Raw genomic sequence first — 54,629 nt, 5'->3', positions numbered from 1 at the left:
CAAGGCGCAGGCGCTCGCCGTCATCATCATGGATATCGACCACTTCAAGAGCGTCAACGATCGCTTCGGCCATGCCTACGGCGATCTCGTGCTGAAGGATTTCGCAGGACGACTGTCCGCCGCTGCCGGGCGTGACGACCTTCTCGGCAGGATTGGCGGGGAAGAGTTTTTGCTGGTGCTCAGTGGCTCGCGCATGCACGGCGCCGAAAGCCTGATGCGGCAGCTCCTGTCGTCACTGGCCGATGCAGCCCCTCTGCGCGACATGCCCGAGTTTCGCTACAGCTGCTCCGCCGGGATCGCCTTTGCCAATCCCGGCGAGAGTACAAGCGACGTTTTGCGCCACGCCGATACCGCGCTTTATGAAGCCAAGAATACCGGGCGGAACCGCTACGTGATTTACGGAACGGCGTCGTGACAGCACCCAGTCGTCAGTTCGACTTTGCCGCGCCGCCATCTACCCTGAGCATCGTGCCGGTGATGTAGCTTGCGGGCACCGAGCAGAGGAAAGCGCCGGCGGCAGCGAACTCCTCCACCGTGCCGAGGCGGCCAGCGGGAATGCTCTTGACCGAGGCCTCGCGGATTTCCTCGATGCTCTTGCCGAGACGCTTTGCATTGGCGCCATCGAGCTCATCGATGCGGTCGGTGTGGATGCGGCCGGGCAGAAGCAGGTTTGAGGTGATGCCGAAACCGGCCACTTCGGAGGACAGCGTCTTGCTCCAGCCCACAAGCGCGCCGCGCAAGGTGTTGGAAAGGGCGAGATTGGCAATCGGCTCGAATACGCCTGACGAGGCGACGGTGAGGATGCGGCCGAAACCCTGCTCCTTCATGCCGGGCAGAAGCGCATTGGTCAGAGTGATGACCCGCAGCACCATCGACTGGAAGAACGTATCCAGCTTCTCCGCCGTCATCTCCTGAGCGAGGCCCGGCGTCGGGCCGCCGGTATTGTTGACGAGAATGTCGATGCCGCCGAGCTTTTCCCTGACGGCCTGAACCATGGCCTCGACAAAATTGTCGTCGGCAAGATCACCCCAAACCCAGTCGGCCTTGCCTTTGCCAAGGGCGTTGATGGCCTTGCAGTTCGCTTCCAGCTTTTCACCGCTCCTGCCGACGAGAAGGACATTTGCACCCTCCTTTGCCAGCGCCGTCGCAATGCCAAGCCCAAGGCCGCGTGAAGAGGCGAGAACGAGGGCGCGTTTGCCGGAAATGCCGAAATCCATGGGTTTTGTCCTGTCTTGTGAGTGCTGTATGTGGTGTTTATAGAGCATTTCCAGGAAAAGTGGACCCCGGTTTTCCGTCTGGAAATGCGCCGAAACAAAGAGTTAGGCGTTTTCTCGATTCGAGGAAAAGCAAAATCCCCCTGTGAAGGCGGGCCCGGTTTTGAAGGTCGAACAAGTGTCATGACAGAACAATCTTTGCTGAAATTCTCGATTGCCGTCACGGTTCTGCTGGCGTTGTTCGGCATCGGGGCGGGCCTGTTTTCCGGCTCCTTCGCGGTCGTCTTCGACGGTGTCTACGCCCTGACGGATGCTTTCATGACGGTGCTCGCATTGCTCGTGGCGCGGCTGATCGCCGCCGCCGCGGCACCCAGGCCGGGCGGCCGGCTGGTGGAGCGCTTCACCATGGGCTTCTGGCATCTGGAGCCAATGGTGCTCGGCCTCAACGGCACGCTTCTGATGGGGGCGGCGATTTACGCGCTCATCAATGCCATCGACAGCCTGATAGACGGCGGCCGGTCGATCGAGTTCGATTACGCCATCATCGTCACCTTCGTCAGCTTCGCCGTCTCGCTCGCCATGGCATGGTTTGTCAAACGGCAGAACCAACGGCTGAAATCCGCCTTCGTGGCGCTGGACGCTAAAAGCTGGCTGATGAGCGCGCTGCTGAGCGTGGCGCTGTTCATCGCTTTCGCCATCGGTTACGGGCTGACGGGAACGTCGCAGGCATGGCTGTCGCCCTATGTCGACCCGGCCGTGCTGGCGCTGGTCTGCCTCGTCATCATTCCCATGCCACTCGGCAATGTGAAACAGGCGCTAGCCGACATACTTCTTGTCACCCCGCTGGAGTTCAAGCAGCATGTCGACAGGGTGGCAGGGGAGGTCGTGGCGAAGTTCGGCTTTTCCTCGCATTACTCCTATGTGGCCCGGGTTGGCCGCGGTCGCCAGATCGAACTCTTCTTCATTGTTCCCAGAAACTGGCCGCCGCGGCGCCTTGAGGAATGGGATGCGATCCGCGACGAGATCGGCGAAGCGATAGGCGGCGAGGGGAGTGACCGTTGGCTGACGATCGTGTTCACGACGGATGAAGAATGGGCTGTTTGAGCGGGGTGTGGAAAGCAAGATCTGCTTTGTCCCCGGGGGTGGGCCAAGCGGCCCGCGCCTTTAAAACTGGCGGCGCTTACGGTCCCTTGGTTTCGTTTTCCTTCTTCGCCTGATCATGATGCCATTTGATGGCGAAGAACATGCCCGTTCCCAATACGAGAATTTTGAACGGCAAGAAGACGATAGGGAAGAAGTCCCACATTTCAGATATTTCCAGCTATGACGCGACGATATATTTCTTGGGAATATTAGCTCAAAACCGCTGCATCCGACACCGGCCATATTGACGCAGATGCGGTCCCGATCTCCCCTTGTCATGCGATCGGCCCGCCCATCAATCGCTTTTGGCCGCCTGATTATAGGCGGGCTATGCCTGCCCAATGCCCGCAACCCTTGACGCATTCCCCCGTCGATCATATCCTCATTATTACGTGAACGTAAAAGTAATAAACAATCATCAGGTTGTCTGACAATTGACTGGCGTGCGACATGTTTTGCCGCTATAGAAGCTCGACAAAGGCGTGCCGCTTTGCAAAGACGGATGCTGATGGATACGGTGTCGCGGATGGACTTTTTGTCCGGCGCAGGCGGTGCGTCGCAGGTGTGGAAAAGACGATAACAACAGCCGGATGGGACCGGCGATCTGAGAGGATGGAAATGACGGAAGCGATGGAACTGCCCGAACGCGAAGCGATGGAATTCGACGTTGTGATCGTCGGTGCGGGTCCGGCCGGTCTTGCCGCCGCAATCCGACTGAAGCAGGTGGAGCCGGAGCTCTCGGTCGTCGTGCTGGAAAAGGGCGCGGAAGTCGGTGCCCATATCCTCTCCGGCGCCGTGGTCGACCCCATCGGCATCGACAGGCTGTTGCCGGGATGGCGCGAAGAGGAGGGGCATCCCTTCAAGACCGAGGTCAAGGACGACCAGTTCCTGTTCCTGGGGCCGGCGGGCTCCATCCGCCTGCCGAACGCCATGATGCCGCCATTGATGAACAATCATGGCAATTACATCGTCTCGCTTGGCCTCGTCTGTCGCTGGCTGGCGGAAAAGGCGGAAGGGCTCGGCGTCGAGATCTATCCGGGCTTTGCCGCCACGGAAGTGCTTTATAACGACGAAGGCGCTGTCATCGGCGTTGCCACCGGCGATATGGGCATCGAGAAGAATGGCGAGCCGGGCCCGAACTTCACTCGCGGCATGGAACTGCACGGCAAATACGTGTTGATCGGCGAGGGCGTGCGCGGATCGCTCGCCAAGCAGCTGATTTCCAGATTCGACCTGTCCAAAGATCGCGAGCCGCAGAAATTCGGCATCGGCATCAAGGAGCTCTGGCAGGTCAAGCCGGAGAAGCACAAGCAGGGCCTCGTGCAGCACTCCTTCGGCTGGCCGCTGGGTTTCAAGACCGGCGGTGGCTCTTTCCTGTATCATCTGGAAGATAACCTCGTTGCCGTCGGTTTCGTGGTGCATCTCAATTACAAGAACCCCTATCTCTATCCCTTCGAGGAATTCCAGCGGTTCAAGACGCATCCGGCGATCCGCGATACGTTCGAGGGCGGCAAGCGCATTTCCTATGGCGCGCGCGCCATCACCGAAGGCGGTTACCAGTCAGTGCCGAAGCTCACCTTCCCGGGCGGCGCGCTGATCGGCTGTTCCGCCGGCTTCGTCAACGTGCCACGCATCAAGGGAAGCCATAATGCGGTTCTCTCGGGCATGCTCGCGGCGGAAAAGATCGCCGCGGCGATTTCCGGCGGCCGCGCCCATGACGAGGTTACCGAGATCGAGGCCGAATGGCGCGAAGGCGATATCGGCAAGGACCTGAAGCGGGTCCGCAACGTCAAGCCGCTCTGGTCGAGGTTCGGCACGCTCATTGGCGTCGGCCTCGGCGGTCTCGACATGTGGACGAACCAGCTGTTCGGTTTCTCTTTCTTCGGCACGCTGAAGCACGGCAAGACGGATGCGCAGAGCCTGGAGCCCGCCTCCAAACACAAGCCGATCGCCTATCCGAAGCCGGATGGCGTTCTGACCTTCGACCGCCTGTCCTCCGTCTTCCTGTCGTCCACCAACCATGAAGAGGACCAGCCGGTCCATCTTCAGGTGAAGGACATGGAGCTGCAGAAGCGCTCCGAACACGACGTCTTTGCCGGTCCCTCCACGCGTTATTGTCCAGCCGGCGTTTATGAGTGGGTGGAGAAGGACGGCCAGGAAGCCTACGTCATCAACGCCCAGAACTGCGTGCACTGCAAGACCTGCGACATCAAGGATCCGAACCAGAACATTAACTGGGTGCCGCCGCAGGGCGGCGAGGGGCCGGTTTACGCCAACATGTGACGGTGAAGCTATCTTGCCTCATGATGCTCGGGCTTGTCCCGAGCATCTGCAACGGGTGATTTTACGATAGGTGGACGGATACTCTGCGGAGCGCCGTTTCCGTCGGCGAAAGCTCGTCGCGGTCATGCAGCTCGTCGGTCCGCCTGGTTCATTGTGTCTGCCACGGCACCAGAGCAGCGCCATTGCCCTCTTTCCCGTCAGTATTTGTGGATTGCTCTTCGATTTCTTACATATAGGATGTTGGGGTGTTGTAGCATCATGTGGCCTGTGGATCGCGGGCAGTGAATGCGATAACGCCTTGAACGTGCATATGGTCCTAGGTGCCGTCGCCAGACGGCAGGGAGTGAAGGAATGTCCGGCTTTCAAAGGCTGAATATCGTGCGGAAGACAGGCTTGGCTGGCAGCGTCGCGGCGCTTGCGATGGCTGCCTTTTCTTTCACTGGCAATCCGGTGGCTGCCGCGAGCTGTCGTTCCGATGCCATGGCCGGCATAGACTGGCGCGAATGCAACAAGCGCCTCCTGATGCTGGGCGGCAGCAATCTCGACTCGGCGATGCTCTACGGTACGGATTTCACTTATACGGATCTGCGCGGTTCGTCGCTGAAGGGCGCTAACCTTGAGAAGGCCAAGCTCATCCGCGCTGCCCTTGGCGAGGCGAACCTTCAGGGCGCCAATCTGACGAAGGTGGAAGCCTATCGAAGCGATTTTTCCGCCGCCGACGCCACCAACGCGAAATTCGTGAATGCCGAAATGCAGCGAACCAAATTCGAAAACACCAAGCTGGACGGCACGGATTTCACCAAGGCTGAACTCGGCCGCGCCGATTTCGAGGGCGCAACGCTGAACGGCTCGAAATTCTCGCTCACCAACCTGTCGCGGGCCCGGTTCGGTGGCGCGAAGCTGGGTGGCCCTGTCGATTTCACCAGCGCCTTCCTGCTGCTGACTCGGATTGAGGGGGTCGATCTTTCCACGGCCACCGGCCTTGACCAGAAACAGATCGACATCGCCTGCGGCGACGCCAAGACCAAACTGCCGAATGGCCTGACGGCGCCCGCCTCCTGGCCGTGCCCGGAAGATCCCGACGACGAGTGATAAAAGGCCGCGCGGTTTTGCGCGGCCCGAACCTCTCCGTAAGCGGAAGGGAAGCGTTCGCCATGCGAACGCTTCATCGGCGATCAGAAGCCCGAAAGCACGATCTTGCCCTTGGCCTTGTTGCTCTCGATCAGTGCATGCGCCTTGATAAGATTTGCGGCATTGATGGTGCCGAAAACCTCGGTCAGCGTCGTCTTGATCTTGCCGGCATCGACAAGCTCGGCCACGTGGTTGAGCAGCTTGTGCTGCTCGATCATGTCAGGCGTCTGGAAAACGGCGCGGGCGAACATCATTTCCCAATGGATGGATATGCATTTGCGCTTGAACGCCATGATGTCGAAACCGCCAGCCGGATCGTCGATCAGGGCGAAACGGCCCTGCGGTGCGATGGTCGCCACGCTGTCGGCCGCGTGGATGTCGCTATGGGTGGTGGAGAAGACGAAGCCCGGCGCACCGAGGCCAAGCGCCTCCACCTGCGGCGCGATGGGCTTGCTGTGATCCACGACGTGATGCGCGCCGAGTTCCTTTACCCATTCGATCGTTTCCGGCCGCGAGGCAGTCGCGATCACGGTCAGGTCGGTCAGCGCCCGCAGAAGCTGAACGGCGATGGAACCGACGCCGCCCGCGCCGCCGATGACGAGAACGGCGCTGGCTGCACCCGGAACCGGCTCATTCACCCGCAACCGGTCGAATAGGGTCTCATACGCGGTGATGGCGGTCAGCGGCAGGGCGGCGGCTTCCTCGAAATTCAAGGACTTCGGCTTGGCACCGGCGATGCGCTCGTCGACCAGATGGAATTCGCTGTTGGAGCCGGGACGGTTGATGACGCCGGCGTAAAACACCTCATCACCCGGTTTGAACAGCGAAACCTTGTCGCCAACGGCCTTCACCACACCCGCTGCATCGAAGCCGAGGACACGGGCCTCGCCGTTTTCCGGCGACTGGTTCCGACGCACCTTGGTATCGACGGGATTTACCGAAACGGCTTTCACCTCCACCAGAATGTCGTGTCCCTTCGCTTCCGGCTGGGGCAGATCGATGTCGATGAGGGCATCCTTGGCAGTGATGGGCTGGCTCGTCCTGTAACCGATGGCGCGCATGAAAGTCTCCTTTGCTTGTTTGCGTGCCTCTTACTTGATACATATGAACAACGATCGCAAGAATGCACATTTTGTGATGATACATACAAAAAGGATACTGTGATGTCGCGACCACGCGCCAAGCTCACCGGCAACTTTCCCGGCTGCCCGGTGGAATCGGCCCTGAGTTTTCTCGATGGCAAATGGAAAGGCGTGATCCTCTATCACCTCATCAATGAGGGGACACTGCGCTTCAACGAACTGCGTCGCCATATTCCAAGTGTCACCCAGCGCATGCTGACCAAGCAGCTGCGGGAACTGGAGGAGGCGGGTTTGATTTCGCGGACCGTTTTCCCCGTCGTGCCGCCGCGCGTGGATTATGCGTTGACGCCGCTTGGCGAGACGATGCGGCCGGTGATTTCGGCGCTGAAAAGCTGGGGCGATGCGCACGTCGTCTGCAAAAACGGCGCGAAATACACGCAGCTTCCGCAGGTGGCGGAGAAGGCGGCCTGAAAGAAATCACGGGTAAGAGCACGTGCCGTGGACATCATTTTTCATGGTGCGATGCAACACGGATTTGCCCCGATTGATGCATAATGCTGCCATCTCGATTCGCAGCAGGGACATCAAAGCACATGAGCATGGGTTGGATGGAGGCCGGATTTCTCGGTCTTTTGCAAGGACTTACGGAGTTTCTCCCAATTTCGTCGAGCGCGCATCTGAGGATAGCCGGGGAGTTCCTGCCCTCCGGCGCCGACCCCGGCGCTGCCTTCACCGCCATTACCCAGATCGGCACGGAAATGGCCGTGCTGGTCTATTTCTGGTCCGACATCATGCGGATCGCTGCCGCCTGGCTCCGGCAAAACCTTCGTCTCGGCCCCTATGACAAGGCCGATGCACGTCTCGGCTGGCTGATCATCGTCGGCTCCGTGCCCATCGTGCTGCTCGGCCTTCTCTTCAAGGACGCCATCGAGCATTCGCTCCGAAACCTCTACATTACTGCCGTGATGCTGATCGTGTTCGGTATCGTTCTTGGCGTCGCCGACAGGATCGGGAAAAAGCGCTACAAGCTCAACCAGCTGATCTGGCGTGATGGTATCCTCTTCGGTTTCGCGCAGGCCATGGCGCTTATTCCCGGCGTTTCGCGTTCCGGCGGCACCATCAGCGCCGGCCTGCTTCTGGGTTATACCCGCGAGGCGGCGGCCCGTTATTCCTTCCTGCTCGCCGTACCCGCCGTCTTCGGCTCCGGTTTCTACCAGCTGTTCAAAAGCATCGGCGAAGACAATCCGGTGGGCTGGGGCCCGACAGGCCTCGCGACCCTGATCGCCTTCATTGTCGGTTACGCCGTTATCGTCGTTTTCCTGAAGCTGGTTTCGACCAAAAGCTACATGCCCTTCGTCTGGTACCGCGTGGTCATCGGCTTCATTCTTTTGGGGCTGCTGGGAACGGGCGTGATCAACGCGGGTGGGTGAGGGGATTTCCAGGAACCATACTTTTGGCAGAGTTGCATCATCCGCACGCCGTCACCCCGGACTAGATCCGGGGTCCAGCGCGATCAAGTCATTGATCGCAAAAGACTCTTCTCACGGCGCAGACGCGCCGTGGCTGGATGCCGGATCAAGTCCGGCATGACGGGGAGAGATTATGACGTGCCGCGAAATGTAGAAGGCCCGCTCTTTCGAACGGGCCTTTCGTCTTTCAAAGCAACGTACCGCTCAAGATCACCAGCGCCACCGAGAAGTAGATGACGAGACCGCTGACATCCACCAGCGTGGCGACGAAGGGGGCCGAAGCGCTGGCGGGATCAAGCCGCAGACGCTGCAGCACGAAGGGCAGCATGGAGCCGGCGAGCGAACCGAAAGTGACGATACCGACGAGGGCCGCAAAAACCGTGGCACCAACGAGCAGCCAGTGCTCACCGTAGTCGTAGAAGCCAGCCTGCTGCCAGACCGTGAGCCGCAGGAAGCCGATGGCGCCCAGAATGCAGCCGAGCGTCAGGCCCGTCGGGATTTCCCGAAGCAGCACCCGCCACCAGTCGGAAAGCTTCAGTTCGCCCAGCGCCAGCGCCCGGATGATGAGCGAGGTGGCCTGCGAACCGGAGTTGCCGCCCGAAGACATGATGAGCGGAATGAACAGCGTCAGCACCACGGCCTTTTCCAGCTCGCCTTCGAAATGCTGCATGGCGCTGGCCGTCAGCATTTCTCCGAGGAACAGTGCTGCGAGCCAGCCGGCGCGCTTGCGGATCATGTCCGGAAAGCCGATCGTCATGTAGGGCTTACCCAGCGCCTCCATACCACCGAACTTGTGGGCGTCTTCCGTGGTATCGGCGATCATGGTGTCGATCACGTCGTCAACGGTGACGATGCCGAGAATATGCGAGCGGTCATCCACGACGGGCAGCGCCAGAAGGTCGTGCTTGCGGATCAGCCGGGCGACATCCTCCTGTGACATCAGGGGGCTCGCACAGACAATGCCTTCCTTGGATGCGACCGAAAGAATGGAGGCGCCCGCTTCGCCGGTCAAAAGGCGGCGCAGCGTCACGACGGTGGTTAGCGTCCCGTCCTCGGCCAGCACATAGATGGCATAGACCGTTTCACGCGAGCGCTCGACGACGCGGATGTGCGAAAGGGTCTGTTCCACCGTCCAATTGTCCGGCACGCTAACAAATTCCGTGGTCATGATCGAGCCGGCCGTGCGCGGCGGGTAACCCATCAGGTGCTTGATGGAGAGCGCCGTGGTGCGGTCCAGCCGGGCAAACAGCTTGGCGCGCGGCTCTTCGGCCATTTCCGCCATGACGTCGGCCACGCGGTCGTCCGACATCAGGTTGACGAGGCGCGCGGCCTGTTCGACCGGAATATCGGCTATGATCGCGGCGGCACCATGCAGTTCCGGCCGGTCGAGAATGGCGACGGCCTTTGCCTGCGGCATGGCGAGAAGGGCGGCTGCGGCGGCGCCGACATCCAGCGTGTTGAGGTGCTCGACGCGTTCGGCAATGGTGGTGGAGCCGGCATTTCCGCTACGAAGAAGGCGTGCGGCCTTGCTGGCCCTCTGGGAGAGGTTGTGGAAGTTCATGATTGCTCACCTTTCCGTCGATTCGCCGATCACGGCGAACGCGGTGGTGAGCCGACAGCGGTCGGATCAGTTCACGTTCGCCGGTCTCGGCAAAGGCAATCGACTGCTACTGTCGCTAGACATCTAATGATGCTCCGTTGAAATCCGCGCCGTGCCCAAGGCATGCGCGTAAGGCCGTGTTGCGCCTGAAACCGGAAAGAGTCAAGCGCCCGATTGTGAATTTTCCGTAAGCTTCGAAAGGGCCGGGTCAAGCCGCCTTTTGACGCCGCTCTACCGTGATGGAAACAAGAAAAACGCCAAGCCCGAGTAGGGAAAGAACGGCGCCCACATAACCCGTCGAGGCGTAACCGAAGCCCATGGCTATGACGAGGCCGCCGAGCCAGGCGCCAAGCGCATTGGCGATGTTGAATGCGGAATGGTTCGAGGCGGCAGCCAGCGTCTGCGCATCCTGCGCCACATCCATCAGCCGCGTCTGTACGGCCGGGCAGGCGGCAAAACCGCAGCCGATCAGGAAGACGCAAAGGCAGAGCATGAAGGGATCCTGCGCCGTCATGCCGAAAACAGCCATGACCACCACGTTGAAGGCGAGCATGCCGCCAATCGTGCCGTTGAGCGAGATATCGGCCAGCCGTGAGCCGACGACATTGCCGACATTCATGCCGATGCCGAACAGCGCCAGCACCATGGAGACCGTGGAAACCGGCATCATCGCCACGTCAGTCGTGGTCTTCGCGATATAGCTGAAGACCGAGAACATGCCGCCAAAGCCGACGGCGGCAATGGCGAGCGTCAGCCATACCTGTACGCGGCGGAAGGCGCCGAGTTCGCGCCATACGCTGGCGCCTTCTTCCACCCTGTCACGCGGCTGGAACAGCCAAAGCAGGGCCACCGTCAGAAGTGCGATGCCGCCGACAAGCATGAAAGCCGCGCGCCAGGACAGCAGCTGGCCGAAGAAGGTGGCGAGCGGAGTGCCGAGCAGGGTGGCGATGGTGAGGCCGAGCATGACGCGGCCAACAGCGCGGGCGCGCTTGTGGATTGGCGCCATCGAGGCCGCCACGAGCGCCGCAACGCCAAAATAGGCCCCATGTGGCAGGCCGGTGATGAAGCGCAGAATGGTGAAGCTCACAAAATCCGGCGCGACGGCGCTCAGGATGTTTCCAGCCGCAAAAAGTCCCATCAGACTGAGAAGCAATGTGCGGCGCGTGATGCGCGCGGCGAGAACCGCGATGATCGGCGCGCCAATGACGACGCCCAGCGCATAGGCGGTGATGACATAACCCGCTTCCGGCACCGTGACGCCATAGGTCGAGGCGACGTCGGGCAAAAGGCCCATGATGGCGAATTCGCCGGTACCGATGCCAAAACCGCCGGCAGCCAGCGCCAGCTCTATAAGCGCAACGGCAAGTGGGGAGAGGACCACGGCAGGCGCAGCCGTGTAAACGGTTTCATTCTCCCCGCCAGGGCGGGTTTCGGAGATGTTCGAATGGCTCATCGTGACCTGAAAAGCGGGAAGGGCCCACAGAAAAAAGGGCAAGACCGTATGGGAGCGGTCTGCCCTGACTGGAGATGCGCGGTCATGAAAATGACCTTAAGTGACCTCTAACATGAAATGATGCGTTGCGGTAGAGCGATTCTCGGCAAAAGACGATCTTCACGCGATGGTGTTCGGAACTCTATATAAGGCCAGGCATTTACGCGCGGCTGCGAATGTTACGGGACCGGGTTGGAAACATGAAGCTCATTGCAATTTTCAATCGTGACGGCGGCACATTTCGCACCACCGACATGGAAGCCTATTGTGATCATGCCCGCGAGGTCTTCACCCGGGCCGGACACGTGATCGATTGCCGTCTTGTCTCCGGAAAGGACGTCGTCGAGGAAATGGCACGCGCCGCCGAGGAGCCGGGCATTGAAGGCATCATTGCCGGCGGCGGAGATGGCACCATTTCGGCGGCTGCCGGCATTGCCTGGAAACAGGGCATCGCGCTCGGCATCGTGCCGGCCGGCACCATGAACCTCTTCGCCCGCTCGCTGAAGCTGCCGCTCGACATTCGTCAGGCGCTGGAAACGCTGGCGAATGGCGAGATTGCCAGTGTCGACATCGCCAGCGCCAATGGCCGCCTCTTTGTCCACCAGTTTTCCGCGGGCCTGCATTCGCGCATGGTGCGCTATCGAAACAATCTCGCCTTTGCCTCCCGTCTCGGCAAGATCAAGGCGAGCATCCGCGCCGCCATCAGCGTCATCCTCAACCCGCCTGTCTTCGAGGTGGAATACACCGTTGATGGCCGGACGCAGCATCGAAAGGTATCCGCCATTTCCGTCTCCAACAATGAATTCGGCCAGAATTCGCTGCTGGTGGCGGATAACGTCTCCGGCGGCCATCTGGGTTTTTATCTCACCGATCCGTTACGGCCGTCCGGTGTCGCCAGACTCGCCCTGGATATTCTGCGCGGCAAGTTCAAGCAGAATGCCGCCGTGACAGCCATGACCGTGACGGATGTGGAGCTGCATTTTCCCAAGAAACGCCATGATGTCCGCTGCGTCATCGATGGCGAGCTGCTGCCGATGGAACGCGACGTGGCGCTGGAAGTGCACGCCGGCGAGTTGAAGGTGCTGGTGGGGCGGGCGTTCTTCGCTTAGCGCAAACCGACTGTGAATTAGGCCATCGCCGCCTGTTCTTCTGCCGGCGGGGAGAAAAACAGGCGGCGATGCCGTATCCTCCCTAGCCCTGAAAACCTCCAGTCTTGCCAAATCGAAGCCGCCCGGCCATGGTCGGCGGGTGCGATGGCGTGCGCGCTGTCGCTTCTATGGGAGTGCGATCTGTTATGAATGAAATCTCCAACCCCCTCTCCAACCTTGCTGCCATCGATGCCGCCCATCATCTCCATCCCTTTTCAGACATGGGCAAGCTCAACGCCGCCGGCACCCGCATCATCGAGCGCGCGGAAGGGGTGTTCATCTACGACAGCACCGGCAGGAAATATCTCGACGCCTTCGCCGGCCTCTGGTGTGTGAATATCGGTTACGGACGCCGCGAGATCGCCGATGCAGTACGGCGTCAGATGAACGAGCTCCCCTATTACAACGCGTTTTTCGGCACCACCACGCCGCCCGCGACGCTGCTGGCGCAGAAGATCGCTTTGCACGCCGGGCCTGGCATGAACCACGTGTTCTTTACCAATTCCGGCTCGGAAGCCACCGATACCTGGTTCCGCATGGCGCGGGTCTACTGGAAGGCCCTCGGCCATCCCGCGAAGACGAAGGTTATCGCCCGCCGCAACGGCTACCACGGCTCGACGGTGGCCGGGGCCTCGCTGGGTGGCATGAAGTGGATGCACGAGCAGGGCAGCCTGCCCATCGATGGCGTCGCCCATGTTGGCCAGCCCTATTGGTATGCCGAGGGTGGCGATCTTTCTCCGGCCGAATTCGGCCTGAAGGTGGCTCGCGAACTCAATGAGAAAATCGACGAATTGGGCGAGGAAAACGTTGCTGCTTTCGTGGCCGAACCGATTCAGGGAGCCGGTGGCGTCATTGTACCGCCGGAGACCTACTGGCCGGAAATCGCCCGTATCTGCAAGGCGCGCAATATTCTTCTGGTGTCAGACGAGGTGATCTGCGGTTTCGGTCGCCTGGGCTCCTGGTTCGGCTACCAGTATTTCGGCGTGGAGCCGGACTTTGCCCCCATCGCCAAGGGCCTGTCCTCGGGTTATCTGCCGATTGGCGGCGTGGTCGTGTCGGATCGGGTGGCAGAAGTGATGTTGTCCGAGGTCGGTGATTTCAACCACGGCTTCACCTATTCCGGACATCCCGTCTGCGCCGCCGCCGCGCTGGAAAACCTTCGCATCATCGAAGCGGAGGGTCTGGTGGAGCGGGTGCGCGACGATATCGGCCCTTATTTTTCCGAGGGCTGGAAAAGCCTTGAGGACCACGAACTGGTGGGCGAAGCCGTCAATGTCGGCTTGATGGGTGGACTGCAGATCACGGCGGACAAGGCGACCCGCAGACGCTTCGGCAAGCCGGACGATGTTGGTATAACGGTGCGCAATCATTGCCTTGCAAACGGCCTCGTCATGCGCGCAACGGGCGACCGAATGCTGGCTTCGCCGGCGCTGACCATCAGCCGTTCGGAAGTGGATGAGATCATAGAGACGTTGCGCAAGGGGCTCGACCACCTGCGTGATACGCGCGAGCATTTCTAGGGAAAGTGGACACCGGTTTTCCGTTAAAGAATGCGAAAAGAGATGCCAAGGGAGGACTGAAATGGCAGGACAGGAACACCATTACGCCGTGAAGGTGACGTGGACGGGTAATCGTGGCAAGGGCACGTCGGGCTATCGCGACTACGAACGCGACTACACAATTTCCACCGAGGGAAAGGCTGATATAGCCGGCTCGTCCGATCCTGCCTTCCGTGGCGATCCCGCCCGCTGGAATCCTGAAGACCTGCTGGTCGCTTCGCTCTCGGCCTGCCACAAGCTCTGGTACCTGCATTTCTGCTCGGTCAACGGCATCATCGTCGAAGACTATGTCGACGATGCCGAAGGCACGCTCGTCATGGAAAAGGATGGCGCCGGGCAGTTCAGCGAAGTGGTGCTGAAACCGGTCATCACCATCTCGAAGGGCGATCCCGCCCGGGCGGATGCGCTGCACCATGACGCGCACGACAAGTGCTTCATCGCGCGGTCGGTGAATTTTCCGGTGCGGGTGGAGGGGACCGTGAAGGTGGTTTGAGACTCATGCCAGTTGCAGACCGAGATGATCGGCCATCGGCTGAAAGTCTCGGTCGTTTTGCAGCAGCTTATGGCCGTGCTCAATACAGTAGGTGCCGATGATGAGGTCGGGAGTTTTACGCACGGTTTTCCCAACGCTTCGAAGTTTCCGATAGTTAGCGGCGGATTTCACGGCAAGTTCTGGCGTGAGCATCGAGACAAAACCGAAGCGCTTTAACCGGTCATGTATCGCCGCCGCCCGATCGTCGTTGCGTTCGCCCTGCAGGATTTCGAGGAGAATAATGTCGCCGATGATGACGTCGGTCAGATCGCCGATATCATTTAGCATCCTACCTTGGCGGGTGGATTTATTCTGAAACCAGTCAATCCAGACAGAAGTATCGACGACTATCATTCCGCGGCGTCTTGCGCTTCGATGTCGTCCACGCTCCAGCTACGGCGCACATCGTCCAGATTACCACTCCAGCCGATGCCTCTCAGTTCTTCCAGCGCTTTGCGTCGTCCGAGATTCTCTACAAGATCGCGCAACGCCTTCTCCACCGTCGCCTTTTTTGTCGAAAGGCCGGTAATTTCCATCGCTTCGGCGATCAAGGCGTCATCAAGATCAATATTCGTACGCATGGATAATCCTTGGTGTATCGATTTTCAAAATCATACACCAAGGCATGCTTCTGCGATATCTCTTTTTACTGGAACGCCGTCTCGTAGAAGCTTCTGAGCTTGCGCGAGTGCAGCGTTTCCGTCGGCATGGCGGCAAGCTTCTGCACGGCGCGGATGCCGATCTGCAGATGCTGGGCGACCTGGGTGCGGTAAAATTCCGTCGCCATGCCTGGCAGCTTCAATTCGCCATGCAGTGGCTTGTCGGAAACGCACAGCAGAGTGCCGTAGGGCACACGGAAGCGGAAGCCGTTGGCCGCTATGGTGGCGGATTCCATGTCAAGCGCGATGGCGCGGGACTGCGACAGGCGCTTGACGGGACCGGCCTGATCACGGAGCTCCCAGTTGCGGTTGTCGATGGTAGCGACGGTGCCGGTGCGCATGATGCGCTTCAGTTCGAAGCCCTCGTAACCCGTGACTTCGGCGACTGCACCTTCCAGCGCCAGCTGCACTTCGGCAAGCGCCGGGATAGGCACCCACACCGGAAGGTCGTCGTCAAGCACGTGGTCCTCGCGCACATAGGCGTGGGCCAGAACATAGTCGCCCAACCGCTGGCTGTTGCGCAGCCCGGCGCAGTGGCCGACCATCAGCCAGGCATGCGGGCGCAGCACGGCGATGTGATCGGTGATCGTCTTGGCGTTGGAGGGGCCGACGCCGATATTGACGAGCGTAATGCCGGCATGTCCTTTTTTCTTCAGGTGATAGGCCGGCATCTGCGGCAGTCGGGCCAGCACCGCGTCCGTCTCGGGCTTATCTGAACCCGCATGGGTGATGATGTTGCCCGGCTCCACAAAGGCCGTGTAACCCTCGCCGCCATTCTTCATCATCTGCCTCGCCCAGGCAGCGAATTCGTCGATATAGAACTGGTAGTTGGTGAACAGCACGAAGTTCTGGAAATGGCTGGCGCTCGTCGCCGTATAATGGCTGAGGCGCGCCAGCGAATAATCGATGCGCTGCGCCGTAAAGGGCGCAAGCGGCGCCGGCTCGCCCGGCACCTGATCATATTCGCCATTGGCGATGAGATCGTCGGTATTGTTGAGATCGGGCGTATCGAAGAGATCACGCAGCGGCACGTCTGACAGCGACGAAGCCGCCGCCGCCTCTACATACGCGCCTTCGCCGAAAGCGAAATGCAGCGGAATGGGCGTAGCCGATTCCGACACCGTGACCGGAACGCCGTGGTTCTTCATAAGAAGCCCCAGCTGTTCCTTGAGATAGTGCCGGAAAAGCTCAGGCCGTGTGATCGTTGTCGTATAGACGCCGGGCGCGGTTACGTGGCCATAGGAAAGGCGGGAATCGACATGGCCGAAAGTGGCGGTCTCGAGGCTGACCTGCGGGTAGCAGGCGCGGTAACGCCCGGCAATCGGCGCGCCCTTGGCAAGGTCTGTGAAGGAATTGATCAGGAACGCCGTGTTGCGTTCGTAGAGCGCGCTCAAAGCCGCAACAGCTTCTTTCGGGTCCGTGAATGTCTGCGGCGCGAAAGGCTCTGGACTGATGAAGGTAAGGGGCGGAATCGTTGGTTTTGCTATTGTCATGGCCCATTATAAGAGGCCAATTTCGACAGGCAAGCGACAGAAATACGAAGAAACTGAAAAGAAACGCGAAAATGCAGCCGGACAATGCTGGCGCGGCAGAAACTCAGCCGAGCGCGCCGCGCTGCAGGCTCATCAGCAGCACGAAGCCGGCGCCTTTGGAGGCGGGGCGGGGATCGGCCTTGTAAACCGCAAGTCCGGCCACCGGGCCGAGAAAGATCGAGGCCATCAGCATCAGCCGCAGTGCGGAGAACAGGCCGTTGGAAAAACTGGTGGTCATTGGCCGGTCCTCACAATACGACGGGGCAATTGGCGGCGGGCGCCGGGCCGTGCTGGCAGGCGATTGCCGCACCGGCATTCACGCGCTGGAAACTGCGGTTCGGATTAACGACGAGCGAGGCGAAGGACATGGCGAAGATCGCCATGAGAAACGCGAAGATTGCCAGTCGGCTGATCAGCTTTGTCATGTCCATTCCCCTTTATCGGAGTTGATGGACAGAGTTTTGCCATAGTCGGACTGAACGGACCCTGAGGCCCCGGTTCATATGGTGTTCAGGGATGTTAACGGGCGGTGACATGGCGGATTGATGCCGCAGTGGTGCGCATGTCCAGCTTCAGGACATAGGGATGTCCGCGCCTGGCGCAAGATCGGTTAGCAGTTTCTCCAATTCTTCACCTTGGGTCACGTCGACAATTGGCACCCGGTGTTCCTGCGCGGATGCCAGCATCTCGGTGTTCTCACGTAGCGAGCGTTCGATGAAGGCGTCCATGATCCGCTGCCTCTTCGCCTTTGCATCTTGGTAGCGTGCTTCAGAGCGCATTCTTTCGAGAAGAAAATCATTGTCGGCATGAAGAAATACGCCCGCCACCGTGCTGTCGAGGAGAGGCGATATGAACTCCGGTCGCAGGGCGGCGCCCTCGAAGATCGTCGTAGTCCCTGTGCCGGATCTTCTGTCAATCATCGCGCGGATCAGCGGCCAGATGTTCTGGTGATGGACCTTGAGAAACCAGTGGATCGTATCCGCCGACAGCTGTGTGTAATATTCCTCAACCGGCACCGGAATACCCGGCCATGGCCTCCCCGGATGGCGGGCGAGACTGTCGGTCGATATCGCCTCGCAGCGCAGCCTTTCGCTGAGCAGGCCGGCCAGCGTGCTTTTGCCGACATGCGAGGTGCCCGCGATCAGAATTGTCGAAAGGGTGGGGCGCATATCGTTGCTCTCATTGGCATCGGATGCAGCGATAATAAACGGATATATGGTTTCCATGCGACGTCTGTTCGCAGCCTGCGCGCGATTCCTGGCAGCCACCGCGCTCTGCGTCGCGAGACGGCAGGCTGGGGAACAAAAGCCCGCCTGCCGTTCCCTGTATTACAGCCGTGTCCAGGTCTGCGATTTGCACAGGACCTTCAGCACGCAACCCTTCATGCTCAGCGAATTCCCCGAAACGGTGCCGGAGCCGCTATAGGTCTTGTCATTGGCGGGATCGGTGATCTCACCCGAGTAGCTGTTTCCCTTTCCCGAAAGCTTGCCGATCTGTTTTCCGGCATGCTTGCCGGTCTTCAGCGTCACGCAGAAAGCGCCGCCGCAGGGGCCGATCACGGCGGTTTCGCCGCTGGCCGTCTTCCAGTTGCCTTCGATCGCCTCGGCGGCAAAGGCAATATTGCCGCTCATCAACAGGGCAGCAGCAATCGTCATCATAAGCTTCATGAAATTCCTCCCGAAATTCGCGCAGGCTTTTCCCAGGCCGGAGCGGCCAAGGACGCGATGCGCAGATCAAACTCCCTTCAGCATGCCTCCACCATCTCTGGCCGGCGGCCGCCGTGCGGTGCAACGATTGCTCCTCCCACCGCGCCATTCCATGCCCGTTTCATCCTCGTGACAGGCAGGGCGGATAGTATTTGACGTTCACGTAAAAGGAAACAGAAATTTGCGGTGCCGGTGCAGCGTTGGCGCGCGGGAAGGGCGAAGGAGAGCAGTTTCGAAAATCTCGGTTCTTATCGTGGTGAAGGAAGGGTTTAAATCCAATTGTAAAGCTTTCGTAAAATTCATCGGAAAGTCCTTAATTTCCGCAGGCAATGATATTTAACAAAAACCCAATTTTACCAATCGTTTGCAGTTTGTTTGCGGCACATTAATCATGCCTTTTAAGCGAGCGTTGAAAGCCTCGTGGCATAGTGAACTCATCAAAAGCGCAGGGAAAACCTGCCGGACGGAAGGACAAAAAAGCCGCAAAAGACGGCAGTCCGGAAGACGCCTCGGCAAGAAGGCGCACGATGAAAACAGGTAGAACGACAGGGATTAAAACAATGGCACGCTTTGACATCAGTGATATCGAAATGGCTGCCGGTGGCGAAACCCGCGCCGACACCCTTTGCAATCTCGGCCTGGTCTATGCGACCGGCCGGGGCTGCAAGGTGGACCTGATCGCGGCCCACAAATGGCTTAACATCGCCGCGATCCGCGGATCGGAAAGAGCGGCTTCTCTCCGTGCGGATCTCGCCCGCAACATGACGAAAGCGGAACTGGCCGAAGCCCTTCGCGCCGCCCGCGACTGGATGACGATGCACTGATCCATCTCCGCGACGCATGAGATTGCCGGTCCGGTTCCCTCCAGTCCCGACGACCGGCCCAAACGAAAGTAAAACCCGAAGGGGAACGCGGCGAGGGCTCCGAAACGAAGCTTTTGCGCTGACACATCGAACCGCGACCGGCAGGAACAAGGCCGGCGCGGTTTTCTTATGTTCTGCAATGTGTCTTCGCCGGAAAATGATTCTCGCGCAGGGACTTGCGGGAGGATGTTGATTCGATGCGTGTAGTGCGCGGTACTTTCCAACCCTCATTCCTGTGACGAACACAGGAATGAGGGTGGGTTGGGAGCTTACCCGACTGCCTTGAGAACCTTCGGCAATGCCTGCTCGAACAGATCGAGCTTGTCACCCGGCCCAACGCTCACGCGGATGCAACGGTTAAGAGGGGCCACGCCCGGCATGCGGATGAAGACCCCATGGTCCATCAGCCCGTCAACGATGGCGCGCGCATAGGCGCCGTCGCGGTGGCAATCGATGGTAACGAAATTGGTAGCGGAGGGCAGCGGTGAAAGACCGTTATTGCGGGCGACAGCGGAAATACGAGCCCGTGCCTCGGAAATCTTGCCAACCACCTCGTGCAGATAGGCCTGGTCCTTGAGCGCTGCCAAAGCGCCGGCGATAGAAATACGCGCCATGCCGAAATGGTTGCGGATCTTGTCGAAGGCTTCGACATTGCCAAGTGTACCGATGGCGTAACCCACGCGGGCGCCAGCGAGCCCGTAGGCTTTGGAGAAGGTGCGCATGCGCAGTATATTGGGCTGGCCGATCAGCGCGTCGATAGCGGGCACCGCGCTCGCGGGAGCGGTTTCGCAATAGGCCTCGTCCAGAATGAGCAGGCAGGTCTCCGGCAACGCACGGGCAAATGCCACCACCTCGCTCGCATCCCACCAGCTTCCCATGGGATTGTCCGGATTGGCGAAATAGACGAGCGGCGCGTTTTCTCTGTGAACGAGGTCGAGAAGCCCGTCGAGGTTTTCGTGGTCGTCTACATAGGGCGTGGTCACCAGTTTTCCGCCAAAACCGTTCACGTGATAATTGAAGGTGGGGTAGCCTCCCAAAGAGGTGACAACAGGCGTGCCTGGTTCCACGATCAGCCTGGCGATTTCACCGAGCAATCCGTCCACTCCGCCGCCTATGGCGATGTTGCCGCGCGAAACCCCGTGGTGGATGGCAAGCGCTTCCTTCAGCTCGAAATTTTCCGGATCGCTATACATCCAGGTTTCAGCCGCCGCATCGCGCATCGCCAGAAGCACTGATGGGGCGGGGCCGAAGCCGCTTTCGTTTGCACCGATTCGCGCCTCCACCTTCAAACCGCGGTTCCTTTCTATGGCCTCCGGGCCGACGAAGGGAACGGTGGAGGGAAGCGAAGCGGCAAGCGGCGTGAGGCGTGAAAAAGCGGACATTGACAGAAGTTCCGGGACCTGTGTTTGAAAACCCGGCTCACAATAGGTGCAAAAAAACCGGACGCAAGCCGCGCCCGGGGGTTAGATGAGCGTTTGGCAACAGATTTTTGGTTCGCCACGGCACAACGCAAAGATCGGCGGGCTTACGCGCGGGTGCTGCTCAGACGCTGGTCTCGAAGCTCAGCCGGCGGACATGGTGCAGAAATTCGGCATCGATCAGCATGTTGAAGCCGATCGTCACTTTTTCCTCTTCCCGGCGGATCAGCGTGCAGCCGATTTCGTCGCGGATACCGAGAATTTCCAGATAGAAGTTGACCGGCATTTCCAGATCGGCACTGACATCCAGCTCCGCGCCGTAGAGCGAAATGGTGCGCACCAGGCAGCGCATGGTGTCCTTGGCGCTCAGGTGGTGCCCTATGAAGGTGATCTTGCCGGGCCGGTCGATCTGAAATTTCTCATACATCTCGTCCTGCGGGACGTTTTGACCGATATCCATATGTAGAGCCATGACAACCTCCCGGATTGCCTCTTCCGTCTGATTTTAACGCGGCTTCCTTGCCAGGGCGTGAAGGAAATATCCGCAATTGTCTCTAGTCCGTATCGACATGGGCCAGCTTTGTGTACGCAACCCGTGTTTCGCCTGTTTACAACGCACATTATCTCGACTGGTTGCAGAAGGCGGGCGCCCGTTTTGATAATCGGGCACGCTTGCACAGGGCTGGAGCCTCGTGCGGTTGACGCCGGCCGTACTTGGCGTTACGCCTGATCGCGCAATATCGCTTCACAGCCTCGGGCGTCATCGGCCGGCTGTGATTGTCCTGGGAGTGGAAAGTGACTGGAAGGCTGGTAATCGTCGGGGCGGGGCAGGCCGCTTTTGCGCTGGCGTCGAAGCTCCGGGCGCTGAAGGACGAGCGTACCATCACCATCATAGGCTCGGAAGATGCCTACCCCTATCAGCGGCCGCCGCTCTCCAAAAAATACCTTCTCGGCGAGATGAGTTTTGACCGGCTGATGTTCCGCCCGGAAGAATGGTATGCCGAAAACAATGTCGATATCCGGCTTTCCACCTGGGTGGAGGAGATAGACCGCGCCGGCAAGACCGTGCGCATGCAGGATGGCAGTACGCTTTCTTATGACCGGCTGGTTCTTGCGACCGGGGCCGCGCCCCGGCTGCTGCCCGCCAGCATCGGTGGCGATCTCGACGGCGTGCTTACCGTCCGTGACAGGCGCGACGCCGACCGCTTGACGGAGGAGATGAAGCCGGGCCGCAGGCTGCTGGTCATTGGCGGCGGTTATATTGGCCTTGAAGCTGCCGCCGTTGCCCGCAAGCTTGGCCTCGAGGTGACGCTGATCGAAATGGCCGACCGTATTCTCCAGCGCGTGGCGGCGAAGGAAACTGCGGATATCATGCGCGGCATTCATCAGGCCCAGGGCGTTTCCATCCGCGAAAAAACCGGCCTCGTGCGCCTCGTCGGCATGGACGGGCGTGTTGCCGCGGCCGAACTTTCGGATGGTTCAACGATCGACGTGGATTTCGTCATCGTCGGCATCGGCGTGACACCGAACGACCGGCTTGCCCGCGAATCGGGTCTCGATGTTGGTAACGGCATCGTGGTTGACGAATATACCCGCACATCCGACCCCGCCATTCATGCGGTGGGCGATTGCGCGCTCCTGCCCTGGCGCGGCCAGCAGGTGAGGATCGAATCGGTCCAGAACGCGGTCGATCAGGCTGAGGCGGCTGCCGCCGTACTCGCCGGCATGGAAGCGGTATACGACGCGAAACCCTGGTTCTGGTCGGATCAGTACGATGTGAAGCTGCAGATCGCCGGCTTCAATCTCGGTTACGACGAGACGATTTTGAGGCCCGGCGCAAGGGAAGGCAGCTGGTCCATCTGGTATTTCCGTGATGGCCGCTTCGTGGCTGTCGATGCCGTCAATGACGCCAAGGCCTATGTTGCGGGTAAGAAACTGCTCGATACAGCCGCCCAACCCGACCGCACAATCCTGGCGGATCCGTCCGCCGATCTGAAATTACTGCTCTCCTGAGGATATCATGCCCGCTGCCGAAAACCGTTTCAAAACCGCCATTCATGCCGGCAAGCCGCAGATTGGCCTGTGGCTCGACATGGGCGAGGCCATTACGGCGGAAATCGCCGGAACGGCTGGCTTCGACTGGCTGGTGATCGACGGTGAGCACGGGCCGAACGACCTGCGCAGCATCATCGACCAGCTGCGCGCGCTTGCCACCTCTGTCGCCGAGCCGGTGGTGCGTGTGCCTGTCGGCGAGAGCTGGATGATCAAGCAGCTTCTGGATGCTGGCGCCCGCACGCTTCTTGTGCCCATGGTCGATTCAGCGGCACAGGCGGAAGCTCTCGTCAGCGCCATGCATTACCCGCCGCGCGGCATTCGCGGCATGGGAGCGGCCGTCGCCCGCGCTTCCGCTTTTAATACGATAACGGATTATGCCGACAGCGCCTCGGCCAGCGTCTGCCTGCTGGTGCAGGCGGAAACCCGCGCGGCAATCGAAGATCTCGACAATATTCTTGCGGTGGACGGCGTGGATGGCGTCTTCATCGGCCCGGCGGATCTGGCCGCGGACATGGGTTATCTGGGAAGGATTGACGAAGCGGCGGTGCAGGCGGTTATCGAAGCGGCGATCGTGAAAATCGTCGCGGCTGGCAAGGCCGCCGGCATCCTCACCTTCAATGAAACCTATAATCGCCGTTATCTTGAACTCGGCGCGTCGTTCGTCGCCGTGGGAGCCGATGTCACGGAACTCGCCAATACGCTGCGTGCGCTTTCCGCCCGCTACAAGGGTGGGCCGGCAGTGACGCCGTCCGGATCAGGATATTGATCAATCGTCGTTACTGGCGTTCAGCTTCTCCGGCGGAATACCTTCCTCGCCGGAGGCGAGATAACCGCCATTGATGAGGGCGGAGCGGACGATGCGCTGGATTGCCTCGTCCCTATCGATGCCGTGATCCCTTGCAAAATCAGACAATGCTGCCTCAAGATCGTCGCTGAACCGCATATTCGCCCCCTTCATTCCTGCTTTTTTCACCAATGCATAAAGGCAAGGCGGGCAAACCCGCCTTGCCTTGATTTAATGCCCGTTCGTCATCAGCGCCAGCGATAAAGGCTGCTGTTCGACGAACTCTGCTGCGTGCTCGTGCCCACCGCATAACCGATCGCGAAACCGAGTGCGCCGACGATCGTCAGCAGGGAAGTGGCGGTGCCTGGATTTTCCTTCACGGCTTCCACGACATTCTGGCCCTGCGCCCGGACATTATGCGCCGCCTTGCGAACGCGGCCGCGCGCCTCATCTAGAAATTCCGATGCATCCTCGCCAACACCTTCCGCACGGGCGGAAACGGATTTGGACAGGGATGCGATCTGCGAACGCAGTTCTGCAATCTGGTTTTCGATCGTGTCTTCGACAACATTCAGTTTGGTCTGAGCCATTAGAACACCTCTTTTGTTACCGATGCGGAAACGTGCGGGCCCTGAAGAAGTTCCGCAACCGGGCGTAAAGTTTGACCCGCGGTTTATTTGGCCAACAGGTTTTTTGGCTTCTTGGCGAAAAAGCCTTGCAATCATTTTTCTTACGCAATAATCAGGCCGCACCGGAGAGGTGGCCGAGTGGTCGAAGGCGCTCCCCTGCTAAGGGAGTATACGTCAAAAGCGTATCGTGGGTTCGAATCCCATCCTCTCCGCCATGACCCTTGTTTTCATTGCATAATTTGGCTTTTTTTGCCGCTTGCCATAACTTGGTCGGCGCGTTTTTCCGCTGTGGATATATGGTCCAAATAGCGAAAACCCGCCAGTTGGTGATTCTGGCGGGCCTCGTAGGCGTTGTGGTGGCGGTTGGTAATTCAGTTGTGGCAAATTTTGCCAGTAGTCGATCCTTGGTCTTCTTCGCTTTCCCTGCCGTCCATGGTGTAGAAGGCAGGCATGACCCACGCTTGTGTCTTGTGCGTGCGGGCCATGTCATCAGCTACATCTATCGCGTCCTCGAAGCCGCCAGCACCTTCGAACGTGGCGCACCACGTCACCGCGCCGAATGCGTCCGTCATAAAGACGTTGAAAAAGGCGCCAGCTTTGCCGCACGCGTCATCTGGAATTGGCATTTGCATGCTTTTCATTGTCGTCTCTCCTCAGTTGTGGAATTAACGGCCAGCGGGCGGCTGCGTGTCTAGGTGGCCGGAACCGTTGGTGGCGGAAAGCCCCGCTGGCCTGTGGTGATAAAGGACCGCGCGCAGCCACAAGGGCGCGCTGCGGCAAGGTGGCTGGCCTCCATGAAGAAAGGCCAGCTGGGAAAGTGGAGAGCATGGCCGGGATCGAACCGGCATCATCCAATTACCGTAGTCGGGATAGAAGGCCCGAACGGATACATGCCCGAATTATTGCTTCTTGCGCTCCTTCATCCAAACCTCCCTCAGGACGTCCAGACGCGCTTCAATCTCCTCAAGCCTTTCACTCGCTAAATCGGCCGTAGCGCATATAGCGCCTAGTGCCACAGTGCTCGCAGGGTCCGCGCCTTGCGCCGCGATGGATATCAGATGAACAACCTTGCGGACTTCGCCGAGCAAAGTAGCGGCGTCATCCAGAGCGAGTGGGCCAGGGTCAAAGGTGTACTTCATGACCGGGCCTCCGCACGCATCGCGGCCCATTCATCTTCACGGAACTTGAAGAATTCGCGAACCGCGATCGCTGCGGCTTCTTCCTCATCGCAGATGATCCCGTGCGGATCCTCAATGAGCATCGCAACAAAGCGAAACTTCCCGGCAATGTCAGCTTCGGTCTTCACCGGTGCTTCAATAACCGCCCGCCGCACTATGCCCGCCGCTTCGGTTATGTGGTCCATGGCGTCGTCGGGCATGGTGCCAACGCGACTGCCAATCGTGTCAAGCTCGATGTACAGGCGGGTCATGCGGGATATGAACGACTCGTTAACCGTATCTGTTTGGGACTCGCTAACCATATCGGGCGTTCCTTGTTGCTTTTGTGTCGCTGCATTTGTACTGTGTACACATCAAGCCACACGAAATTAACCGTGTCAACATGTATTTGTACAGGGTACCAAAAATGAACGCCACTCAGCTTAAAATGGCCCGCGTCGGACTTGGTTGGGGCGTGCGAGACCTGGCTGAAAAAGCGGGTATTACCGCCAATACAGTCACGCGTATTGAGAACGGTTCAGACGCGAAGACTTCCACGGTGCACCTTCTTCAGACGGCTTTAGAAATTGGCGATGAGATCGAACCGGGTAAATGGCGTTTCGCAGAGTTCATTGATCCCGACGGCGTGCGTATAAGGATTGGCGGCGATCCTGATGCCGTTGGTGGAGCGGTTGTCCATAAACCAATATAGCGGCGGGCTTGACCGGCGGTAATGCCTCAATCATCTTGCTCCCCTAAAGCGGGGGTCATGATGAAGTCGATTATTGCCGTGGGCGCTATAGTGGCAATCTTAGCGGGCGCATGGGCCGCAGGCGTAAGGGTATTCGTGCTCCAGCCATCGGAGTTCCTGCCGCGGCAGGGAACGGTAATAGTCTACGGCATGCAGGACTTCCCGATAATCGATTCGCCCGAAGCGATCTGCGCTAGGAGCAACACGCCTTCAGAAGGCTGCAAGGCCGGTGCCGCCGTCGGATACCTGCAATCCGCGAAAGTAATCGCAGCCCTCCCGTACAGCGAAACGCTGCACGGGTTGACTATGAGGTAATGCATCTGCCGACGCCTGCCGACGCCTCGAGGCAAGCCTTTAGGCTACATCCTCAAACATGCCGATAAGCTTTGACGTCATGCCGTCGCGGGTAAGGTGTGCAAGCTGAGCGAATGCGCCGATTGCGCCGGTGACACTCTTGCCGTCTGGCGATTCGACATTCGCGCGCCGCTGCATTTCCAGAATCCGCATCCCGTCTCGCGCTGCGTTCTCCGGTTCGAACGTGAAGCCGACAGCTGCAGGCGGGTACGGCCGCATGTACTTCGTCACTGGCCGAAGGGTGAAGGCCGGTTTGCCGTTCGATATGCTGCTGTCAGTGCTGACCGCGTATGCCTCATAGCGCTGTCGTTCATCTGACCACCCACCAATGACGACTTCGCACGGGCCGAACAAATGAGCTTGGCCAGCCCTGCGCATGTCATCGGCTCCCCGCTTGAGAAGGTCGGGAAAGCCCATTGCAAACTCGTCGAAATTTTTGGCTGGACTGTCGCCAATCATGGGGCCGTGGCAGAATGTCGCCATAACTGGCCCCGTGATAGCGAAGGCAGCACCAAGCCACGGTATATGGTGCACCTTGGCCATGCGTCCGGACTTTGCCGGATTGCCACCAATCGCAGGCAGGTAAGTTGCGCCATCGACGACGAAGTAGACACCGCTTTCGCGAACGAAGGTGTTAATGGCGGTCATGGTAATCCTCCATATCGAATTCTTCCAGGTTGGTTGGGAGAGCCTTGCTGGCCTGTTTGCGGGTATTATAGGTGCGGGCGGCGCTGGCATTGTCATGCAGCTGGGAGACATCGCCAAGGGCGTTGCTGAGATCGGTGATGCCGCCAAGATGGCGGGCGTTTCAGCCAAGGCTTTTCAAGAGTGGCGGTACGTCGCGGAAAAAGCACGTATCCCCATCGATTCCATCACCGACGGCCTGAAAGAGATGGCCATCCGTGCGGACGAGTTCGCTACTACTGGAAAGGGTAGCGCTGCCGAAGCGTTCGCACGTCTCGGATTGACGCCTCAGGAGGTCAAGGAGCGGCTGAAGGATCCATCGGAGCTCTTACTTCTTCTAATCGAGCGCACTCGAAAACTCAAAGACACCGCTGCCGGCGTTCGCATTTTTGACGAACTTTTCGGCGGCACTGGTGGCGAGCGCATGGTGTCGCTCATTGAGCAAGGCGAGGCCGGCATTCGCGACCAGATAAAGGCGGCAAGTGACTTCGGACGCGTGCTCGATGATGACGTCATCAGAAAAGCGGCTGAGATCGACCAGCAGTTTAACAGCATCGCGGGAACCATTGGCACCACGCTTAAAAGCGCGATTGTCTCCGTGGTTGGTAGCATGGTCGACTTCATTGACGGCCTTCGCACCGTTGAGAAGCAGCGAAACCAAACGATCCAGGGCGGCATCAACGACATCATGGCGCAGAAGCAGGAAGTGGCGAAAGCCCTTGCCGCGATCGACGCTGCCGACAGCAAGCTGAATGACCGCCAGAAGGCTCGCGCTCGGGGAACGCATGAAATCACAATGCAGCAACTCAACGAGCGCGAAAATGCGCTTATCAAGGAACTGGAATCGCGGCCATCGGTGATGAATTTCACGCCGAAGAGCAGCGACACTTGGACGCCGCCAACGAAATACACGCCGCCGGTGGACCCGAAAGCAGAGAGTGCGCGCGCTAAGGCGGCCCGTGAAGCGGAGCGTGAGCGCAAAGCCGTGACTGACCTTCTGGCTGACCTTCAGCTCGAATACGACATGATCGGCAAAACCGAGGCCCAGAAGGCCAAAATGAACGCCCTCAGGCAGGCCGGTGCCGCCGCGACAACGGAAGAGCAGCTGGCTATAGCCAACAAGGTAGACGCTATCTATCGCGAGTCTGACGCCTACGAAAAAGTGCAAGCCGCAGCCGAAGAGGCAAAAGACGCGGCCCGCGACTTCGCCGGAACCATTGTCAACGGCATGCTGGAAGGTGCCAGCGCTACCGAGGTGCTAGGCAACGCCCTGAAGAACCTTGGCAGCCGTCTGATCAACAGCGGACTCGATAGCCTGTTCAACATGGGCGGCTCTGGCGGTGGTGGCCTGTTCAACATCTTTAAGGGTGGTGGAGGCGGCTTTCCTTCGGCTCCAGGAGGCCTTTATTCTGAAGGCGGCTATACCGGCGATGGCGGCAAGTATCAGCCGGCCGGGGTAGTGCACAAGGGCGAGTATGTCATGGACGCGGACACCGTGCGCAAGGCCGGTGGCCCTGCCGTCATGGAAGCCATGCGACGCGGCCTGAAGGGCTACGCTGATGGCGGCTACGTCGGCGCAATGCCTTCGCTTTCGCCTCCCAGTATTCCGAATATGAAGTCCGTCACGGGCGGCGGCACGTCCATTGCGCCGGTCATCAACTTCTCCCCTACCATTGACGCGAGGGGGGCTGATGCCAGCGCTGTAGCGAGAATTGACGCCAGCCTGAAGAAACTAAAAGCCGAGATCCCGACCATTGTTGTGGGGTCAGTAAGGGACGCGCAGAAGCGCAACGTCAAGTTCAATTAAGGACAGCATAAAATGGCACTTTTCGCACTCGCCAACCTCGCGGTAGGTGCATTCAGCGCAATAAGCACATTTGTCGGCGCGATCGGCCCCATCGGCGCCTGCCCTCGCCTTAGCGAGATTGTGCGGCCATGTGCGGTTGCGGCGTCGGCGGACATGGCGCGGTAAAAGGCGGCGCTCTTTCTGTGCGTGATCCGGTTTTTTGTGTCCTGCACCTGAAACGCAGCTTCAAGCTTAGGATGCGCCGAGATAACGCCCTTCATTTCTTCAAGCGCAATGCGCGCCTGGTCGCGGTCAACAGCGGCCGAAACTACCTGAGAGCCGGGAATGCGCTCTGGACCTAAAGCAAGCAGGCACAGCGCAGCGCCAAGGGTGGTTTTGCGGTTGCCGCGTGGAATGAGAGCGAAGACCGTTTTAATCCGCCGCGTTCCATCAGGCTTCGTGTCGCCATATACCTTGCGGATTATGCGCTCCTGCCACCGGTCCAATTGAAAAGAGCGCCCCTCCAAGGCGCTCTTAGGATGTCTTAGTGCTTTCAGGAATTGGACTGCCCGCTCCCCTTTACCGTGAGGATCCGGAATAGGGCTGTCGTCGAATACCCAGGCAGGATAACTAGATGCTGGCGAGGGCGTCGTTTTCGTCTTCAATCGCGGCGCCTCCCTTGTTCTTATCGCGGCTGGCCGGCGTAAGACCGAGCTCCGCAGCTAGGCGGCGGCTGGCCTCAATCGCTTCTTTAAGGATGGTTGTTTCGGGACGGCGCTTTAGTTCACCAGTTGGTGACACATATGTGAGCCCGTCATTCTGCAGGACCACCTCAGCTTCGCGCTTGCGGGCCACGCAAAGGCAATAGTCTTCGACCGTTGAAAGCTCATGGCGCGCGATGCGGCCGTTCTCAATGAGGCCGGGCATAATCCGCCGCCATTCGTCCTTCGCATGCTGCGGCAGCCAAGCGGGGGCAGGTGGGGCTTTGGTCAACGCGCCGTTGACCGCGCGAATTTCAGCCTTCCTGCCCTTCATGCTCCAACCCTCACGCAACGCAGCTCAAGGCCGCGTCGGCGGCCAATGGGCTTGATCTGTTTCAGGTCATAGTCCAACCCGTCGTGCTTGATCTTCATTTCAAGGTCGACGCCATCAATCCAGCGGGTGCGAAAGATCCGCAGGCGTTCCGTGGTGGCGCCGTAATTGCGGATAAATTCGTCCGTGCTTTCTTCAATGATCTGAGCGCGAGCAGTGGCAATATCTGCCACAACTTCAATCTGGCCACCGTAGCCGTCGTCGACATAGGTCACGCCACGAATGGTGATGGTGGTGTCAAGTTTGCCAGCCCTCATTCGGTGTCCTCCGCGGTGACGTTAAATGTGACCACGCCATGTGAAAGCAGCCCGCCGGGGTCACGCAGGAAGCGCGAATCCTCATAGCTGAAGTCCAAACGGAAGCCGTCCTGAGTGCCGCCCAAGTGTTTGAGCGCGCGCCGCATTTCGCCGGCGATGGACTTGCACATGGTGAAGGTGTTCTCTTCGGTCCACACGTGGAAGGTCAGATAGACGTCACTCGCGTCCACACAATCTATGTCGGCGCCCACGGTTTGCGCCTCGCCAACAATGATGCACGGCTTCACTTCAGGCCGGCCATTGCGGTCGATGATATTAGCCGCAGGGACAAGGGCAGTGGGCACGCTGCACCCGCATGACGTAATGCGATTGGGCATTCAAAGGTCCCTTAACAATTACTTGACAAATCCACCGTAATTCAGTATAGTCAAAGATACCAAACGAGGTGGTCTCGGGCGGATTCAAGCAACATATTTCTCTTAGATGGAGTTGCGATGGTATTATTAATACAAGGTTTAATTAAAGAAAATGAGAAACGGACTAGAACTACTAATTGACGTCATATACAAATTACTAGCAGTATCATACTATATTATAAAGCTCATCGAGCATTTTGGTATTTTCTAAAGCTGGCAGATTGAAGTAAGGAGGGGATGAGAAATCACCCCCTCCTTTTTTTGTTTACGGCGTGACGTCGAATTCGCCGTGGACGAAGCTTTCCGGACGGTAGATCGCCAGTGCAAGGCGTTCCTCGGCCCGAATCGAAACTAGGTTGAGCTCGAAGTCTTTGTCGTTCTCCGTCGACACTTCGACGCGGGCCTGCCAGCGGTCGAAGATCTGGGCGGCACGGGCAAACGCACCAACCATGAACTCGCCTTCGTTCATGACCGTGGTGTCGACAACCGGAAGGCCCCAGAGGTTCTGGCCGTTGTTGATGGTCGGGTTCGACCAGACGTAGCCGCCGGTGGTTTCCTTGATGAGCTCGATGTCAGCCCAGTCGGACGGGTGCATGACAATGCCGGTGGCGCGATATTCAGCCAGGCGGACCTGAAGAATGGCGCGGCGCAGAATGTCGATCTTGGTATCACCGGCCTCAACAAGCGCAGTGTTGAATGCCGTTGCATTCGGGATGAGGCCGTCAAGGTTTTGGCCGGTGCCGTCACCGCGGAGCAGCTGCGCTTCTTCGACGTCCGCGAGACCTTCACGGGCGCGCGTGTCGATGTAGCTGGCCAGCATGGGCGCATCTTCAAGGATCTGTTTCGACGCCTTGAACATGTGCGCGATAACGCGAACCGGGGTGGTGTACTGTTCGAACGTCAGGTTCGAATAGGGCTTCGCTGCGCCTTCGGCTACCGGAGCGGCAGCATTGGTGAAGCCGGTTTCGCGGACGTACTGAATGATGCCGGAGGTCGTGGAGCCCGAAGCAAGAAGGTCCCGAATGGTGAGCATGCGGCGAGCCGGGCCGATGATCTCCTGAACGCGGTGAGCGGGTACAAGGGACGTGGAGCCGTCGGTGCCGGTGCCAACGGTTGCGGAACCGGTGGTGATGGCCTTGAGCTCAAGATCGGCCTTGCCCTTCGACTGTTTCGCGGCGAGGACCTTGAAGCCTTCAGTCTCAATGAACTGCTGGCCAACAGACTTCGTTTCGACGGCGTCATTGTCGGCGCCACGGGCCATCTTGGCCTCGATCTTGTCAAGCCGGTCGACCAGCTTTGTGTCGGCTTCGGTCTTGTCCTTCACCGCTTTGGTGAGGTCGTCGATTGCGCCCTTGACGTCGATATCGTTGTCATTGGCAGCAGATTTGGTTTCGAGCTTTGCAACTTTGCGTACAGCGTTCATTTGAGGTCCTTTATGGATTGGGAGGCGGCGCGAATAGCGGCCGCGATTTCGGAATTGTTGGCGGCCTTGACCGATGAAACGGTGGCGTCGGGGTGCATGGGGAAGGTCACGAGCGAGACCTCTTTTAGCAGCACCTGTTCAAGCACCCGCGCAGACTTGGTGCTGTCGCGTGTGGCGTTGATGGTCTGGAAGCCGATTGATAGGCCGTCCAGCGCGCCCGCCTTCATGAGCGCGTGCGCTTCACGGCCCTTGGCAGTTTCCAAGATGAGGCGACCCTCAGCCTTGAGGCCGATTTCGTCTTCTTCGAACTTGGTCCAAACGCCGATTGGTTCGTCGCGGTCATGCTGCCAGAGCATGCGGACTTTGCCGGCGGGGATCTTGGCAAGAGAGACATTGAAGGCGCCCTTGCGGATGATGTCCCCACCAGTGTCCTTCGTGCCGAAGATTGCGGCATAGCCCGAGAAGGTGCCATCCTCCTTCACCGCTTTGGTGTCGAGCTCAACCGGCGTCAGAATATTAGGATTCGACATCGGTCTTGCCCTCCCTGAAGATAGCTTCGGAGAGAATTTCCGCTGCCAGATCCGCATAGTTGCCGTGACCAGCTTCCTGAAGATGGTTGATCACCGCAGGGTGCGGCACGTAAGGAAAGATGCCCGAGTATGGCATGCCGTACTTGAGAGCTTGCTTCGCCATATCGTCCCTCATGCGCAGTTCCGCAGTCGGGCCGTACAGGGCGAAGGACAGCACAAGTGCAAGGTCGTGGAGCCGCCAATGCCCGGCGGTGAATTCCTTCAGAACCGCAAACAGCGATCGCCCCAGAACCCCCTCAAACATTGCCACGTGTTTGGGTTCGATCTTGAACTCACGTTCCTTGCCGTCGAATGTCGCTTTGATTGTCAACGTTTCCCTCCTGGGGGTTGTTGTCATTGGCCGGCTTCGCCACGTCGATGGCCGGGTTTTCATAGGTGTCGCCTCCATCGCGTGGGGGGAGGTCGATCCACTGGCGGGCCTCATTCGGAGAGATTGTCCTTGCCGTGATGAAGCTTGAAATTGCCGTCGCGCGCGCGGTCAGGTCGGCCCTTGTGAGGTCGTCGCGGTCGAACAGGATGCGGTGAGTTTTCTGCTCTTCCTCAGAAAGAAGGATGCGGCCATACGCACCTTCCAGCTGCTTCAGCCAAGGCTCAAGGCAGTAGACAAGAAACTCACGTCCCATCTGCTCGGCGTTGCCCCACGTGCCGCGATCAAGGTCAAAGATCATGGTGGGTGGCACGCGGAAGGCGCGGGCAATTTCTTCGTTCTGGAACTTGCGATTTTCCAGATACTGCGCGTCGGTCGATGATAGGCCCAGCTGCGTGTATGTCGTGCCGTCCCATAGGACCGGGGTCTTGCCGGCGTTCTGGGCGCCGGAGAATGCGGCCGTCCAGCCCTTGAGCATCGCCTCGACACCCTTGTCGCCTAGCGCCTTTTGGCTAACCAGAACGCCACCCGGTCGCGCGCCGTTGGCGAAGAGGTTTCGCCCATAGCCTTGAAGACCGCGCGCGAAAGCGATTGCTTCCCTTGCGTGGGTGACCGGAGAAACGTTGAAGGCGTTTCGCACATGGATGACGCGTTTCGCATCGAGCACAAGGCCGTTCTTTGTGTAGCGAGGCTTGCCCGATCCGTCGGCGGCAAACTCAACGGCGATTTGACCGTGCTTATATTTCACGATTTCAATCGGCCTGCCGTCGGTGGATATGGTTGCCAGCGCGAACCCGCCCTGGTCGTTTGTGAGCGCCTCGACGATGATCCCGCGTGTTAGCTCAAATCCGGAAGTCCAGTCATTGACCTTGCCGTTAAGGAGCTTTGTCGCTGCATGATCCTCAACGTCCTTCCAGACGCCGCCCTCTTTGCGCTGCACCTTGACGTCAAGGCATGCGGCGCTTTCCGAAATTAGGCGGATATCCGAATCCTCGCTCTTTTCGCCACGCGTCAGATACAGGCGCGATCGTGCGCTGTTGGACCAACCAGTGGAACCAGACGTGCCGGTGCCTGAAGTCATGCCCGAAACAGAAGGGTGAGCTAGCAAGATAATCGCACAATCAATTTCAATGGCCAGCTTGCGCAGCATGCCGACGAACTGACGGGCTTGGCCGCGTTTGATTTCGTCACCAGCGAAAAGGTCGGCCACCGTATCCAGAACGATGAGCTTCGGTTTGAATTCGGCAGCATACTCGGCAAGGTCCAACCAAAGCGGCGTGGGCTGCATGTTGCCCGATTTATCAGGGACTGAAAGAAGCGCGTCTGCGTCGGCCAACGACAGAAGGCGAAAGAGTTGCAGATCATCAAACGACTTTTCGTGCGCTTTCAGGATGGATGAAAGACGCCGCTGAAACTCTTCGGCTTCATCTTCGGCGCCGAGATACAGAACGCGGCCTGCCCACGGCTCAAGGTCCAGCGTTTCCACTGACAAGGCGCCGGCCGCTGCGATCTGAAGTGCAAGAAGGGACTTGCCGACACCACCATCACCATACAGCAGCGTAACTTGGCGCATTGGAACCAAATCGGGAATATACCATTGCCGGTCAGGGACAGTCTGGCCTTGCCATACCGCAGGATTGATAAGGTTCAACGGCGCACTTTCTACAAGCGGCTTGCGTCCTCCCCTTATGGTGTAGGTGTAAGCTTGGTCGTCATCGCCGATTCCAATGTTGACCTGCTCACCGTTGACGGTGGCGCGATAAAGCGTAGGGCCAGCGGTTGGGATTATGTGGATCTCGCCTCCGTACCGGCGCTGAAAACGCTTCATGCGGTCAAGGCGCGGGTCGGGGTTGTTGTCATTGTCGGCCTTGGCAGGCTGCAGGAAGTTTGCAAGAATACGCTTGTGGCCTCCTACCGGGAAGTCAACGCCTATGCGGTCTCCGTCAACCTGAGAAACCGTACCGTTTCCCCATTTGTCATGCCAAACGTCGTCACCAACTGAAATAGTCTCAGGCTGCGGCTTGGGCAGCGGTGGTATCTTGGCCAATGGTCAGCCCCTTGTATTCGGTTACAGCGACATCGATGATTTGAGCGCGGAGCTCTGGTGAAACCGTGACCGCTGGACCGCCGCCACTGATCTTAGGGAAATGGATATTGAACCCGGTGGCGGTCCTTAGGAGACGCACTCCGCAAATCCGCAAATCGGGATTAAGCTGAATGATGAACTCAGCGAGCATATCGGGACCGCCCCACGTCGGCGGCGCCATCTTTAGAATTTTCATGGTGCTGACCTGCGATGCTCTACTATCCGGATGAATGCGTCACACGCAGCGTCCATGATCTTCCTTTCGGCGGCACTTGCAATCGTGGTGAAACCCAGTTCATGGTTGATGTAGTCGGTTATTTCTTCGACCCTCAGCTGGATGGCATGCTCGCCGCCAGGTCAGCTATATCAAGATCGCGGGCAATTCCTTCTGCGTGCTTCACATAGAATTCTGCGTCTGTTCGGATGCTCATGCGGCTCTCCCATTGATTGCGGTTTCAATCCACGCCTCGACCTCGGCGCGGACATAGGCGATGCGCTTCAAGCCAATCTGCACAGGCTGCGGGAACCGCTTTTCTTTGGACATGCGCGCGAGCAGCACGCGCGACATAGTCGTTGCGGCCGCAGCCTCTTTCGGCGTCATGAGGCGCGGCTTGTTGTCATTGGCTGGAATTGTCATGGTGTTTCTCCTCGAAGCCAGGACAGAGTCATGGCGCGAAATGGAACGAAGATTTTTGAAGGGGTTGGGTTGCCGGTCACTGCCGGAGAGGGTTGCTAGCGCTTGGCGCCAATGAGCCGGTTTTCCCGGCACTGCTTCTTGGCGGGCACCACCCCGCCGATTGCCGCAACCACCACAATTGCGACGTTCATTAAATAGACCGATTTTACAAATTTGTCAAGATTTGGAAACTGTTGAAACCTTGGTTTCGCAGTATTCGGTCCAGTCCTCCATCATGCCGCGCCGCTTTGCAAGCGCGTCGCTTCGGCGGTATGCTTGCTCAACTACATCACCCACTGCGTGGGCAAGGGCAGCTTCCGCAACTTCGCGTGGGTGTCCGGTTGTATCACCTGCCCAATCGCGGAATGATGAGCGCAGGCCGTGCAGGGTGATTGTTTTGTCCTCAGATGCAGCGCGCAGGATTTTCACCATCGCCGTGTCTGATATTGCGGCGCCTTCTTTGCCGCCTTCAAATATCAAGTCACCTGTGGCGACTTGCTTGCGTTCTTCAAGGATTGCCAACATGCGGCCGGTGAGCGGAACGCGGTGCTCGCGGCCAGCCTTCATACGCTCAGCCGGCACTATCCAAACCGCCTGGGCGAAATCGATTTCAGACCAGACAGCGCCGCGGACTTCGCCAGAACGCGAAGCGGTGAGGGCGGTAAATTCAACGGCTCGAGCAGAAACGGCGTCGCTCGCCCGAAGCTTCGCCATGATGGCGGGTATGTCCTTGTATGCTGCCGCTGCGTGGTGGCCGCGCGTCAGTTTGCTACGTGCGGGCAGGAGCTCTTTCAGGCCACCGCGCCAGCTGGCCGGGTTGTCGCCGGTGAATAGCCCACGCGCCCGCGCATGATCCATTACGGCCGCAATTCGCATTCTGGTTCGGTCTGCGGTTTCGGGAATGGTAGTCCAGATAGGTTTCAAGGCCTCAACCACGTCGTCGCGGGTGATGTCGCCAACCGCCTTCTTGTGAAGCGGCTTTGCGTATTCATCGAGCGTCATGCGCCACTGCGCCTTATGCTTCTCATTTTTGAAGCTGGCTTCCTTTACCGCAATGACGTCTTCCATGACGTCGGCGAATGTCTTGCGCGTAGCCAGATCCTCGCCGCGCGCCAGCCGTGCGCGAACCTCATCAGCCTTTTCGCGAGCCAAGGCCAGCGGCACCGGGGCGGTGCCTTGACCATATCCCCCAAGACCTATCTCGACGCGCTTGCCTGCGCGTTTGTATATAAAGACCCATTGGCGGCTTCCGCCGGCACGGACGCGAAGGAAAAGCCCATCGCCGTCGCCGTATATTCCCGGCTTAGTCAGTGCTTTGATTTTGGTCTCTGAAAGCTTATTGCGCGCCATCGCTTCGCCCGTTGTCATAACTTTACGCATGAAACTATGGCAAATACGGCCGTTGTCAACGAAATCGTGTCAATAATTTCAATAGCTTACGAAGCGCGGCGGACATCCTCTCCGCCATTCATTGTCGATCACCGCACGCCACCAGGCAGTCGAAGCGCTGGTCCTTTCTTAAGCCCCACACCACATATACTGAGTTCATGGCCCGGTTCCGTGCAATGAGGATGGCATTCATCCCTTCGGCAGGCGGGGGAGAGGCTTGTCGTAGGCGTCAAGACCGTATGGAGACTGATGAATGATCCATACCAGTCGGAACAGGCCTGCGCCGCCGTACGGGTGTGGCATGCAATTTAGCGCCTCTATCGTTCACGTTTACAGTTGATTCGGTTGCCACCTATTTCGATTTCTCGCTTGATAATCTTCCGATTCATAAAGGTGAGATAGCGGGCTTCATTGACATTGGCCGGGCTGGCATCGCTGACCGATATCAGGATATTAATCTACAAATCATCCGCAAATAGCGCAAATGCGTGAACTTTCGTGTTTCGACCTTGTTCGGCTGCCTTCCAGCGGAAGGTAACTGACAATGCGCCTCGTTCTCTCCATCCTCGCGGCCGCCATCCTCATCGCGGTCATCGCTTACGCCATGTCCGGCAATGACCCGGTCGAACAGCAACCATCGCCGCACGCGATCGACCAGGACGGGTGAATCGCTTTTCGAATCATTGCCAGTGAATCGCTCCCCGCTCGCGCTCGTTTCCGAAGCCGGCTCGTTCCCGCATGACGGCCGCACCTGCGATGTGTGCAGCGGAGGCAAAAAATCTCTATAGCGCGGCCTGCGTAGCAAGGGATCGCGGAAAACGCCGGTGGATTGGAAATACCTTGTTAACCGCCCTAACTAACGGATTCTCAAAAGAAATCTTAACGTATTATAAAACCTTTTGTCCATCCGCAGGGCGGTGTGTGTTGTTTCCGCAACAAACCGAAATGAAGCATATACGTAAATGCTATTTATCGGATGTTGGCGATTGCATGCGGCGAAACCTTTTGTATTTTCACCACCAGAAGCGAGGCGGTGGATCGTTTGGCTTCTGAGAACACGGGAATGGGGCAGGGAATGCTGTCCTTCAGCGAAAGTACCCAGACCCTTTTAAAAACTTTGACTGGAGGTCAACCATGAACATCAAGAGCCTTCTGATCGGCTCCGCTGCGGCTCTCGCAGCAGTATCCGGCGCACAGGCCGCTGACGCCATCGTCGCTGCTGAGCCCGAGCCCCTGGAATACGTTCGCGTTTGCGACGCTTTCGGCACCGGCTTCTTCTACATCCCCGGCACCGAAACCTGCCTGAAGTTCGGCGGTTACGTTCGTTTCCAGACCGACATCAACCGCGGCACGGGCTTTGGTCCTAACACCAACAACCGTACGTCTGACTGGAACTCGTTCACGCGCGCCCAGTTCGAAATCGACACCCGCACGGACACCGAACTCGGCGCTCTGCGTGGCTTCATCGGCTTCCGCGGCAACGCTGACTCTGGTTCGTCTTCGCAGTCTTCCGTATTCGTTGACCAGGCTTTCATCGAACTCGGCGGCCTGAAGGTCGGTAAGTTCTACAGCTGGTGGGACGATGGTCTCTCCGGTGAAGCTGACGTTCTTTCCACGAACGCTCTCTTCAACTCCATTCGTTACACCTACGACGCTGGCTCGTTCTGGGCAGGCATCTCGGTTGACGAACTTCAGGGCATCGACGGTCAGTTCCGTACGCAGGTTGGTCCGGCTGTAGGCGGCGTCATCCCGGTCGTTCAGGCTGAAGTTGACAACAATGTTGGCGTAACCCTCGGCCTCGGCGCTAAGCTCGGTGCGGCTTCGCTGCAGCTCATCGGCTCCTACGACGTCGACCAGGAAGAAGGCGCAGTTCGCCTGATCGCAACTGCTGACCTCGGCCCGGGCACGCTCGGCCTGGCTGGTGTTTGGGCTTCTGGCGCAAACGCTTACTACGCAGAATCCGAGTGGGCAGTTGCTGCTGAGTACGCAATCAAGGCAACCGATCGTCTGACGATCACGCCCGGCGCGCAGTACTTCGGTAACGTTGCTGATCGCGTTGTTCTCGGCACTGCCGCTGCACCGACCGGTCTTGCAATCCTCACCAACGACTGGTCTGACCGTGACGCGTGGCAGGCTGGCCTGACCGTGGACTACAAGATCACGCAGGGTCTCTCCACGAAGGTTGCAGTTAACTACTACGACGAAGACAACCGCTCTTCTTCTTGGAACGGTTTCGTTCGCCTTCAGCGTTCGTTCTAATCTGATCTGACATCGTCAGTGACGGAAAGCCCCGGCAGAGATGCCGGGGTTTTTTTGTAAGAAAATTTTTCGTCGTCAGACGCCGGCGTCACTCTCGCTTGCATCCTTGCGTGACGCCACGTCCCCATAAGCGGGATCTGTGATTGCCAGCTGTTCGAGGTGCTTGTGCTCGAGACACTTGATTCGACCCGCGCTAGCCCAACGCTTTGACAGTCTGCCTTTTTTCAATGACGCCTCTACTCTCAGGGCCACCGGGAAACGTTTTCTTGTCCTTTTGCGCGCGACGCTAACCATTTGAATAATATGTAGAATTAATGCATTGTTAACAATTGGCTCCGGACATTACAAATGTATCAATTTCGCAACAATAAAAAACTAAGGACACCTTACTGTCTTCCTTTTGTCACGATTGCGATTGCCCTGAAGCGATGTTTTGGCTCTAATCAAACTCATAAGCAGCACGCATCGATATGCGCTTCCCACCCGCTGCTTTCGCAATTTAGCGTTTGACTGGAGGTCAATCATGAACATCAAGAGCCTTCTTATCGGCTCCGCTGCAGCTCTCGCAGCAGTATCTGGCGCTCACGCTGCCGACGCTATCGTCGCTGCTGAGCCTGAGCCCCTGGAATATGTTCGCGTTTGCGACGCGTTCGGTACGGGCTTCTTCTACATTCCTGGTACCGAAACCTGCCTGAAGTTCAGCGGTTACGTCCGCTTCCAGACCAGCTTCGGCCGCGATCAGATGGGAACTTCGGACTGGAACTCGTTCACGCGCGCCCAGTTCAACGTTGATACCCGTACCGACACCGAACTCGGCGCTCTGCGTGGTTTCATCGAATTCCGCGCTGATGCAGAAAGCGGCTCTTCGTCTTCTTCCGGCGTTGAAGCTCGTCAGGCATTCATCGAGCTCGGCGGCCTCCGCGTTGGTAAGTTCTACAGCTGGTGGGACGACGATCTCTCCGGCGAGACAGACCTGCTCTCCTCGAACACCCTCTTCAACTCCATTCGTTACACCTACGACACCGGTTCTTTCTGGGCAGGTATCTCGGTTGACGAGCTTCAGGGCACTGACTCGGAGTTCGCGACCGTCAATCCCATCGTTGGTGGCGGGTTCACACTTTCGCAGGAAGTGGACAACAACGTCGGTATCACTGCCGGCATTGGCGGAAAGTTCGGCGCTGCTACGCTTCAGTTGATTGGTTCGTATGACGTCGATCAGGAAGAAGGCGCCATCCGTGCAATGGTATTTGCGGATCTCGGACCTGGCACGCTTGGACTAGCCGGTGTTTGGGCATCTGGCCCCAACGCTTATTACGCTCTTTCCGAGTGGACGGTTGCGGCTGAATACGCCATCAAGGCAACAGATCGCCTGACCATCACCCCTGCAGTGCAGTACCTCGGCAATGTCGGCGACAAGGTCGCTCTCGGTAGCTCTACCTTCATCGTTTCCAACGATTGGTCTAACCGCGATGCCTGGACCGCTGGCGCAACCATCGACTACAAGATCACCGAAGGTCTGAGCACGAAGATCACGGCAAACTACTACGACGAAGATGGCCAGGACGATCAGGTCACTGGTTTCGTCCGCCTTCAGCGCGACTTCTAATCTGATCTGACATTGTCAGTGATGGAAACCCCGGCAGAGATGCCGGGGTTTTTCGTTTGATGGCTTCCAGCGCCAAGAGGCTTTAATCAAACGTCGAAACAAAAAAGCACCGGGCGAACCGATGCTTGAATGTTTTGGAATGATCAGCGATTGGCCGATGAATACCGCTCTTACCCTGCACGCCCATGGCGCAGGTCATCGACAATATCCGCCTGTTGGCCCAGCCTAGTCTTGTAGACCTGATAATTCTCCATCACCCGCTGCACATAATTGCGCGTTTCGGGGAAGGGGATGCGTTCGATCCAGTCCACCACCTCGTCAATCGGCTTACCGCGCGGGTCGCCATATCGCGAGATCCATTCGGGGACACGTTTCGGGCCGGCATTATAGGCGATGAAGGTGAGGATGTAGGAGCCGCCGAAGCTGTCGATCTGCTCGCCGAGATAATGGGCGCCGAGTGTGGCGTTATAGCCCGCATCGCTGGTCAGCATCGCCTGTGTGTAGGGCAGGCCGTGGCGGCCGGCCACGCCCTTGGCCGTTCCGGGCAGCAGTTGCAGCAGGCCGCGGGCATTGGCGGCGGAGACGGCGGCGGGGTTGAAGGCGCTTTCCTGCCGGGCGATCGCATAGGCAAGCGCCTTTCCGGAGCCGGCAATATTGGCGCTGGCGGGAATGACGCCGAGCGGATAGGCAAGGGCCGCCGCATCGATACCGCGGCTGAAGGCCGTCTTGCCGATCTGCAGCGAGACCTGATGATTACCGTTGCCCTCAGCCCGCGCCGCCAGAATGGCAAGCTCGCCGGGACTGTCGAGCTGTTCGGCCAGCGACCTGTAAAGGCTGTCGGCGCGCCAGCCGTAACCTGCCGCCTCCAAGCGGTCTATGGCGCGCACGGCTTCGCGGCCGGCAAAGCGTTCTCGGTCGCCATTGCTCGGGCTGGGATAGGTCACGTTCAGCGTCTTCGTGCCGATCCGTGCAGCGGCAAGCTGGCCGTAAAACGTACCGGGATGGGCTGCCGCCTTTGCAAAGAAGTCGCGTGCATCGCCGGGTCCTCCGGCTTCGGCCGCCCTTCCGAGCCAGTAATAGGCGCGGGAGGCCGAAAGTGGCCGGTTTGATGTCTGGAGCAGGGCGTTGAAATGACGCGAAGCCGTGGCCGGGTCGCGCATCGCCCGCAGAGCATACCAGCCGGCATGAAACTCGGCATCGGCGACATCCACCGCTGATGTGGCATTGTGATTGGCGACGATACGATAGGCTTCGGCAAAATCGCCGAGATCGGCGAGACCGCGCGCGATGATTCGCCGCTCGTTCCACCATTCGCCTGGATTGACCAGCTTGGCAGTATCCTTCGGCGCCTGCCGCAGAAGAGCCGCCGCTTCCGGATATTTCTGCTGGTTGCGCAGGTTCTCCACGCGCGCGAAAAGGAATGCGGGATCATCGCGCCAGCCGGCATCCACCTTGCCGAGCAGGGCGCCGGCATTGGCGGAACGCTGCAGCACAGCCGCCCAGGCATTGTAAAGGGACTGCGCTTTGCCGAGTTCGCCGAAACGTTTCGCCTGGCTGATGCGGCTGCGATACATCAGATAATCCATGCGCGCCTTGTGGTCCGCGGCCGTCAGATAGGCAGGAAAGGCGGCCAGCACGCGGTCTTCCATATCCTTGTCCATGCCTTCGCTCACCCACAGCTGGCGAATGAGTCGCTGCGAATCCACGACCTTGCCGGAGGCGGCCAGCGCCTTGGCGAGAACCACCGTGCCCTCCGCCGTTTCTGGCTTGCTGCCGCCGAATGCAGCAAGCACCTGCTGTGCCGGCGGGTCCTCGCGATAAAGCGCTTTTTCGGAATTGGCCCGCAAAGTCGCGGCGCCCGGCCAGCCGGCGAGTTCGCGCTGTGCTGCGGCGATTTCGGCTGAAGGCACATCCTTCTGGCCCGAAACGGCGATTGCCCATGTGAGGATGTGACGGTCCAGACTGCCGGTCGGCATGGCGTTGCGCAGCGCGATGGCCCGCGCCGCATCGCGCCCGGAAAGCGCGTCGAGGCTTGCCTTCAGCTGGCTCGCATCATCGGGCCGGTTAAGGCGGGGAATGGCGCCGGTAACCTCTGGCGAAGCGGGCATGAAAGCGGGAACGGTGGGCGCATCCGGCTTCACATAGGGAAGCGGCGCGGCGCCCTCGGGCAGCGGCCCGGCCAGCGCGTTCCACACGGTTGCGGCAAGGCCCGCCGCCATCAATCCCCAGACTGTTTTTTTCATGCCGTTCTTCATCGTGTAACGGAGTTGCCGACTTTCTTCTAATATCGCTACATTGCAGCGGGATTGCCGAAAAAAGGTCTGATCTCCCGCCCGGAAATCTTGGGATTTCAGGCTTAATGAAATGTTAAGCGCGCCCCTGCAATTCAATCAACTTTTATTCACCGGCCCGCGAGCAATATCGCTTTTCGCTATGTGCATTTAATGCTTGCAGATCACGGCCCGAACACTGTCACACTTCCGACAATTTCGGACAAAATACGCTGCCTTTGCGCTTGTCGGCGCCAAGGGCTGGCACTAATGTGTGCCGGTTTTAACCATCGAATGCGGCCGAAGCATGAACCGGCTCGGCGCCAGGAGCTTTGCATGTTCAAGGGATCAATTCCCGCCCTCATTACCCCGTTCACGGACAATGGCGCCGTGGACGAAAAGGCTTTCGCCGCCCATGTGGAATGGCAGATCGCCGAAGGCAGTAACGGACTTGTGCCGGTGGGCACGACGGGGGAATCCCCGACGCTTTCCCACGACGAGCACAAACGTGTCGTTGAACTGTGCATCGAGGTTGCGGCGAAACGGGTTCCGGTCATTGCGGGTGCAGGCTCCAACAATACCGATGAAGCGATCGAGCTGGCCCTGCATGCGCAGGAAGCGGGTGCGGATGCGTTGCTGGTGGTTACCCCCTATTACAACAAGCCGACCCAGAAGGGCCTGTTCGCCCATTTCTCCGCCGTCGCGGAAGCGGTGAAGCTGCCCATCGTCATCTACAATATTCCGCCGCGCTCGGTGGTGGATATGTTGCCGGAAACCATGGGCGCCCTGGTCAAGGCCCATAAGAACATCGTTGGCGTCAAGGATGCGACGGGCAAGATCGACCGCGTTTCCGAACAGCGCATTTCCTGCGGCAAAGATTTCGTCCAGCTCTCGGGTGAAGACGGTACCGCTCTCGGCTTCAACGCCCATGGCGGTGTCGGCTGCATTTCCGTCACGGCCAACGTGGCACCGCGCCTCTGTTCGGAATTCCAGGCGGCGATGCTTGCCGGCGATTATGCCAAGGCGCTGGAGTACCAGGATCGCCTGATGCCGCTGCATAAGGCCATCTTCATGGAGCCAGGCGTCTGCGGCACAAAATATGCGCTGTCGAAGACGCGCGGCGGCAACCGCCGTGTGCGTTCGCCCTTGATGAGCACGCTGGAACCGGCAACCGAAGCAGCCATAGATGCGGCGCTGAAGCATGCCGGCCTGATGAACTGAGACAGGTCTGAAAAGCCGGAAGGCGCGCAATGGACCGCTTCGCAGCAGAAGCAGTCCCGCGCGCCTTTTCTTTTCGTGGCGACGATACTAAATAGAGGTTCGAAAACCGCTCTCGGCGGCAGGCCGAAGGCGCAATAAGAAAAACAAGGGATTGAAATATCATGGCCCCCAAAGGCAGCCAGCGCGTGGTGAACAAGATCGTTGCGGAAAACCGCAAGGCCCGTTTCAACTACGAAATCGTCGACACCTATGAGGCAGGACTGGTGCTGACCGGCACCGAGGTCAAGTCGCTGCGCGAAGGCAAGGCGAACATTGCCGAATCCTACGCGTCGGACGAGGGCGATGAAATCTGGCTCATTAATTCCCACTTGCCGGAATATCTGCAGGCCAACCGTTTCAACCATGAGCCGCGCCGCCGCCGCAAGCTGCTCCTGAGCAAGCGCGAGATCAACCGCCTGCGCGCCGGCATCAACCGCGAAGGCATGACGCTGGTGCCGCTCAAGATCTACTTCAACGACAGGGGCCGTGCGAAGCTGGAACTGGCGCTCGCCAAGGGCAAGAAGCTGCACGACAAGCGCGAGACGGAGAAGGAACGCGACTGGAACCGGCAGAAGTCGCGGTTGTTGAAGGGTGGGGCGGCCTAAGTTCGCCGCCTTTCGCAGCATGCTCCTCCGTCATGCCGGACTTGATCCGGCATCCAGTCGCAACGCGTCTGCGCTGTGAGAAGAGCTTTTTCAGCCCAAGGACTCGGGCTGGCTGGATCCCGGCTCAAGGCCCGGATGACGGGAGTGTGTTACTGTCCGCTGCGCCCGTCACGCCGCCCGGTACGTCCGCTCCACATGCGCCTTCGTCGTCGAAACGCTGAACCGGCTGACAAGCGCCGCGAGGTTGGCGCTGACATCGCTCAGATTGTGCGTGGCTGCATTGGTCTCTTCCACCATTGCCGCATTCTTCTGCGTCAGATTGTCCATGCTGTTGATCGCCGCACTGATTTCCTGAATGCCGACGGATTGTTCCTGCGCCGCCTTGGTGAGCGAGGTGATGTGATCCTTGATGTGATCGACCTTGCTGCCGATCGTATTCAGGGATTCACCCGTTTTGTTCACCAGCGAAACGCCCTGCATCACATCCTCGGAAGACTTGGCGATCAGTGTCTTGATTTCCTTTGCGGCGGTGGCGGAGCGTTGGGCCAGTTCACGCACTTCCTGGGCGACGACGGCGAAACCCTTGCCAGCCTCGCCGGCGCGCGCGGCTTCCACGCCGGCGTTCAACGCCAATAGATTGGTCTGGAACGAAATCTCATCGATGACGGAAATAATCTGGGTGATCTTCTGCGACGAGTCCTCGATGGCTCCCATCGCTTTCACCGCATCCGTCACCACATTGCGAGAGCGTGCTGCTTCGATGGCCGAACTTTCGACGATGGCCTTGGCCTCTTCGGAACGTTGCGCCGACAATCTGGAAATGGTGGTGATTTCCTCAACGGCTGCGGCGGTTTCCTCAAGCGCGGCCGCCTGCTGCTCCGTCCGGCGGGCCATGTCATCGGTGGCGGAGGTGAGCTCGCGCGTATTGCCGGAAATCTTGTTCGCTTCCTCCACGATCTGGGCGAAGGCACCGGCGAGATTGCCGACGGCGGTGTTGAAATTGGCGATCAGCCCTTCGAATTGCGGCGCGGTCTTTTCGTTGATGCTGGAGGTGAGGTCGCCGTTGGCCAGCCGGTCGAGGGCACTGTTGAGGAGCGTGAGAATATGGTCCTGCTCCTTCTTCATCTGCGCCTGTTCGGCCTCTACCTTATGCCGCTCGGCGGCGAGCACGTCGAGATAGACGGAAATCGAATAGTCCATGTCCAGAAGGGCGGCCTTGATGGTGGCGGACAAGGCGTCCTTCACCTTCCTGGCCTTCTTCTCCATGAATAGGCCCTTCAACTCGGACTCGATCAGGGCCTTGACGATGCCGTCAAGCATCAGCGCATAACCGCCAATGTACCATCGCGGCTCCAGCCCCAGTCTGGCATGGGTGCGGCCGATCGCGGTCACGGCATCGGTATAATCCGCGTTGAATGTACCGGAGGCGATCCTCGTCCAGTGTTTGAGCTGCATGCCCTTGGCGTGCTGCACATGTGAGTCATTGGCAAAGAACTTCGCCGTCTCCGGCACCGAGCGCACTTTCGCATAGAAGCGGTCCAGCGACGCATCGAGAGAGCCGGTGATGACGCCCTTCATGTCTGAGAGATTCTGTCGCTGCTCGTGGCCGAGCCCCAGAAAATTCAGTCTTTCTTCGAGCTGTCGGTCGGTTTTTTCTTGGCCATGCATGTCTAGTCATCCTGCTTTGGCACCCAAATCATGTCTTTGGTGCCGTTACTTGATTTAGACACGTCTAAAATTAACCAAGATATAATTTTCCCCGGCCGGATTTGACGGTTGTTAATTTCAGGGGAATTTTTTCCCTGCCGATAGGGGGGGTAAACAAAAACGCGCCAGTCTTTGAGACGGACGCGCTCTTGAAATATCGGTGATTGCGAAATCGGGATCAGACCGTCTCGGGGCCTTCCGCGTGCCGGGCAGGGCGCTCATTCGGATCGCGTCCGATTTCGGCTTTCAGCGTCATCAGGTCGATGAAGTGATCGGCCTGGCGGCGCAGGTCGTCGGCGATCATCGCGGGCTGGGTGGCCATGGTGGAAACCACGGAAACCTTGCGGCCCTTGCGCTGCAGCGCGTCCACCAGCGTGGTGAAATCGCCGTCGCCGGAAAACAGCACCAGGTGATCGACCGTTTCGGACTGCTCCATGGCGTCGACCGCCAGTTCGATATCCATGTTACCCTTGATCTTGCGGCGGCCGAGCGCGTCGGTAAATTCCTTCGCCGGCTTCGTCACGACCTTGTAACCGTTATAGTCTAGCCAGTCGATCAGCGGGCGGATCGAGGAATATTCCTGATCTTCGATCAGGGCCGTGTAATAATAGGCGCGCAGCAGATAGCCGCGCTTTTGAAACGCCTTCAGAAGCTTGCGGTAGTCGATATCGAATCCCAGGCTTTTCGATGCTGCATAAAGATTGGCTCCATCTATGAAGAGCGCAATTTTCTCCCGTGGATCGAACATTCCATCCCATTCCTTTTTTTTGGAAAGGCCATTATCTGGCTTTTATATCCGGTCGATAGCGCTAAATATCATGTCGTATCAACGCGCTTTGCGTACCGCCGTTGCGTTTTAAGTAAGCTACCTTCCCCCTTATTCCAAGACAATTCTTCTAGACATTTTGTTCATCAGGCGCCAAACATCGAGGATAAGGTGCCAAAAGACGCCAAAGACAGGAAAAACTTGAATTCCGCGGCCAATGGCTGTATCGGAAGCTGGAAAGCTTCGTCGCGAGAAATTCCAGGTGTTTTCCGCAAGGCACGAAGCGCAGATTCAATAGGTTAGAGCAACCCTTGTGCATCCTGAAGACCGCACGGCGCTCTGATCCACGACATTACGACCCGCAAAGGACAGGCAATGGCCCGCGTCACAGTTGAAGATTGCATTGATAAAGTAGACAACCGTTTCGAGCTGGTGCTTCTCGCCAGCCACCGTGCGCGCCAGATTTCTCAGGGCTCTTCCATCACGGTTGACCGCGATAATGACAAGAACCCCGTCGTTGCGCTGCGTGAAATCGCCGACGAGACGCTGTCTCCCGACGATCTGAAGGAAGACCTCATCCATTCGCTGCAGAAGCACGTGGAAGTGGACGAGCCCGAGCCCGATCCGGTCACGCTTGCCGCCGCCGCTGCCGACAGCGAAGAAGACGACCAGCCGGAGACCGTCACCTTCGACCAGATGTCGGAAGAAGAACTGCTGGCCGGTATCGAAGGCCTTGTGCCGCCGGAAAAAAATGACGATTATTGATCCGGTTTTATGACGCCTTTGGCAGGCGGCGGTTACCGTCTGTCAATAGTTGCCGTCATAATCTGATCCTTATTGATGCAGCATTGTGCGCCGACCCCAAGGTTGGCGCGCTTTCTTTTTGTGGAATATCGCATGATGCGGCAATACGAACTCGTTGAGCGGGTTCAAAAATATAAACCGGATGCGAATGAGGCCCTGCTGAACAAGGCCTATGTTTACGCGATGCAGAAACACGGCCAGCAGAAGCGGGCCAATGGCGACCCCTACATCTCGCATCCGCTGGAAGTTGCCGCAATCCTCACCGAAATGCATCTCGACGAATCGACCATCGCGGTGGCGTTGCTGCACGATACGATCGAGGACACCACCGCAACTCGCGCTGAAATCGACGAATTATTCGGTGAAGACATCGGCCGGCTGGTGGAAGGGCTGACCAAGCTCAAGAAGCTTGATCTCGTCACCCGCAAGGCGAAACAGGCGGAGAACCTGCGCAAGCTGCTGCTCGCCATTTCCGATGACGTGCGCGTTCTCCTGGTGAAGCTCGCCGATCGCCTGCACAACATGCGTACCATGGAATACATGCCGGCAGACAAGCGCAGCCGCATTTCCGAGGAAACCATGGAAATCTATGCGCCGCTCGCCGGCCGCATGGGCATGCAGGACATGCGCGACGAGCTGGAGGACCTGTCCTTCCGTTATCTCAATCCGGAAGCCTATGAGACGGTGACAAACCGTTTGCAGGAACTGGAAACGCGCAATGAAGGCCTCATCAAGAAGATCGAGGACGAGCTGCGTGAATTGCTCGTGGCGAACGGCCTCATCGGCGCGGGCGTCAAGGGTCGGCAGAAAAAGCCTTATTCGGTGTTTCGCAAGATGCAGTCGAAGTCGCTCTCTTTCGAGCAGCTGTCTGACGTCTACGGTTTCCGCATTCTGGTCGACGACATTCCCTCCTGCTATCGGGCGCTCGGCATCGTGCACACACGCTGGCGTGTGGTGCCGGGCCGCTTCAAGGATTACATCTCCACGCCGAAGCAGAACGACTATCGCTCCATCCACACCACCATCGTTGGCCCGTCGCGCCAGCGTATCGAGCTGCAGATCCGCACCAAGCGCATGCATGAGATCGCCGAATTCGGTATTGCCGCCCACGCGCTCTACAAGGATGGCGAAAACGGGGAGGGCGATCTGCTTTCGCCGGAAAGCAACGCCTATTCCTGGCTGCGCCACACCATCGAATCGCTGGCGGAAGGCGACAGCCCGGAAGAATTCCTTGAGCATACCAAGCTGGAACTCTTTCAGGATCAGGTGTTCTGCTTCACGCCCAAGGGCAAGCTGATTGCCCTGCCGCGCGGCGCGACGCCCATCGATTTTGCCTATGCGGTGCACACCAATATCGGCGACACCACCGTTGGCGCCAAGATCAACGGCCGGATCATGCCGCTCGTCACCCGGCTGAACAATGGCGACGAGGTGGAGATCATCCGCTCCGGCGTGCAGGTGCCGCCCGCCGCATGGGAAGAGGTAGTGGTGACGGGCAAGGCCCGCTCGGCCATCCGCCGCGCCACCCGTATGGCCATCCGCAAACAATATTCCGGCCTTGGTTATCGCATTCTCGAGCGCACCTTCGAACGCGCCGGCAAGGCCTTCTCCAAGGAGGCACTGAAGCCGGTCCTGCATCGGCTGGCGCAGAAGGATGTCGAGGACGCCATCGCGGCCGTCGGCCGTGGCGAGGTTTCCTCGCTCGATGTGCTGCGCGCGGTATTCCCGGATTATCAGGACGAGCGCGTGACGGTGAAGATGACCGGTGACGACGGCTGGTTCAACATGCGCAGCGCCTCGGGCATGGTCTTCAAGATACCGGGCAAGTCCCGTTCGGCGCTGGAGGATGACGGTGCGGCCGAAATGCTCGACGGGCCTGACCCGCTGCCCATTCGTGGCCTTTCCGGCAATGTCGATGTGCATTTCGGGCCGGCCGGCGCCGTTCCGGGGGACCGCATCGTCGGCATCATGGAAAAGGGCAAGGGCATCACCATCTATCCAATCCAGGCGCCGGCGCTTCAGCGCTTCGACGACGAGCCGGAACGCTGGATCGATGTGCGGTGGGATCTGGATGAAGCGAACAAGTCGCGCTTCATGGCGCGGGTGATGATCAATGCGTTGAACGAGCCGGGCACGCTAGCCTCGGTGGCGCAGTCGATCGCAACGCTCGACGTCAATATTCGCGGGCTGAACATGGTCCGCATCGGTACTGACTTCTCCGAGTTGGCGCTGGACGTGGAAGTCTGGGATCTCAGGCAGCTGAACCAGCTTCTGTCGCAGCTCAAGGATCTGGATTGCGTCTCCACGGTCACGCGTGCCTTTGATTGAGGCATTTTTGATGCCTTTGAGATAGCGGAAGGCCGTTGTTATGCGTTCTGTGCATGGCAGCGGCCTTTTCCTGTCTCTGGTGGTTAATGCGGTTTGCGACTATTTTCCTCTCAGAAATTGAAGAGAAGGAAACGCGGCGTGCCGGTGGATGAACACCGATGAGAAACGCCAGTTCCAAACCGAAAGGACCGAAAATCATGTTTACTCCGCTTCGCAAGATCGCCCGCGCCGTTCGTGGCAAGACCACCCAGGAACGCGAATTCGAATATCTCAGCGGCTCGGTATCGAATGTCGACCTCGAGTTCCGTCAGCGCGAAATCGACCGCGGCCTGTTCCGCCGGTAATGCGCTCAGCGCATGGCAGCCAATCGCCATGCGTATGGACACGGAAAGCGCGGCGGTAATGGCCTGTGTTTTCCTGTGCACCGCAAGCCCAGGAGATACGCGCCTCAGCGCGTCTCCTCCATGCCGCTGTCCAGTGTGACTGATCGGGTATGCTGCATCTGCAATGATCAGCGTGGGATAACCGGGCAAAAGTTCTTTGTTGCCTACCACGCTCTTGGCTCGGCCGGGGTGATGAAATAGACTGTCCCCATGCCGTTTCGCCGCCGTGAACCCGTTGGTTTTTCAGAGAAGATTCGCGACCTCTTCTGGCCGCGAACGGGTTTTTCCCGTTCGTTGCGCTATATGAAGTTGCGCCTGCTCAGGCTTTCCGCCTCTCCCCATTCCATTGCCGCCGGTGTCGCCATCGGTGTGGGTGTGGCGTGGATGCCGTTTCTCGGTGTTCACATCATCATTGCCATGGCGCTCGGTTTCCTCATGCGCGTCAACCTCGTGGCGGCGGCACTCGGTACGACTTTCGCCAATCCGCTGACATTTCCTTTCATCTGGGCCTCCACCTGGGAGCTGGGACATGTCATTCTCGGACGAAAGACGTCGGAAAGTGCTGCGCATGTGGATTTCGTGGCGCTGTTTAGCCATCTTGAATTCCGGCAGATATGGACGCCGGTGCTGGAACCCATGACCATTGGTGCGGTTCCGCCCGCCATCATCAGCGCGGTCATCGCCTATATCGCCGTTTATGGGCTCATCAACGGTTTTCAGCGCCGCAAGATGGAAAATCTCGCGCATCGCGCCGCCAACAAGAATGCTTCTCTGGAGATGTTGAAATGATCATTGGATTGGGAAGCGACCTGATAGACATCCGGCGCGTTGAAAAATCGATCGAGCGCTTCGGCGAGCGTTTCACCCATCGGTGTTTTACCGATATCGAGCGCGCCAAATCCGATGGCCGCAAGAACCGCGCCGCGTCCTATGCCAAGCGTTTCGCCGCCAAGGAGGCCTGTTCCAAGGCGCTTGGCACCGGCCTTGCGAACGGCGTTTTCTGGAAGGACATGGGCGTCGTCAACCTTCCGGGCGGCAGGCCCACCATGGTGCTGACAAACGGGGCAGGGGAGCGACTGGCGGCCATGCTGCCCGCAGGCCATCGCGCCAATATTCACCTGACGATCACGGATGACCACCCTTACGCTCAGGCATTTGTGATCATCGAGGCGCTTCCCGTGATCGATTGACGCCTGGGGCACCGTTGGGCGCGCTCTATTTGCACCGCTGTCACAGAAGCGCTTCCCTTCGGGCTGGAAAGGTTCTAGAGAAGTCGCAGAAATATAAAAGCGTTGCGGGCCGCGTGAAACAGCATCACCCGCCGCAGGCGCGATAAGCAACGGCCCGTCAGCTTCTTGGATCGAAGAAGCCGGGAAACAATCAGGCAGGTCTTTAAGTGTCGGAAAAAGCGGAAAAGAAGCAGAACGCCCTTTGGGAGAACGTCAAGGTCATCATTCAGGCGCTGCTGCTGGCAATGGTCATCCGCACCGTGCTGTTTCAGCCCTTCACCATCCCGTCGGGCTCGATGATGCCGACGCTGCTGGTCGGCGACTATCTTTTCGTCAACAAGTTCTCCTACGGCTATTCTAAATATTCGCTGCCTTTCTCGCCGAACCTGTTTTCGGGCCGCATTCTGGAATTCAGCAAGCCGAAGCGCGGCGATGTCGTGGTCTTCCGCCTGCCGCCCAATCCTGAAGTGGATTACATCAAGCGTCTGGTCGGCTTGCCGGGCGACCGAATTCAGGTCACGAACGGCGTGCTGTTCATCAACGGCCAGCCGGTGCCCAAGCAGCCCGACGGCACCTTCACGTCGGATTATCGCGCCGATCCGGGCGCCAACGTACCGGTTTTCCGCGAAACGCTTGACAATGGCGTTACCTACGACACGCTCGATCAGTCGCCCGACTCGCGCGGCGACAACACCCGCGAATTCGTGGTCCCCGAAGGCCATTATTTCATGATGGGCGACAACAGAGACAATTCGCTGGATAGCCGCTTCGATGTCGGTTTCGTGCCGGAAGAAAACCTGATTGGCCGCGCAAGCGTCATCTTCTTCTCTTTGGGCAACGACACGCCGTTCAGCCGCATTTGGGAATGGCCGGCCAACATGCGTTGGGACCGCCTGTTCAAGGTTGTGGGATGAGCAAGACCAAGCCGCTTTCCGCGGACGAGATTGCCCGTCTGGAAGCGTTGATCGGATATGAGTTCAAGGAAAAGGCCCGGCTCGACCGGGCCTTGACCCATGCCAGCGCCCGCTCCGCCGCGGCGGGCAATTACGAACGTCTGGAGTTTCTGGGCGACCGCGTTCTGGGTCTCTGCGTTGCAGAGCTTCTGTTCTCCATCTTCCGCAATGCGTCCGAAGGTGAGCTTTCGGTGCGTTTGAACCAACTGGTCAGCGCCGAATCCTGCGCGTCGATCGCTGACGAGATGGGCCTGCACAATTTCATCCGCACCGGATCCGACGTCAAGAAACTCACCGGCAAGGCGATGCTGAACGTGCGCGCCGATGTCGTCGAAAGCCTGATTGCCACCATCTATCTGGATGGCGGCCTCGATGCGTCGCGCAAATTCATTCTGAAATATTGGCAGGGCCGTGCCACGAGCGTGGATGCCGGACGGCGTGACGCGAAAACGGAACTGCAGGAATGGGCGCACGCAAAGTTTGCGGTCACCCCATCTTACCGGGTTGACGATCGCTCCGGACCGGATCACGATCCCCGCTTTACGGTGACTGTTGAAATTCCCGGCGTAAAGCCGGAAACCGGCGTCGAGCGTTCCAAGCGCGCGGCCGAGCAGGTGGCGGCAACCAGATTGCTGGAACGCGAAGGCGTCTGGCAGAAAAGCTCTACCTGAAACTGAGCTGACCGGCGACGGCAGCTGACTATCAAGCGCATGGCGAGCCCTCTGGCCGCATGTTGAATACCTCTGACCTTGAATGGATATCATGACCGATCACGAAAACCCCGCCTCGACAGGCGAAGACAATGCCCTTCCGACCCGCTCCGGCTTCGTTGCCCTCATTGGCCCTACAAATGCCGGTAAGTCGACGCTGGTAAACCGGCTGGTGGGCGCCAAGGTTTCCATCGTCAGCCACAAGGTGCAGACGACGCGTGCGGTCATGCGCGGCATCGCCATTCACGACAACGCGCAGATCGTGTTCATGGACACGCCCGGTATCTTCAAGCCGCGCCGTCGGCTGGACCGCGCCATGGTCACCTCCGCCTGGGGCGGCGCGAAGGACGCCGATCTCATTCTTCTTTTGATCGACAGCGAGCGCGGCCTGAAGGGTGACGCTGAGGCGATTCTCGAAGGCC

Annotated in this window: 61 protein-coding genes, 2 tRNA genes and 1 pseudogene (2 of these 64 running past the window's edge); 30 read left to right on the top strand and 34 right to left on the bottom strand. The window is 58.8% G+C overall.

The features are described from left to right. A protein-coding gene (locus DOU54_RS14470) for a GGDEF domain-containing protein (protein ID WP_035210181.1) crosses the window boundary here: on the top strand, window positions 1-415 show its end. Its footprint begins 563 nt before the window's first position; the window shows 415 of its 978 coding nt (coding positions 564-978); its start codon lies off the left edge, out of view; the stop codon is at window positions 413-415. A 13-nt stretch (window positions 416-428) separates the two neighbouring features. Here the strand turns inward: DOU54_RS14470 and DOU54_RS14465 are convergent, their stop codons facing one another. After that, entirely contained in the window at window positions 429-1,217 is a 789-nt protein-coding gene (locus DOU54_RS14465) for an SDR family oxidoreductase (protein WP_004440837.1), read from the bottom strand. A 180-nt stretch (window positions 1,218-1,397) separates the two neighbouring features. On the opposite strand from DOU54_RS14465, the gene DOU54_RS14460 reads away from it, so the two are divergent. From DOU54_RS14460 to DOU54_RS14445, 3 genes are all read left to right on the top strand, one after another. Beyond that, on the top strand, window positions 1,398-2,318 hold the full coding sequence (locus DOU54_RS14460; protein WP_006699371.1) for a cation diffusion facilitator family transporter: 921 nt from the start codon (window positions 1,398-1,400) through the stop codon (window positions 2,316-2,318). 657 nt (window positions 2,319-2,975) lie between these two features. After that, window positions 2,976-4,640 (top strand): electron transfer flavoprotein-ubiquinone oxidoreductase, encoded by a 1,665-nt coding sequence (locus tag DOU54_RS14450; RefSeq protein ID WP_113382210.1) that lies wholly within the window; start codon window positions 2,976-2,978, stop codon window positions 4,638-4,640. Between the two features lie 351 nt (window positions 4,641-4,991). Continuing rightward, complete coding sequence (locus DOU54_RS14445; RefSeq protein WP_004440847.1) at window positions 4,992-5,732, top strand: pentapeptide repeat-containing protein; 741 nt, start codon at window positions 4,992-4,994, stop codon at window positions 5,730-5,732. Between the two features lie 83 nt (window positions 5,733-5,815). Here the strand turns inward: DOU54_RS14445 and DOU54_RS14440 are convergent, their stop codons facing one another. Further along, window positions 5,816-6,832, bottom strand: coding sequence for a zinc-binding alcohol dehydrogenase family protein (locus DOU54_RS14440; protein WP_037091498.1), 1,017 nt, complete (start codon window positions 6,830-6,832; stop codon window positions 5,816-5,818). Window positions 6,833-6,934: 102 nt separating this feature from the next. Between DOU54_RS14440 and DOU54_RS14435 the strand changes: the two genes are divergently transcribed. Both DOU54_RS14435 and DOU54_RS14430 read left to right on the top strand, forming a co-directional pair. Continuing rightward, window positions 6,935-7,324 (top strand): winged helix-turn-helix transcriptional regulator, encoded by a 390-nt coding sequence (locus tag DOU54_RS14435; protein WP_004440851.1) that lies wholly within the window; start codon window positions 6,935-6,937, stop codon window positions 7,322-7,324. Between the two features lie 122 nt (window positions 7,325-7,446). Further along, the gene (locus tag DOU54_RS14430) at window positions 7,447-8,283 is read left to right on the top strand and encodes an undecaprenyl-diphosphate phosphatase (RefSeq protein WP_042936481.1); all 837 of its coding nucleotides are present in this window, start codon (window positions 7,447-7,449) and stop codon (window positions 8,281-8,283) included. 226 nt (window positions 8,284-8,509) lie between these two features. Here the strand turns inward: DOU54_RS14430 and mgtE are convergent, their stop codons facing one another. Together mgtE and DOU54_RS14420 are read right to left on the bottom strand one after the other, a co-directional pair. Next, the gene (mgtE, locus tag DOU54_RS14425) at window positions 8,510-9,883 is read right to left on the bottom strand and encodes a magnesium transporter (protein WP_004440855.1); all 1,374 of its coding nucleotides are present in this window, start codon (window positions 9,881-9,883) and stop codon (window positions 8,510-8,512) included. 247 nt (window positions 9,884-10,130) lie between these two features. Continuing rightward, a complete protein-coding gene (locus tag DOU54_RS14420; RefSeq protein WP_113382209.1) occupies window positions 10,131-11,375 on the bottom strand; it encodes an MFS transporter in 1,245 nt (414 codons plus the stop codon). 239 nt (window positions 11,376-11,614) lie between these two features. Here DOU54_RS14420 and DOU54_RS14415 point away from each other — a divergent pair, with 239 nt between their 5' ends. The 3 genes from DOU54_RS14415 (at window position 11,615) to DOU54_RS14405 (ending at window position 14,614) form a co-directional block, all read left to right on the top strand. Further along, entirely contained in the window at window positions 11,615-12,523 is a 909-nt protein-coding gene (locus tag DOU54_RS14415; RefSeq protein ID WP_006699378.1) for a diacylglycerol/lipid kinase family protein, read from the top strand. A 185-nt stretch (window positions 12,524-12,708) separates the two neighbouring features. Next, the gene (locus DOU54_RS14410) at window positions 12,709-14,082 is read left to right on the top strand and encodes an aspartate aminotransferase family protein (RefSeq protein ID WP_162749695.1); all 1,374 of its coding nucleotides are present in this window, start codon (window positions 12,709-12,711) and stop codon (window positions 14,080-14,082) included. Window positions 14,083-14,143: 61 nt separating this feature from the next. Continuing rightward, entirely contained in the window at window positions 14,144-14,614 is a 471-nt protein-coding gene (locus DOU54_RS14405) for an OsmC family protein (protein WP_004440860.1), read from the top strand. Between the two features lie 3 nt (window positions 14,615-14,617). Here DOU54_RS14405 and vapC read toward each other — a convergent pair whose 3' ends face one another. The 7 genes from vapC to DOU54_RS14375 form a co-directional block, all read right to left on the bottom strand. Next, window positions 14,618-15,007 carry a type II toxin-antitoxin system VapC family toxin gene (gene vapC, locus DOU54_RS14400; protein ID WP_004440862.1) on the bottom strand — a complete coding sequence of 130 codons (390 nt, stop codon included), beginning with the start codon at window positions 15,005-15,007 and terminating at the stop codon, window positions 14,618-14,620. Then, complete coding sequence (locus DOU54_RS14395; protein WP_004440864.1) at window positions 15,004-15,234, bottom strand: type II toxin-antitoxin system VapB family antitoxin; 231 nt, start codon at window positions 15,232-15,234, stop codon at window positions 15,004-15,006. Before DOU54_RS14395 ends, vapC begins: the two co-directional genes overlap by 4 nt. A gap of 65 nt (window positions 15,235-15,299) precedes the next feature. Beyond that, complete coding sequence (gene amn, locus DOU54_RS14390) at window positions 15,300-16,805, bottom strand: AMP nucleosidase (protein ID WP_004440865.1); 1,506 nt, start codon at window positions 16,803-16,805, stop codon at window positions 15,300-15,302. 103 nt (window positions 16,806-16,908) lie between these two features. Beyond that, window positions 16,909-17,082 carry a hypothetical protein gene (locus DOU54_RS27450; protein WP_004440867.1) on the bottom strand — a complete coding sequence of 58 codons (174 nt, stop codon included), beginning with the start codon at window positions 17,080-17,082 and terminating at the stop codon, window positions 16,909-16,911. A 10-nt stretch (window positions 17,083-17,092) separates the two neighbouring features. Then, the gene (locus tag DOU54_RS27445) at window positions 17,093-17,275 is read right to left on the bottom strand and encodes a hypothetical protein (protein WP_035210174.1); all 183 of its coding nucleotides are present in this window, start codon (window positions 17,273-17,275) and stop codon (window positions 17,093-17,095) included. Window positions 17,276-17,416: 141 nt separating this feature from the next. Next, on the bottom strand, window positions 17,417-18,013 hold the full coding sequence (locus DOU54_RS14380; protein WP_113382208.1) for an AAA family ATPase: 597 nt from the start codon (window positions 18,011-18,013) through the stop codon (window positions 17,417-17,419). Window positions 18,014-18,172: 159 nt separating this feature from the next. Then, entirely contained in the window at window positions 18,173-18,511 is a 339-nt protein-coding gene (locus DOU54_RS14375; protein ID WP_004440872.1) for a DUF2147 domain-containing protein, read from the bottom strand. Between the two features lie 599 nt (window positions 18,512-19,110). Here DOU54_RS14375 and DOU54_RS14370 point away from each other — a divergent pair. Continuing rightward, window positions 19,111-19,374, top strand: coding sequence for an SEL1-like repeat protein (locus DOU54_RS14370; RefSeq protein WP_004440874.1), 264 nt, complete (start codon window positions 19,111-19,113; stop codon window positions 19,372-19,374). Window positions 19,375-19,682: 308 nt separating this feature from the next. Here DOU54_RS14370 and DOU54_RS14365 read toward each other — a convergent pair whose 3' ends face one another. Both DOU54_RS14365 and DOU54_RS14360 read right to left on the bottom strand, forming a co-directional pair. Continuing rightward, window positions 19,683-20,795: a pyridoxal phosphate-dependent aminotransferase gene (locus DOU54_RS14365; protein ID WP_107340941.1), complete on the bottom strand. Its 1,113-nt coding sequence runs from the start codon at window positions 20,793-20,795 to the stop codon at window positions 19,683-19,685. A 160-nt stretch (window positions 20,796-20,955) separates the two neighbouring features. Then, on the bottom strand, window positions 20,956-21,303 hold the full coding sequence (locus tag DOU54_RS14360) for a hypothetical protein (RefSeq protein WP_004440878.1): 348 nt from the start codon (window positions 21,301-21,303) through the stop codon (window positions 20,956-20,958). A 323-nt stretch (window positions 21,304-21,626) separates the two neighbouring features. Between DOU54_RS14360 and DOU54_RS14355 the strand changes: the two genes are divergently transcribed. Further along, window positions 21,627-22,844 (top strand): NAD(P)/FAD-dependent oxidoreductase, encoded by a 1,218-nt coding sequence (locus DOU54_RS14355; protein ID WP_113382145.1) that lies wholly within the window; start codon window positions 21,627-21,629, stop codon window positions 22,842-22,844. Window positions 22,845-22,851: 7 nt separating this feature from the next. Further along, the gene (locus DOU54_RS14350) at window positions 22,852-23,652 is read left to right on the top strand and encodes an aldolase/citrate lyase family protein (protein WP_113382144.1); all 801 of its coding nucleotides are present in this window, start codon (window positions 22,852-22,854) and stop codon (window positions 23,650-23,652) included. Here the strand turns inward: DOU54_RS14350 and DOU54_RS27440 are convergent, their stop codons facing one another. Then, complete coding sequence (locus DOU54_RS27440; protein ID WP_004440886.1) at window positions 23,653-23,829, bottom strand: hypothetical protein; 177 nt, start codon at window positions 23,827-23,829, stop codon at window positions 23,653-23,655. 89 nt (window positions 23,830-23,918) lie between these two features. Next, on the bottom strand, window positions 23,919-24,260 hold the full coding sequence (locus DOU54_RS14340) for a hypothetical protein (protein WP_004440887.1): 342 nt from the start codon (window positions 24,258-24,260) through the stop codon (window positions 23,919-23,921). A gap of 163 nt (window positions 24,261-24,423) precedes the next feature. Between DOU54_RS14340 and DOU54_RS14335 the strand changes: the two genes are divergently transcribed. Beyond that, window positions 24,424-24,514 (top strand) — tRNA-Ser (locus tag DOU54_RS14335). 156 nt (window positions 24,515-24,670) lie between these two features. Here the strand turns inward: DOU54_RS14335 and DOU54_RS14330 are convergent. The 4 genes from DOU54_RS14330 to DOU54_RS14320 all read right to left on the bottom strand — a co-directional run bounded on the left by DOU54_RS14330 (window position 24,671) and on the right by DOU54_RS14320 (window position 25,779). Then, the gene (locus DOU54_RS14330; protein WP_113731467.1) at window positions 24,671-24,940 is read right to left on the bottom strand and encodes a hypothetical protein; all 270 of its coding nucleotides are present in this window, start codon (window positions 24,938-24,940) and stop codon (window positions 24,671-24,673) included. A gap of 177 nt (window positions 24,941-25,117) precedes the next feature. Beyond that, window positions 25,118-25,195 (bottom strand) — tRNA-OTHER (locus DOU54_RS27265). Window positions 25,196-25,198: 3 nt separating this feature from the next. Then, the gene (locus DOU54_RS14325; RefSeq protein ID WP_113731466.1) at window positions 25,199-25,438 is read right to left on the bottom strand and encodes a hypothetical protein; all 240 of its coding nucleotides are present in this window, start codon (window positions 25,436-25,438) and stop codon (window positions 25,199-25,201) included. Then, window positions 25,435-25,779 (bottom strand): hypothetical protein, encoded by a 345-nt coding sequence (locus DOU54_RS14320; RefSeq protein ID WP_146617370.1) that lies wholly within the window; start codon window positions 25,777-25,779, stop codon window positions 25,435-25,437. The genes DOU54_RS14325 and DOU54_RS14320 overlap by 4 nt, the downstream gene beginning before the upstream one ends. A 104-nt stretch (window positions 25,780-25,883) precedes the next feature. On the opposite strand from DOU54_RS14320, the gene DOU54_RS14315 reads away from it, so the two are divergent. Both DOU54_RS14315 and DOU54_RS14310 read left to right on the top strand, forming a co-directional pair. After that, entirely contained in the window at window positions 25,884-26,168 is a 285-nt protein-coding gene (locus DOU54_RS14315) for a helix-turn-helix domain-containing protein (RefSeq protein WP_174002689.1), read from the top strand. 60 nt (window positions 26,169-26,228) lie between these two features. After that, window positions 26,229-26,522, top strand: coding sequence for a hypothetical protein (locus DOU54_RS14310; protein ID WP_146617368.1), 294 nt, complete (start codon window positions 26,229-26,231; stop codon window positions 26,520-26,522). A gap of 39 nt (window positions 26,523-26,561) precedes the next feature. Here DOU54_RS14310 and DOU54_RS14305 read toward each other — a convergent pair whose 3' ends face one another. Beyond that, entirely contained in the window at window positions 26,562-27,209 is a 648-nt protein-coding gene (locus tag DOU54_RS14305) for a hypothetical protein (RefSeq protein WP_113731462.1), read from the bottom strand. Here DOU54_RS14305 and DOU54_RS14300 point away from each other — a divergent pair. Then, window positions 27,199-29,052, top strand: a complete 1,854-nt coding sequence (locus DOU54_RS14300; protein WP_113731461.1) for a phage tail tape measure protein — start codon at window positions 27,199-27,201, stop codon at window positions 29,050-29,052. The genes DOU54_RS14305 and DOU54_RS14300 overlap by 11 nt on opposite strands. Here DOU54_RS14300 and DOU54_RS14295 read toward each other — a convergent pair. The 11 genes from DOU54_RS14295 to DOU54_RS14240 form a co-directional block, all read right to left on the bottom strand. Next, window positions 29,049-29,696: a terminase large subunit domain-containing protein gene (locus DOU54_RS14295; RefSeq protein ID WP_146617367.1), complete on the bottom strand. Its 648-nt coding sequence runs from the start codon at window positions 29,694-29,696 to the stop codon at window positions 29,049-29,051. The two genes, DOU54_RS14300 and DOU54_RS14295, sit on opposite strands and share 4 nt — an antisense overlap. Beyond that, the gene (locus DOU54_RS14290) at window positions 29,662-30,066 is read right to left on the bottom strand and encodes a phage terminase small subunit P27 family (RefSeq protein ID WP_113731459.1); all 405 of its coding nucleotides are present in this window, start codon (window positions 30,064-30,066) and stop codon (window positions 29,662-29,664) included. Before DOU54_RS14290 ends, DOU54_RS14295 begins: the two co-directional genes overlap by 35 nt. Then, window positions 30,063-30,380, bottom strand: a complete 318-nt coding sequence (locus DOU54_RS14285) for a phage head closure protein (protein ID WP_080798964.1) — start codon at window positions 30,378-30,380, stop codon at window positions 30,063-30,065. The genes DOU54_RS14290 and DOU54_RS14285 overlap by 4 nt, the downstream gene beginning before the upstream one ends. Next, a complete protein-coding gene (locus DOU54_RS14280) occupies window positions 30,377-30,757 on the bottom strand; it encodes a DUF3168 domain-containing protein (protein ID WP_113731458.1) in 381 nt (126 codons plus the stop codon). Before DOU54_RS14280 ends, DOU54_RS14285 begins: the two co-directional genes overlap by 4 nt. Before the next feature lie 304 nt (window positions 30,758-31,061). Further along, a complete protein-coding gene (locus DOU54_RS14275) occupies window positions 31,062-32,219 on the bottom strand; it encodes a phage major capsid protein (protein WP_113731457.1) in 1,158 nt (385 codons plus the stop codon). Continuing rightward, window positions 32,216-32,749 (bottom strand): HK97 family phage prohead protease, encoded by a 534-nt coding sequence (locus tag DOU54_RS14270; protein ID WP_112636842.1) that lies wholly within the window; start codon window positions 32,747-32,749, stop codon window positions 32,216-32,218. Before DOU54_RS14270 ends, DOU54_RS14275 begins: the two co-directional genes overlap by 4 nt. Next, complete coding sequence (locus DOU54_RS14265; RefSeq protein ID WP_193603346.1) at window positions 32,736-33,119, bottom strand: GTA-gp10 family protein; 384 nt, start codon at window positions 33,117-33,119, stop codon at window positions 32,736-32,738. The genes DOU54_RS14270 and DOU54_RS14265 overlap by 14 nt, the downstream gene beginning before the upstream one ends. Continuing rightward, the gene (locus DOU54_RS14260) at window positions 33,082-35,223 is read right to left on the bottom strand and encodes a phage portal protein (RefSeq protein ID WP_286079912.1); all 2,142 of its coding nucleotides are present in this window, start codon (window positions 35,221-35,223) and stop codon (window positions 33,082-33,084) included. The genes DOU54_RS14265 and DOU54_RS14260 overlap by 38 nt, the downstream gene beginning before the upstream one ends. Next, complete coding sequence (locus tag DOU54_RS14250; RefSeq protein WP_146617366.1) at window positions 35,186-35,458, bottom strand: hypothetical protein; 273 nt, start codon at window positions 35,456-35,458, stop codon at window positions 35,186-35,188. Before DOU54_RS14250 ends, DOU54_RS14260 begins: the two co-directional genes overlap by 38 nt. Window positions 35,459-35,689: 231 nt before the next feature. Continuing rightward, complete coding sequence (locus DOU54_RS14245) at window positions 35,690-35,899, bottom strand: helix-turn-helix transcriptional regulator (protein WP_113731452.1); 210 nt, start codon at window positions 35,897-35,899, stop codon at window positions 35,690-35,692. Window positions 35,900-36,115: 216 nt separating this feature from the next. Then, window positions 36,116-37,306, bottom strand: coding sequence for a tyrosine-type recombinase/integrase (locus DOU54_RS14240; RefSeq protein WP_353505550.1), 1,191 nt, complete (start codon window positions 37,304-37,306; stop codon window positions 36,116-36,118). A gap of 359 nt (window positions 37,307-37,665) precedes the next feature. Here DOU54_RS14240 and DOU54_RS28115 point away from each other — a divergent pair. The 4 genes and pseudogenes from DOU54_RS28115 to DOU54_RS14225 form a co-directional block, all read left to right on the top strand. Then, window positions 37,666-37,782, top strand: a pseudogene (locus DOU54_RS28115) (phosphotransferase); the annotation flags it as partial. 89 nt (window positions 37,783-37,871) lie between these two features. After that, complete coding sequence (locus DOU54_RS28110) at window positions 37,872-37,994, top strand: hypothetical protein (RefSeq protein ID WP_286079911.1); 123 nt, start codon at window positions 37,872-37,874, stop codon at window positions 37,992-37,994. 467 nt (window positions 37,995-38,461) lie between these two features. Beyond that, window positions 38,462-39,586, top strand: a complete 1,125-nt coding sequence (locus DOU54_RS14230) for a porin (protein WP_112553564.1) — start codon at window positions 38,462-38,464, stop codon at window positions 39,584-39,586. A 523-nt stretch (window positions 39,587-40,109) separates the two neighbouring features. Further along, window positions 40,110-41,192 (top strand): porin, encoded by a 1,083-nt coding sequence (locus DOU54_RS14225; protein ID WP_113382470.1) that lies wholly within the window; start codon window positions 40,110-40,112, stop codon window positions 41,190-41,192. 170 nt (window positions 41,193-41,362) lie between these two features. On the opposite strand, the gene DOU54_RS14220 is transcribed toward DOU54_RS14225, so the two are convergent. Next, entirely contained in the window at window positions 41,363-43,435 is a 2,073-nt protein-coding gene (locus tag DOU54_RS14220; protein ID WP_162749742.1) for a lytic transglycosylase domain-containing protein, read from the bottom strand. A 363-nt stretch (window positions 43,436-43,798) separates the two neighbouring features. Between DOU54_RS14220 and dapA the strand changes: the two genes are divergently transcribed. Further along, window positions 43,799-44,683, top strand: a complete 885-nt coding sequence (dapA, locus tag DOU54_RS14210) for a 4-hydroxy-tetrahydrodipicolinate synthase (RefSeq protein WP_004440897.1) — start codon at window positions 43,799-43,801, stop codon at window positions 44,681-44,683. Between the two features lie 161 nt (window positions 44,684-44,844). Further along, a complete protein-coding gene (smpB, locus tag DOU54_RS14205; protein WP_004440898.1) occupies window positions 44,845-45,327 on the top strand; it encodes an SsrA-binding protein SmpB in 483 nt (160 codons plus the stop codon). 168 nt (window positions 45,328-45,495) lie between these two features. On the opposite strand, the gene DOU54_RS14200 is transcribed toward smpB, so the two are convergent. Together DOU54_RS14200 and DOU54_RS14195 are read right to left on the bottom strand one after the other, a co-directional pair. Continuing rightward, the gene (locus DOU54_RS14200) at window positions 45,496-46,995 is read right to left on the bottom strand and encodes a globin-coupled sensor protein (protein ID WP_113382471.1); all 1,500 of its coding nucleotides are present in this window, start codon (window positions 46,993-46,995) and stop codon (window positions 45,496-45,498) included. A 217-nt stretch (window positions 46,996-47,212) separates the two neighbouring features. Further along, window positions 47,213-47,782, bottom strand: a complete 570-nt coding sequence (locus tag DOU54_RS14195; RefSeq protein ID WP_004440903.1) for a LabA-like NYN domain-containing protein — start codon at window positions 47,780-47,782, stop codon at window positions 47,213-47,215. A 393-nt stretch (window positions 47,783-48,175) separates the two neighbouring features. Between DOU54_RS14195 and rpoZ the strand changes: the two genes are divergently transcribed. The 8 genes from rpoZ to era form a co-directional block, all read left to right on the top strand. Continuing rightward, window positions 48,176-48,565, top strand: a complete 390-nt coding sequence (gene rpoZ, locus DOU54_RS14190; protein WP_003521126.1) for a DNA-directed RNA polymerase subunit omega — start codon at window positions 48,176-48,178, stop codon at window positions 48,563-48,565. 132 nt (window positions 48,566-48,697) lie between these two features. Further along, window positions 48,698-50,932 (top strand): RelA/SpoT family protein, encoded by a 2,235-nt coding sequence (locus DOU54_RS14185; protein ID WP_004440906.1) that lies wholly within the window; start codon window positions 48,698-48,700, stop codon window positions 50,930-50,932. Window positions 50,933-51,129: 197 nt separating this feature from the next. After that, a complete protein-coding gene (locus DOU54_RS14180; RefSeq protein WP_003496944.1) occupies window positions 51,130-51,276 on the top strand; it encodes a hypothetical protein in 147 nt (48 codons plus the stop codon). A 249-nt stretch (window positions 51,277-51,525) separates the two neighbouring features. Continuing rightward, on the top strand, window positions 51,526-52,104 hold the full coding sequence (locus DOU54_RS14175) for a DUF2062 domain-containing protein (RefSeq protein WP_004440911.1): 579 nt from the start codon (window positions 51,526-51,528) through the stop codon (window positions 52,102-52,104). After that, entirely contained in the window at window positions 52,101-52,505 is a 405-nt protein-coding gene (gene acpS, locus DOU54_RS14170; RefSeq protein WP_113382473.1) for a holo-ACP synthase, read from the top strand. The genes DOU54_RS14175 and acpS overlap by 4 nt, the downstream gene beginning before the upstream one ends. Before the next feature lie 206 nt (window positions 52,506-52,711). Continuing rightward, window positions 52,712-53,458, top strand: a complete 747-nt coding sequence (lepB, locus tag DOU54_RS14165) for a signal peptidase I (protein ID WP_003509951.1) — start codon at window positions 52,712-52,714, stop codon at window positions 53,456-53,458. Continuing rightward, window positions 53,455-54,168 (top strand): ribonuclease III, encoded by a 714-nt coding sequence (gene rnc / locus DOU54_RS14160; RefSeq protein ID WP_045534157.1) that lies wholly within the window; start codon window positions 53,455-53,457, stop codon window positions 54,166-54,168. Before lepB ends, rnc begins: the two co-directional genes overlap by 4 nt. Window positions 54,169-54,250: 82 nt before the next feature. After that, window positions 54,251-54,629 carry the start of a GTPase Era gene (gene era / locus DOU54_RS14155; RefSeq protein ID WP_022555902.1) on the top strand. Its footprint extends 572 nt past the window's final position, so only the first 379 of its 951 coding nucleotides appear in the window; its start codon is at window positions 54,251-54,253; the stop codon falls past the right edge of the window.

Source organism: Agrobacterium sp. MS2 (genome assembly GCF_003261015.1).
Taxonomy (GTDB): domain Bacteria; phylum Pseudomonadota; class Alphaproteobacteria; order Rhizobiales; family Rhizobiaceae; genus Agrobacterium; species Agrobacterium pusense.
Note: the sequence above shows the minus strand (reverse complement) of the source record. Positions and strands in the feature narration are given on the sequence as shown.

Bases quoted from the DNA above. Each gene is read 5' to 3' on its own strand.
- DOU54_RS14315 (WP_174002689.1), top strand. From the start codon at position 25,884: ATGAACGCCACTCAGCTTAAAATGGCCCGCGTCGGACTTGGTTGGGGC.
- acpS (WP_113382473.1), top strand. From the start codon at position 52,101: ATGATCATTGGATTGGGAAGCGACCTGATAGACATCCGGCGCGTTGAA.
- DOU54_RS27445 (WP_035210174.1), bottom strand. From the start codon at position 17,275: ATGGACATGACAAAGCTGATCAGCCGACTGGCAATCTTCGCGTTTCTC.
- DOU54_RS14305 (WP_113731462.1), bottom strand. From the start codon at position 27,209: ATGACCGCCATTAACACCTTCGTTCGCGAAAGCGGTGTCTACTTCGTC.
- DOU54_RS14290 (WP_113731459.1), bottom strand. From the start codon at position 30,066: ATGAAGGGCAGGAAGGCTGAAATTCGCGCGGTCAACGGCGCGTTGACC.
- DOU54_RS14445 (WP_004440847.1), top strand. From the start codon at position 4,992: ATGTCCGGCTTTCAAAGGCTGAATATCGTGCGGAAGACAGGCTTGGCT.
- DOU54_RS14370 (WP_004440874.1), top strand. From the start codon at position 19,111: ATGGCACGCTTTGACATCAGTGATATCGAAATGGCTGCCGGTGGCGAA.
- DOU54_RS14245 (WP_113731452.1), bottom strand. From the start codon at position 35,899: ATGACAATTCCAGCCAATGACAACAAGCCGCGCCTCATGACGCCGAAA.
- DOU54_RS14175 (WP_004440911.1), top strand. From the start codon at position 51,526: ATGCCGTTTCGCCGCCGTGAACCCGTTGGTTTTTCAGAGAAGATTCGC.
- DOU54_RS14450 (WP_113382210.1), top strand. From the start codon at position 2,976: ATGACGGAAGCGATGGAACTGCCCGAACGCGAAGCGATGGAATTCGAC.
- DOU54_RS27440 (WP_004440886.1), bottom strand. From the start codon at position 23,829: ATGCGGTTCAGCGACGATCTTGAGGCAGCATTGTCTGATTTTGCAAGG.
- DOU54_RS14375 (WP_004440872.1), bottom strand. From the start codon at position 18,511: ATGAAGCTTATGATGACGATTGCTGCTGCCCTGTTGATGAGCGGCAAT.
- DOU54_RS14310 (WP_146617368.1), top strand. From the start codon at position 26,229: ATGAAGTCGATTATTGCCGTGGGCGCTATAGTGGCAATCTTAGCGGGC.
- DOU54_RS14320 (WP_146617370.1), bottom strand. From the start codon at position 25,779: ATGGTTAGCGAGTCCCAAACAGATACGGTTAACGAGTCGTTCATATCC.
- DOU54_RS14330 (WP_113731467.1), bottom strand. From the start codon at position 24,940: ATGAAAAGCATGCAAATGCCAATTCCAGATGACGCGTGCGGCAAAGCT.
- DOU54_RS14365 (WP_107340941.1), bottom strand. From the start codon at position 20,795: ATGTCCGCTTTTTCACGCCTCACGCCGCTTGCCGCTTCGCTTCCCTCC.
- DOU54_RS27450 (WP_004440867.1), bottom strand. From the start codon at position 17,082: ATGACCACCAGTTTTTCCAACGGCCTGTTCTCCGCACTGCGGCTGATG.
- smpB (WP_004440898.1), top strand. From the start codon at position 44,845: ATGGCCCCCAAAGGCAGCCAGCGCGTGGTGAACAAGATCGTTGCGGAA.
- vapC (WP_004440862.1), bottom strand. From the start codon at position 15,007: ATGATAGTCGTCGATACTTCTGTCTGGATTGACTGGTTTCAGAATAAA.
- DOU54_RS14250 (WP_146617366.1), bottom strand. From the start codon at position 35,458: ATGAAAATTCTAAAGATGGCGCCGCCGACGTGGGGCGGTCCCGATATG.
- DOU54_RS14230 (WP_112553564.1), top strand. From the start codon at position 38,462: ATGAACATCAAGAGCCTTCTGATCGGCTCCGCTGCGGCTCTCGCAGCA.
- DOU54_RS14325 (WP_113731466.1), bottom strand. From the start codon at position 25,438: ATGAAGTACACCTTTGACCCTGGCCCACTCGCTCTGGATGACGCCGCT.
- DOU54_RS14440 (WP_037091498.1), bottom strand. From the start codon at position 6,832: ATGCGCGCCATCGGTTACAGGACGAGCCAGCCCATCACTGCCAAGGAT.
- DOU54_RS14285 (WP_080798964.1), bottom strand. From the start codon at position 30,380: ATGAGGGCTGGCAAACTTGACACCACCATCACCATTCGTGGCGTGACC.
- DOU54_RS14200 (WP_113382471.1), bottom strand. From the start codon at position 46,995: ATGCATGGCCAAGAAAAAACCGACCGACAGCTCGAAGAAAGACTGAAT.
- rpoZ (WP_003521126.1), top strand. From the start codon at position 48,176: ATGGCCCGCGTCACAGTTGAAGATTGCATTGATAAAGTAGACAACCGT.
- DOU54_RS14465 (WP_004440837.1), bottom strand. From the start codon at position 1,217: ATGGATTTCGGCATTTCCGGCAAACGCGCCCTCGTTCTCGCCTCTTCA.
- DOU54_RS14415 (WP_006699378.1), top strand. From the start codon at position 11,615: ATGAAGCTCATTGCAATTTTCAATCGTGACGGCGGCACATTTCGCACC.
- DOU54_RS14280 (WP_113731458.1), bottom strand. From the start codon at position 30,757: ATGCCCAATCGCATTACGTCATGCGGGTGCAGCGTGCCCACTGCCCTT.
- mgtE (WP_004440855.1), bottom strand. From the start codon at position 9,883: ATGAACTTCCACAACCTCTCCCAGAGGGCCAGCAAGGCCGCACGCCTT.
- DOU54_RS14360 (WP_004440878.1), bottom strand. From the start codon at position 21,303: ATGGCTCTACATATGGATATCGGTCAAAACGTCCCGCAGGACGAGATG.
- DOU54_RS14275 (WP_113731457.1), bottom strand. From the start codon at position 32,219: ATGAACGCTGTACGCAAAGTTGCAAAGCTCGAAACCAAATCTGCTGCC.
- amn (WP_004440865.1), bottom strand. From the start codon at position 16,805: ATGACAATAGCAAAACCAACGATTCCGCCCCTTACCTTCATCAGTCCA.
- DOU54_RS14340 (WP_004440887.1), bottom strand. From the start codon at position 24,260: ATGGCTCAGACCAAACTGAATGTTGTCGAAGACACGATCGAAAACCAG.
- DOU54_RS14240 (WP_353505550.1), bottom strand. From the start codon at position 37,306: ATGACAACGGGCGAAGCGATGGCGCGCAATAAGCTTTCAGAGACCAAA.
- dapA (WP_004440897.1), top strand. From the start codon at position 43,799: ATGTTCAAGGGATCAATTCCCGCCCTCATTACCCCGTTCACGGACAAT.
- DOU54_RS14460 (WP_006699371.1), top strand. From the start codon at position 1,398: ATGACAGAACAATCTTTGCTGAAATTCTCGATTGCCGTCACGGTTCTG.
- DOU54_RS14350 (WP_113382144.1), top strand. From the start codon at position 22,852: ATGCCCGCTGCCGAAAACCGTTTCAAAACCGCCATTCATGCCGGCAAG.
- DOU54_RS14395 (WP_004440864.1), bottom strand. From the start codon at position 15,234: ATGCGTACGAATATTGATCTTGATGACGCCTTGATCGCCGAAGCGATG.
- DOU54_RS14225 (WP_113382470.1), top strand. From the start codon at position 40,110: ATGAACATCAAGAGCCTTCTTATCGGCTCCGCTGCAGCTCTCGCAGCA.
- DOU54_RS28110 (WP_286079911.1), top strand. From the start codon at position 37,872: ATGCGCCTCGTTCTCTCCATCCTCGCGGCCGCCATCCTCATCGCGGTC.
- DOU54_RS14405 (WP_004440860.1), top strand. From the start codon at position 14,144: ATGGCAGGACAGGAACACCATTACGCCGTGAAGGTGACGTGGACGGGT.
- rnc (WP_045534157.1), top strand. From the start codon at position 53,455: ATGAGCAAGACCAAGCCGCTTTCCGCGGACGAGATTGCCCGTCTGGAA.
- DOU54_RS14270 (WP_112636842.1), bottom strand. From the start codon at position 32,749: ATGTCGAATCCTAATATTCTGACGCCGGTTGAGCTCGACACCAAAGCG.
- DOU54_RS14220 (WP_162749742.1), bottom strand. From the start codon at position 43,435: ATGAAAAAAACAGTCTGGGGATTGATGGCGGCGGGCCTTGCCGCAACC.
- DOU54_RS14420 (WP_113382209.1), bottom strand. From the start codon at position 11,375: ATGAGCCATTCGAACATCTCCGAAACCCGCCCTGGCGGGGAGAATGAA.
- DOU54_RS14195 (WP_004440903.1), bottom strand. From the start codon at position 47,782: ATGTTCGATCCACGGGAGAAAATTGCGCTCTTCATAGATGGAGCCAAT.
- DOU54_RS14300 (WP_113731461.1), top strand. From the start codon at position 27,199: ATGGCGGTCATGGTAATCCTCCATATCGAATTCTTCCAGGTTGGTTGG.
- DOU54_RS14430 (WP_042936481.1), top strand. From the start codon at position 7,447: ATGAGCATGGGTTGGATGGAGGCCGGATTTCTCGGTCTTTTGCAAGGA.
- DOU54_RS14180 (WP_003496944.1), top strand. From the start codon at position 51,130: ATGTTTACTCCGCTTCGCAAGATCGCCCGCGCCGTTCGTGGCAAGACC.
- DOU54_RS14185 (WP_004440906.1), top strand. From the start codon at position 48,698: ATGATGCGGCAATACGAACTCGTTGAGCGGGTTCAAAAATATAAACCG.
- DOU54_RS14380 (WP_113382208.1), bottom strand. From the start codon at position 18,013: ATGCGCCCCACCCTTTCGACAATTCTGATCGCGGGCACCTCGCATGTC.
- DOU54_RS14410 (WP_162749695.1), top strand. From the start codon at position 12,709: ATGAATGAAATCTCCAACCCCCTCTCCAACCTTGCTGCCATCGATGCC.
- DOU54_RS14435 (WP_004440851.1), top strand. From the start codon at position 6,935: ATGTCGCGACCACGCGCCAAGCTCACCGGCAACTTTCCCGGCTGCCCG.